General features: G+C 40.5%; 55 protein-coding genes (2 of these 55 running past the window's edge). 12 read left to right on the top strand and 43 right to left on the bottom strand.

What is annotated here, in order from left to right; genetic code table 11:
- Positions 1–1,218 carry the 3' portion of an ABC transporter ATP-binding protein gene (locus tag PCY09_RS05785; RefSeq protein ID WP_061601559.1) on the top strand. The gene continues 300 nt to the left of window position 1, outside the view, so the window shows 1,218 of its 1,518 coding nt (coding positions 301–1,518); its start codon lies beyond the left edge, outside the window; the stop codon is at positions 1,216–1,218.
- A gap of 717 nt (positions 1,219–1,935) precedes the next feature.
- On the opposite strand, the gene PCY09_RS05780 is transcribed toward PCY09_RS05785, so the two are convergent.
- From PCY09_RS05780 to rlmB, 16 genes are all read right to left on the bottom strand, one after another.
- Entirely contained in the window at positions 1,936–2,220 is a 285-nt protein-coding gene (locus PCY09_RS05780) for a hypothetical protein (RefSeq protein ID WP_014334291.1), read from the bottom strand.
- A gap of 69 nt (positions 2,221–2,289) precedes the next feature.
- The gene (locus PCY09_RS05775) at positions 2,290–2,424 is read right to left on the bottom strand and encodes a hypothetical protein (protein WP_023024363.1); all 135 of its coding nucleotides are present in this window, start codon (positions 2,422–2,424) and stop codon (positions 2,290–2,292) included.
- Positions 2,425–2,467: 43 nt separating this feature from the next.
- Positions 2,468–2,806, bottom strand: coding sequence for a Cd(II)/Zn(II)-sensing metalloregulatory transcriptional regulator CadX (gene cadX / locus PCY09_RS05770; protein ID WP_000711078.1), 339 nt, complete (start codon positions 2,804–2,806; stop codon positions 2,468–2,470).
- Between the two features lie 11 nt (positions 2,807–2,817).
- On the bottom strand, positions 2,818–3,432 hold the full coding sequence (locus PCY09_RS05765; RefSeq protein ID WP_002911684.1) for a CadD family cadmium resistance transporter: 615 nt from the start codon (positions 3,430–3,432) through the stop codon (positions 2,818–2,820).
- A 299-nt stretch (positions 3,433–3,731) separates the two neighbouring features.
- Complete coding sequence (locus PCY09_RS05760; RefSeq protein WP_009660066.1) at positions 3,732–5,795, bottom strand: heavy metal translocating P-type ATPase; 2,064 nt, start codon at positions 5,793–5,795, stop codon at positions 3,732–3,734.
- Between the two features lies 1 nt (position 5,796).
- Positions 5,797–6,075: a DUF6110 family protein gene (locus PCY09_RS05755; protein ID WP_002893755.1), complete on the bottom strand. Its 279-nt coding sequence runs from the start codon at positions 6,073–6,075 to the stop codon at positions 5,797–5,799.
- A 180-nt stretch (positions 6,076–6,255) separates the two neighbouring features.
- Positions 6,256–6,858 carry a transposase gene (locus PCY09_RS05750; protein WP_255260894.1) on the bottom strand — a complete coding sequence of 201 codons (603 nt, stop codon included), beginning with the start codon at positions 6,856–6,858 and terminating at the stop codon, positions 6,256–6,258.
- A gap of 477 nt (positions 6,859–7,335) precedes the next feature.
- Positions 7,336–8,385: a DUF389 domain-containing protein gene (locus tag PCY09_RS05745; protein ID WP_000126416.1), complete on the bottom strand. Its 1,050-nt coding sequence runs from the start codon at positions 8,383–8,385 to the stop codon at positions 7,336–7,338.
- Entirely contained in the window at positions 8,382–8,705 is a 324-nt protein-coding gene (locus tag PCY09_RS05740; protein ID WP_000825751.1) for a potassium channel family protein, read from the bottom strand. The genes PCY09_RS05745 and PCY09_RS05740 overlap by 4 nt, the downstream gene beginning before the upstream one ends.
- Positions 8,702–9,061 carry a hypothetical protein gene (locus PCY09_RS05735; protein WP_000397555.1) on the bottom strand — a complete coding sequence of 120 codons (360 nt, stop codon included), beginning with the start codon at positions 9,059–9,061 and terminating at the stop codon, positions 8,702–8,704. Before PCY09_RS05735 ends, PCY09_RS05740 begins: the two co-directional genes overlap by 4 nt.
- Positions 8,986–9,288, bottom strand: coding sequence for a TMEM175 family protein (locus tag PCY09_RS05730; RefSeq protein ID WP_006151097.1), 303 nt, complete (start codon positions 9,286–9,288; stop codon positions 8,986–8,988). Before PCY09_RS05730 ends, PCY09_RS05735 begins: the two co-directional genes overlap by 76 nt.
- 353 nt (positions 9,289–9,641) lie before the next feature.
- Positions 9,642–10,034 carry a 30S ribosomal protein S9 gene (rpsI, locus tag PCY09_RS05725; RefSeq protein ID WP_008808378.1) on the bottom strand — a complete coding sequence of 131 codons (393 nt, stop codon included), beginning with the start codon at positions 10,032–10,034 and terminating at the stop codon, positions 9,642–9,644.
- A 19-nt stretch (positions 10,035–10,053) separates the two neighbouring features.
- On the bottom strand, positions 10,054–10,500 hold the full coding sequence (rplM, locus tag PCY09_RS05720; protein ID WP_003026230.1) for a 50S ribosomal protein L13: 447 nt from the start codon (positions 10,498–10,500) through the stop codon (positions 10,054–10,056).
- A 195-nt stretch (positions 10,501–10,695) separates the two neighbouring features.
- On the bottom strand, positions 10,696–11,559 hold the full coding sequence (locus PCY09_RS05715) for a DegV family protein (RefSeq protein ID WP_046165022.1): 864 nt from the start codon (positions 11,557–11,559) through the stop codon (positions 10,696–10,698).
- A 139-nt stretch (positions 11,560–11,698) separates the two neighbouring features.
- Positions 11,699–12,343, bottom strand: a complete 645-nt coding sequence (locus PCY09_RS05710; RefSeq protein WP_125396854.1) for a hypothetical protein — start codon at positions 12,341–12,343, stop codon at positions 11,699–11,701.
- On the bottom strand, positions 12,343–13,074 hold the full coding sequence (rlmB, locus tag PCY09_RS05705; protein WP_125396853.1) for a 23S rRNA (guanosine(2251)-2'-O)-methyltransferase RlmB: 732 nt from the start codon (positions 13,072–13,074) through the stop codon (positions 12,343–12,345). The genes PCY09_RS05710 and rlmB overlap by 1 nt, the downstream gene beginning before the upstream one ends.
- A 147-nt stretch (positions 13,075–13,221) precedes the next feature.
- On the opposite strand from rlmB, the gene PCY09_RS05700 reads away from it, so the two are divergent.
- On the top strand, positions 13,222–14,184 hold the full coding sequence (locus tag PCY09_RS05700; protein ID WP_125396936.1) for an aromatic acid exporter family protein: 963 nt from the start codon (positions 13,222–13,224) through the stop codon (positions 14,182–14,184).
- Positions 14,185–14,251: 67 nt separating this feature from the next.
- Here the strand turns inward: PCY09_RS05700 and PCY09_RS05695 are convergent, their stop codons facing one another.
- From PCY09_RS05695 to pnp, 10 genes are all read right to left on the bottom strand, one after another.
- The gene (locus PCY09_RS05695; protein ID WP_125396852.1) at positions 14,252–16,099 is read right to left on the bottom strand and encodes an APC family permease; all 1,848 of its coding nucleotides are present in this window, start codon (positions 16,097–16,099) and stop codon (positions 14,252–14,254) included.
- Between the two features lie 353 nt (positions 16,100–16,452).
- Positions 16,453–17,583 (bottom strand): ABC transporter ATP-binding protein, encoded by a 1,131-nt coding sequence (locus tag PCY09_RS05690; RefSeq protein WP_053794156.1) that lies wholly within the window; start codon positions 17,581–17,583, stop codon positions 16,453–16,455.
- Positions 17,584–17,691: 108 nt separating this feature from the next.
- A complete protein-coding gene (locus tag PCY09_RS05685; RefSeq protein ID WP_125396851.1) occupies positions 17,692–18,567 on the bottom strand; it encodes a helix-turn-helix domain-containing protein in 876 nt (291 codons plus the stop codon).
- Positions 18,554–18,958 (bottom strand): Mini-ribonuclease 3, encoded by a 405-nt coding sequence (locus PCY09_RS05680; protein WP_061594938.1) that lies wholly within the window; start codon positions 18,956–18,958, stop codon positions 18,554–18,556. The genes PCY09_RS05685 and PCY09_RS05680 overlap by 14 nt, the downstream gene beginning before the upstream one ends.
- Positions 18,951–20,294: a cysteine--tRNA ligase gene (gene cysS / locus PCY09_RS05675; RefSeq protein WP_125396850.1), complete on the bottom strand. Its 1,344-nt coding sequence runs from the start codon at positions 20,292–20,294 to the stop codon at positions 18,951–18,953. Before cysS ends, PCY09_RS05680 begins: the two co-directional genes overlap by 8 nt.
- A 17-nt stretch (positions 20,295–20,311) precedes the next feature.
- Complete coding sequence (locus PCY09_RS05670) at positions 20,312–20,833, bottom strand: dihydrofolate reductase family protein (protein WP_045634343.1); 522 nt, start codon at positions 20,831–20,833, stop codon at positions 20,312–20,314.
- A gap of 8 nt (positions 20,834–20,841) precedes the next feature.
- Positions 20,842–21,606, bottom strand: coding sequence for a nucleoside phosphorylase (locus tag PCY09_RS05665; protein ID WP_045634344.1), 765 nt, complete (start codon positions 21,604–21,606; stop codon positions 20,842–20,844).
- A gap of 13 nt (positions 21,607–21,619) precedes the next feature.
- Positions 21,620–21,838 carry a YdeI/OmpD-associated family protein gene (locus tag PCY09_RS05660; RefSeq protein ID WP_045634345.1) on the bottom strand — a complete coding sequence of 73 codons (219 nt, stop codon included), beginning with the start codon at positions 21,836–21,838 and terminating at the stop codon, positions 21,620–21,622.
- A 30-nt stretch (positions 21,839–21,868) separates the two neighbouring features.
- Positions 21,869–22,486: a serine O-acetyltransferase gene (gene cysE, locus PCY09_RS05655; RefSeq protein WP_045634346.1), complete on the bottom strand. Its 618-nt coding sequence runs from the start codon at positions 22,484–22,486 to the stop codon at positions 21,869–21,871.
- 86 nt (positions 22,487–22,572) lie between these two features.
- Positions 22,573–24,771 (bottom strand): polyribonucleotide nucleotidyltransferase, encoded by a 2,199-nt coding sequence (pnp, locus tag PCY09_RS05650; RefSeq protein WP_125396849.1) that lies wholly within the window; start codon positions 24,769–24,771, stop codon positions 22,573–22,575.
- A 719-nt stretch (positions 24,772–25,490) separates the two neighbouring features.
- Between pnp and PCY09_RS05645 the strand changes: the two genes are divergently transcribed.
- The 5 genes from PCY09_RS05645 to PCY09_RS05625 all read left to right on the top strand — a co-directional run bounded on the left by PCY09_RS05645 (position 25,491) and on the right by PCY09_RS05625 (position 31,503).
- Entirely contained in the window at positions 25,491–26,852 is a 1,362-nt protein-coding gene (locus PCY09_RS05645) for an MFS transporter (RefSeq protein WP_061596148.1), read from the top strand.
- A 115-nt stretch (positions 26,853–26,967) separates the two neighbouring features.
- The gene (pepF, locus tag PCY09_RS05640; protein WP_061601568.1) at positions 26,968–28,764 is read left to right on the top strand and encodes an oligoendopeptidase F; all 1,797 of its coding nucleotides are present in this window, start codon (positions 26,968–26,970) and stop codon (positions 28,762–28,764) included.
- A 168-nt stretch (positions 28,765–28,932) separates the two neighbouring features.
- Positions 28,933–29,592: a hypothetical protein gene (locus PCY09_RS05635; RefSeq protein ID WP_125396848.1), complete on the top strand. Its 660-nt coding sequence runs from the start codon at positions 28,933–28,935 to the stop codon at positions 29,590–29,592.
- 340 nt (positions 29,593–29,932) lie between these two features.
- Positions 29,933–30,724, top strand: a complete 792-nt coding sequence (locus PCY09_RS05630; RefSeq protein WP_045634353.1) for a DUF2785 domain-containing protein — start codon at positions 29,933–29,935, stop codon at positions 30,722–30,724.
- A 110-nt stretch (positions 30,725–30,834) separates the two neighbouring features.
- Positions 30,835–31,503, top strand: a complete 669-nt coding sequence (locus PCY09_RS05625) for an MIP/aquaporin family protein (RefSeq protein WP_008808357.1) — start codon at positions 30,835–30,837, stop codon at positions 31,501–31,503.
- Positions 31,504–31,602: 99 nt separating this feature from the next.
- Here PCY09_RS05625 and trxA read toward each other — a convergent pair whose 3' ends face one another.
- The 3 genes from trxA to PCY09_RS05610 form a co-directional block, all read right to left on the bottom strand.
- Positions 31,603–31,917, bottom strand: coding sequence for a thioredoxin (trxA, locus tag PCY09_RS05620; protein WP_045634354.1), 315 nt, complete (start codon positions 31,915–31,917; stop codon positions 31,603–31,605).
- 15 nt (positions 31,918–31,932) lie between these two features.
- Positions 31,933–32,154 (bottom strand): DUF4649 family protein, encoded by a 222-nt coding sequence (locus tag PCY09_RS05615; protein ID WP_008808355.1) that lies wholly within the window; start codon positions 32,152–32,154, stop codon positions 31,933–31,935.
- Positions 32,155–32,344: 190 nt separating this feature from the next.
- Positions 32,345–32,758, bottom strand: a complete 414-nt coding sequence (locus PCY09_RS05610) for a YjdF family protein (RefSeq protein ID WP_125396847.1) — start codon at positions 32,756–32,758, stop codon at positions 32,345–32,347.
- Between the two features lie 286 nt (positions 32,759–33,044).
- On the opposite strand from PCY09_RS05610, the gene PCY09_RS05605 reads away from it, so the two are divergent.
- Entirely contained in the window at positions 33,045–33,971 is a 927-nt protein-coding gene (locus PCY09_RS05605; RefSeq protein WP_227250350.1) for a S9 family peptidase, read from the top strand.
- A 626-nt stretch (positions 33,972–34,597) separates the two neighbouring features.
- On the opposite strand, the gene rpsO is transcribed toward PCY09_RS05605, so the two are convergent.
- The 12 genes from rpsO to PCY09_RS05545 form a co-directional block, all read right to left on the bottom strand.
- Positions 34,598–34,867, bottom strand: a complete 270-nt coding sequence (gene rpsO / locus PCY09_RS05600) for a 30S ribosomal protein S15 (protein WP_001018251.1) — start codon at positions 34,865–34,867, stop codon at positions 34,598–34,600.
- Between the two features lie 227 nt (positions 34,868–35,094).
- A complete protein-coding gene (locus PCY09_RS05595) occupies positions 35,095–36,480 on the bottom strand; it encodes a DUF4832 domain-containing protein (RefSeq protein ID WP_045634570.1) in 1,386 nt (461 codons plus the stop codon).
- Between the two features lie 16 nt (positions 36,481–36,496).
- Entirely contained in the window at positions 36,497–37,168 is a 672-nt protein-coding gene (locus PCY09_RS05590; RefSeq protein ID WP_045505526.1) for a DUF4956 domain-containing protein, read from the bottom strand.
- Positions 37,169–37,186: 18 nt separating this feature from the next.
- On the bottom strand, positions 37,187–37,921 hold the full coding sequence (locus PCY09_RS05585) for a polyphosphate polymerase domain-containing protein (RefSeq protein ID WP_020992807.1): 735 nt from the start codon (positions 37,919–37,921) through the stop codon (positions 37,187–37,189).
- Positions 37,908–39,683: a CotH kinase family protein gene (locus PCY09_RS05580; RefSeq protein ID WP_045634357.1), complete on the bottom strand. Its 1,776-nt coding sequence runs from the start codon at positions 39,681–39,683 to the stop codon at positions 37,908–37,910. The genes PCY09_RS05585 and PCY09_RS05580 overlap by 14 nt, the downstream gene beginning before the upstream one ends.
- Complete coding sequence (gene pelG, locus PCY09_RS05575) at positions 39,676–41,121, bottom strand: exopolysaccharide Pel transporter PelG (RefSeq protein WP_125396846.1); 1,446 nt, start codon at positions 41,119–41,121, stop codon at positions 39,676–39,678. Before pelG ends, PCY09_RS05580 begins: the two co-directional genes overlap by 8 nt.
- Entirely contained in the window at positions 41,121–42,521 is a 1,401-nt protein-coding gene (pelF, locus tag PCY09_RS05570) for a GT4 family glycosyltransferase PelF (RefSeq protein ID WP_125369297.1), read from the bottom strand. Before pelF ends, pelG begins: the two co-directional genes overlap by 1 nt.
- 20 nt (positions 42,522–42,541) lie before the next feature.
- Positions 42,542–44,371 (bottom strand): DUF2194 domain-containing protein, encoded by a 1,830-nt coding sequence (locus tag PCY09_RS05565; protein ID WP_125413797.1) that lies wholly within the window; start codon positions 44,369–44,371, stop codon positions 42,542–42,544.
- A 92-nt stretch (positions 44,372–44,463) separates the two neighbouring features.
- Positions 44,464–45,282, bottom strand: coding sequence for a hypothetical protein (locus PCY09_RS05560; RefSeq protein ID WP_301556698.1), 819 nt, complete (start codon positions 45,280–45,282; stop codon positions 44,464–44,466).
- A 1-nt stretch (position 45,283) separates the two neighbouring features.
- Positions 45,284–47,065 (bottom strand): hypothetical protein, encoded by a 1,782-nt coding sequence (locus PCY09_RS05555; protein WP_061593481.1) that lies wholly within the window; start codon positions 47,063–47,065, stop codon positions 45,284–45,286.
- Between the two features lie 471 nt (positions 47,066–47,536).
- Complete coding sequence (locus PCY09_RS05550) at positions 47,537–48,265, bottom strand: pseudouridine synthase (protein ID WP_125396844.1); 729 nt, start codon at positions 48,263–48,265, stop codon at positions 47,537–47,539.
- Between the two features lies 1 nt (position 48,266).
- A complete protein-coding gene (locus tag PCY09_RS05545; RefSeq protein ID WP_125396843.1) occupies positions 48,267–49,409 on the bottom strand; it encodes an MFS transporter in 1,143 nt (380 codons plus the stop codon).
- Positions 49,410–49,564: 155 nt separating this feature from the next.
- Here PCY09_RS05545 and def point away from each other — a divergent pair, with 155 nt between their 5' ends.
- The 4 genes from def to PCY09_RS05525 all read left to right on the top strand — a co-directional run bounded on the left by def (position 49,565) and on the right by PCY09_RS05525 (position 52,745).
- Complete coding sequence (def, locus tag PCY09_RS05540) at positions 49,565–50,179, top strand: peptide deformylase (protein WP_046164993.1); 615 nt, start codon at positions 49,565–49,567, stop codon at positions 50,177–50,179.
- Between the two features lie 229 nt (positions 50,180–50,408).
- A complete protein-coding gene (locus PCY09_RS05535) occupies positions 50,409–51,452 on the top strand; it encodes a bifunctional glycosyltransferase family 2/GtrA family protein (RefSeq protein ID WP_125396842.1) in 1,044 nt (347 codons plus the stop codon).
- Positions 51,449–52,348, top strand: coding sequence for a phosphodiester glycosidase family protein (locus PCY09_RS05530; protein WP_045634366.1), 900 nt, complete (start codon positions 51,449–51,451; stop codon positions 52,346–52,348). Before PCY09_RS05535 ends, PCY09_RS05530 begins: the two co-directional genes overlap by 4 nt.
- On the top strand, positions 52,329–52,745 hold the full coding sequence (locus tag PCY09_RS05525; RefSeq protein ID WP_045634367.1) for a hypothetical protein: 417 nt from the start codon (positions 52,329–52,331) through the stop codon (positions 52,743–52,745). The genes PCY09_RS05530 and PCY09_RS05525 overlap by 20 nt, the downstream gene beginning before the upstream one ends.
- 91 nt (positions 52,746–52,836) lie before the next feature.
- On the opposite strand, the gene PCY09_RS05520 is transcribed toward PCY09_RS05525, so the two are convergent.
- Together PCY09_RS05520 and PCY09_RS05515 are read right to left on the bottom strand one after the other, a co-directional pair.
- Positions 52,837–57,321, bottom strand: a complete 4,485-nt coding sequence (locus tag PCY09_RS05520) for an SGO_0316/SGO_0317 family LPXTG-anchored serine peptidase (RefSeq protein WP_125396841.1) — start codon at positions 57,319–57,321, stop codon at positions 52,837–52,839.
- A gap of 84 nt (positions 57,322–57,405) precedes the next feature.
- Positions 57,406–57,671: the 3' portion of an SGO_0316/SGO_0317 family LPXTG-anchored serine peptidase gene (locus tag PCY09_RS05515; protein WP_125396840.1), read on the bottom strand. Its footprint extends 4,267 nt past the window's final position; 266 of the gene's 4,533 nt are visible here — the last part of the coding sequence; its start codon lies beyond the right edge, outside the window; it ends in the stop codon at positions 57,406–57,408.

The raw sequence follows: 57,671 nt of genomic DNA, 5'->3' as shown, positions 1-57,671 counted from the left end.
TACATTTCTTACCAATCTAATGACCTTGATTCACTGGAAAAAGATTATCTACCTCCACTGATGAGTTTTTTTAAGCAGATTCTACGAATCTTGATTTATACCATCATTATTACCAGAACAATCAACCCTATAGTGGCACTGATCCTACTGATTTCAACGGCCATCAGTATTCAAATTCCAAAGATCGTTGGTCAATTGACTGCGAAGCGTAGAACAACCTATCTTGAAAAGCAAGGTGATTATTATCGGACCTTGGAGGATCTATTCCGAGGACATCACTTAGTTAATAAACTCACTCTACCTCATTTTATAGAGCAACAAAGAAGTTCTCTTAAAAATTTGCAGGATAAGTATCTTGGGTATGGTTTGACTAAAATTACAGGTATTCTCTTGACGGGTATTTCTTTTGAATTCATCAGTCTATTTCTTTTTTCCTATCTAGCATACTCTCTATACCATCAGCAAATTGGTATCCCTGAGGTGGTGGCCAGTTTTGGTTATATTACAGCCTTCTCAGAACCAATTCAAGAAATCCTTTACGATCTGCAAATGTTGGAGTCGGTAAAACCTGTAATTAAAAGCTTTCAAACTATCGTTAAGCATCCATCTTCAATTCAGGCACCACAGCTTTCTTTTGAAACGATCACATTGAAGAATCTTTCTAAACAACTCGGGAAATCAACATTGAAGATTTCTTCTGCCACTATTCATAAAGGAGAGAAGATTGCCCTTATGGGAGAGAACGGATCAGGTAAAAGTAGCCTACTCAATATTTTAAATGGTACGGATGAGGATTTCCAAGGTGAGATTTTGCTGAATAATCTTCCTCTAAATCAGCTTTGGGGGAAATTTGGCCTGATCTTGCAGCAAGAGCATAGCTTCATATCTAGTTATAAAAATAATGTTACGCTATTCAATACTTTTCCTGCAGAGTTTGAGGATGCAGAGTTCGAAGTAACACCTCCTCAATCCCTGTCAGGTGGTCAACAACAACGTATGTACCTCAATCGAGAAAAAAACCGTCAGAGTCCATTAGTTATTATGGATGAACCTTTTTCAGCCTTGGATGCTCATCAGTTCGAGGCAGAATTGAAAAAAGTACTAGACTTACCGTGTGCTGTCATCATTACTTTACACCGACAGAATGAAGCACTGAAGAACTTTGACCAAGTCTGGGAAATTAGATCTGGAGAACTAATCATCGAAAAAAGTAAGTAAATTTATATTAACCATAATATAGCATGTACACTGATTTAACTCGTATTTTCAATTTGTCATCATTACATAATTAAATACTTTCCCATTATAACAAAACGGTAGGCTAGTAATTTCTAGCTTACCGTTTTATTTTATGTGACTTTCAGTCCATCTCGCTCCGTTAGGTGCAAGACGAAAGAACCATCCGCTATTGATATGATTCCTCTTAAGTAGACATGTTAAATAACCAAAATCTACTTAAGAGGTATTTTTATGTCTAGAAGGGAAAAATTCACCCCATACGAGAAAGAGCAAGCTTGTCTTGATTAACGTTTTGAGTTCAGTGGTTGCCACTCAATTAAACATCACTTCGCTTGTTTTCTTGTGGCAACTGTGTATAGCATATCTCTATGCGACTAAAGTCGATAGAGCTATCCTAATTGCACACCGCCAGTTCTCATACAAGAAAACACCTTGCAAACTGCAAAGTGTTTTCGTTTGTGTTCTGCTTTCCAGTAACGAATTAACGTTTAGAGAACTGGCTAGCTTTACGAGCTTTTTTCAAGCCTGGTTTGGAAAGTATGGATTTCAGTTGGACTAAAAACAGCGTAATATCAAGGATTTTCTGAACAATATCTACTTTTTAATTTCATAAAATCTGAATCAATATTTTTAAAATAGGGAATAGTTTAGGTCTCTAAGCATTAAAATAATACACCTAACTTTGGTCACCGTTTTTTAGTTATTCACTCTTTTTTCGGATAGTGTTTTTAAAGTTATGATGTAAAATGCCGCAATTAAAACACTATACATCATAATCGGAGGATAGAGAATTAAGGACAGAATCAATCCCACTCCTTTAATTATTAGGTCAGGTATCAATAACTTCCTATATTGTGCGGTAGCTTCAAGTAATTCTTTCTGATCTATATTGGGTTTATCAATTACTTTATGTAAAAACCAGTTTGCTACCGTTGAAACAATAACGATCAGTCCATAAAAGAGCTGTGCCGTATGATTCATGAAATGACTACTAACTATTCCAGTAGCATAGGGCATAAATGAAACAAAAAATAAAAGATACAAATTCTTTCAAATTTCTCCCTTTTCAATTTGCCTAACTTGACCTGCATTACCTAGGTCGCTTTGCTTTAAATTATACTTTTTTCTTAAACATTTAATACGAGTAGGTATTTCTTGTGAGTAATTTTCATCAAAAAATTTCATATATAATCTCCCTATAATCATGGAAAAGTAGTAAAAATAGTTGTTATCCTAGTTGATTAAAAAAATCTCTGATTTCCTCATCCTTTATAAAATAATATATAATTTTCCCCTCTCTTCTAGTGTCCAAGATGTTTTGATTGGCTAGTTTACGAAGATGGTGGGAGGCAGATGCCATACTGAGATTTAATAAACAGGCTATATCGCAGACACAGAGTTCTTCGACGGCAAGGAGATAAAAGATGATATTTATCTGTTTATTATCGGTAAATTTTGATAAAATGCGAAGTGATTTTTGGACTTTTTCCTTTTCAAGGTAGTTCGTTGCGGTTGTAACATTTTGTTGATTTATAACATCCACTTGACAGATACTATCTTTTTTCATAATTTTTTCTCCTAGCCTAACACAGCCCATAGCATGTCAAAGCTGTTGTTTTCAATCAGGATATACATCCCCAATCCTAAATAGACAACGGCAATAAACCATCTACTATATTTTTCCAAAGTTTCTCCAACAGAAGGGACTTGTGCTAATTTTTGGGCAGAAAAAACCAAGAGATAAATCATGACTAGAAAAGTAAGTAAAGTCACTATCAAATTCGCTAAATTTAAGGTGGTAAAATATGGGACAAAGACACCAATATTATCAGCGCCACAACTTGCAAAAGTAATCATAGCGACTAGAAAAATCAGGTTTTTATTGTCTTTTCGCAAACCATCTTTTGCAATAGCTTCTCCATCAGAATCTCCTAAAAGCAAAACTTTGAGGCCTAGGAAAATTGGAATCAAACCGAGTAAACCTAAAATCTCTTTACTAGGAATATAATTTAAGACAAATGCAAAAAGCAAACTTAGGAATATTAGACTAACAGAGCCTAGAAATTGTCCTAAATAGATGTTAATGATGTCCTTTCTGCTTTTTCTTTTGGCAAAAAATAACATTAGGATAATAAGTAAGTCTACGGCTGTCCCAGAATACAGGATTATTGAAGTAACAATATTTTGAATCATAAAACACCTCATTCAAATATATTTTTGAATGTATTCTAACATTAACCTTTGTAGATGTCAACTTCAAATCCACCAATTAATAATTGCATGTCAATATTTGTATTGTGAAACTAGTTTCAGAAATATATAGTCTTAAAGTATGTCCACTGCCAATGGTTTTTTCAATATTTAAAAGGAGAGAACCAATTTGGTCCTCTCCAGGGTATAATTTTCCATCAACCCACTACAGTTGACAAAGAGCCGTTATTCTCAAATGAGACAACTCCTTTTAGTTTTTATAACCTCAGCTTCTCGGTCTCTTACCTAGTTTTAATAGAAAGACTACGAAGGACGATTCTTAAAGTAGTCAGATTGTGCAATATCGAAAGATTAGATGGGCTTAACCAATTTAACAACCCAAATCCAATTAAACTTCCATTTATTACAACTGTTTCTTGAATATTTCTTTGAATTAATTTCTGCAACGATTCAGATAAAGAATTCAATTCCTCGAAGAAATCTAAACGATTATCTAATAATAAAATATCACTCATCTGCTTAGAAATATCAGCACTTTCATTCATCACAACCCCAATATCTGCAAGCGTCAAGGCAGCAGAGTCGTTTAACCCGTCTCCAACCATCAAAATAGTTCGGCCAGCTTTCTGTAATTCCTGAACCAACTGAAACTTACCATCTGGTTTTAAATCAGTATAAACGTTGTCAAATGGCAGATCTTTAACCAACTCTTCTGTTCTAGCCAACGTATCACCAGTTGCCAGAATCAGTTTTTTCCCTTGGCGCTTTAGCTTTTTCAATGCAACTTTCGCCTCGCTTCTCAAGGGAGTGTGGATACAAAACATCCCAATTAATTCTTTCTTATAAGCCAAAAACAATAAATTGTAATGAGTCTTATATTGCTCAATCAAGGCCAGCTGCTCAGAACTAATTCTTACCTGTTCGTCTTGCATTAGTACATAATTTCCAATGACAACCGATTGACCATCAATTTGCGATTTAATCCCTTTGCTTGCAACATACTGAAGCTTGCCATGCATTTCTTCGTGTTCAATGCCTTCAATTTCAGCTTGTTTAACAATTGCATTGGCAATAGGATGATAGATATGTTCCTCCAAACATGCACTTATTCTTAAAATATCTTTCTCAGTATAATCTCCGAAAGGAAGAACCTTTTCAACCAAAGGATAACTCGTCGTGATGGTACCCGTTTTATCAAACAAGAAAGTATCCACTTCCAGATATTTTTCTAATACATCACCATCTTTAATAACCATTTCTCGATTTAGACCTTCCTTTATGGCCGTAAGGTAGGCTACAGGTGTGGATATTTTTAGAGCACATGAAAAATCCACCAATAAAAAGGAAATGGCTTTTGAAAACGAACCTGTTAACAGATAAGTCAAACCAGCACCTAAGAAGTTATATTTTACAACCTTGTCTGCCATCCTAATAAAATGACGTTGTTTTGTCTTCTTACTCTCTTCAGATTTTTTCATCAGATTGATGAGTTGCAAAATACGACTGTTTATCTGATTATCAGTCACACGAATTCTTAACTCTCCTGTTTCCAAAACAGTATTCGCACATACAGAATCTCCCTCTTTCTTTTCAACAGGGAAGCTCTCTCCAGTCAAGGAACTCTCATTGACCATGCCTAATCCTGAAACCACTTGGCCGTCAAACAAGATTTCATTCCCTTGGGAGACAACTAATACATCACCTACTTGAACATCAGAACTCTTGATGCTGATGACCATGTCTCCCCGCACTAAGAAAACATCACTTTCTTTAGCAAGAAGGCTTTGTTCCAAATCTGTTGCTGTTTTTTTTAAAGACCACTGATCCAGATGATTACCCAAATCAAGCATAAACATGATGTTGCTAGCTGTCTTGGATTGGTTCATAAACAAGGACAACAAAATGGCCGAACAGTCCAAGACCTCCATGGTTAGTTCCTTGCGCGCTAAAGTTTGATAGGCTTCTTTGACATAACCCAAAGCCTGATAACAAGTCCAAATATAACGAATAGGGTAGGGTACAAAACTTCGAAACAGCAAACGCTTAATCGCTGCACCCGATACAATTGAATAAGCACTCTCTTCTCTACGAATGGGAAGAGTCATCAAGTCCGAAACTTTCCCCTTGTCAATTTTTTTTAAAAAGGCCTCTGCATTTTCTAATACAGAGAAGCCTTCTTTCATACGTAGAGTAAAGTGCTGCTGATCCATATAAAACTGAATAGAGTCGATCCCTTTTTCATCTTTAGCCAAGGAACGAAGATAATCTTGAATATCCAAGGTCAGTGAAAACGAGGACGATAATCGGATATGTTGATATCCTCTGTGTAGCACTTTAAAAGACATATTATTCACCTGTCAGGCTATCTAATTGTTCTTCTTTCTTTTCCTGTTCGTATAAATATTTAGCGTCTTGTAAAACATCATCACCGTGTTGTTTTACAACAGAAACAGATGCATCCAGTCCATCTTTCAATTTGTAAGCTTTAGCCAAGGCCTTAGAATAGCCTTTCTTAGCTTCTTTACTTGCTAAGACTTTCAAGCCAAGCGTCCCAAATGCTACCCCTCCTAAGAAGAGAGATGATTTTTTCGCAACTTTTGCGACGTTTAATACTTCTTTTAACATGTTTATTTCCTCCTTGTAACTATTGTAGCGAAAAATGACAGCAAAAGCAATTGCTGATATCTGATATATAGATAAAATTCTCTATACTGATATTTAATTATATTATGATGAAAACAATATACTTTATTTTTTGATACTGTCAATAATTATGTGTAAACACTTAAGTAGAGTTACGGAGTGTTAATTAAATAAGCTTTCAAGTGTATCAGAACATTGACCAAACCCTTTATGGATTCGTTGACTTTGCTTGAAATTATAATCTTCAAACAACGTAACTAAGTAACGTTCCAGAGCCTCCTCATTAGGAAAAAGAACCTTCTTTTTCGTTTGATGTTTGATTTCTTTGTTAAGAGACTCAATGAGGTTTGTCGAATACATGCTGTGCCAAATCTGGTAGGGAAACTGATAAAAAGTTAAAAGATTATCCGTCTTCTCCAGACTTTCCATGACTTTCCTATACTTTGGTTTCCATTCGGCGAGAAAGTCCTCTAAAGCTTGTCCTGCCATTTCTAAATTTTCAGCACGATAAATCATTATAAATTGCCCCAGAATAACCGCTCTATCTGCTCGTTTCACTTTACTAGCTAGATTTCGACTAATATGAATTAAGCAACATTGTTGTTTAGCTAATGGGTGAGCCTGACTGATAATCTGCTCAAGCCCCTTAAAGCCATCTGTAACTACAAGAGAAATCTGTTGGATTCCTTGGTTTTGAAGCTTGTCTAACAGGGTGGACCAAGAAGCATTGTTTTCTTGAGGCAACTGTGCATAGCATATCTCTATGCGACTAAAGTCGCTAGAGCTATCCTAATTGCGCACCGCCAGTTCTCATAGAAAAAAACACCTTGCAAGATGCAAAGTGTTTTCGTTTGTATTCTGCTGTCCAGTAACGAATTAACGTTTACTAAATTGTGATGCTTTACGGGCCTTTTTCAAGCCTGGTTTGGAAAGTATGAATTTCAGTTGGACTAAAAACAGCGTAATATCAAGACTTTTCTCCGCTTTTATAAAAGCTTTTTTCCAATCAAATTCAACTAATTTTATCCGAATGGTGTGGATTTTACCCCCAAAATTACAGAGAATGGAGCTGATAAACACTAAACGTTCACACCATTAGTTAAATGATTTTTTGTTCATCATTTTTCTTAGATGATAGAACTTCTAATTTATTTCTTATTCAAGCAAAAACAACCTGCTATAAGTAAGAAAGAGGAAGATACAAGAAAAACACGGCGTAAAAACCGATTCAGTTCATTGTCCTCAATCCTTGTCTGCTTCATTTTCTTTTACGAGATCGTTTTGTGAATCTTTTTCAGAGAGTTTTTGATCAATATACTTGTCAATGTTTTCATAAAATTCCTTGGTCGCTTCACTATCTAATGTTGGCGAGTTCTGAACTTGATTCACTTTCAATTGAACAGATTGAATACCGTAAGAGGCTTGTTTTTGGTGGAGTGTTTCTAATTCTTCTTCTGAAATCGGATCTCCAACAACCGTCAAGACCAATTCATTGTTACTTGACTTGTAGACTTGATTAATAACCGTATAATTGGCGAATTCTTTTCCTACAAACTGTTTGATCCCTTCTTTGCGCGCTTGTTCTATTGTCAGAGTAACTGCCGAATAGCTAGCTGGAAGAATCAACAATACAATCAAAGATATCAAGCCAATTCTCATTTTAATGCTCAGCTCTTTAAATGAAGTTAAAGGAGATTTTCTCATCAAAATTCTTGTTCCAACAATGTTGGCTAGCATGATAAAGACACAGTTGATCAAGAAAAGATAGAGAGCCCCCAATAAAAATCGTACATTCCCATTAGCTAAACCATAGCCAGCAGTACAGATAGGCGGCATCAGAGCTGTAGCAATGGCTACTCCTGGCACGATATTGTTTGCTTCTTTTTTCCTTGAACCGATCACACCAGCAATCCCACCAGCAATAGCAATGAGGACATCCCAAATGGTTGGAGAGGTTCGTGCAATCAACTCGCTACTTGCATAAGACAAGGGAGAAATCCAGAAATACAGAGTCGAGACAAGCAAACTGACCAACACTTGAGTCAATAAAACCTCTAGAGATTGCTTGATTAAACGCGTATCAAAAATAGCTAAACCGAATCCCAGTCCAACAATCGGTGTCATGAGAGGTGAAATCAACATGGCTCCTATAATGACAGCTGTTGAATTCATATTTAGTCCGATAGAGGCAATAAAAATTGCACACATCAAAATCGCTGTATCTCTCAATCGAACATGAAGGTCATCGTATAATTTCTCACGGTATTCCCGTGTTGAATAATTGGCAGTCATTTGTCCTCTCCTCTTTCCTTATTTAAATTGGTATAATAATTAAAAATAACAGCTGATAAACAGCCAAAAAATATGAGCCCATAAATCGTCAAGAAGACACTGGTAATCCTTCCAATCAAGGTCACAGCTAGGAGATCCCCGTAGCCGACAGTCGTCGAAGTCACAAAAGCATACCAAAGACCGTCTCCGTAATTTGTGATAGCAGGTTCAACTAGGAAAAGCACGCCTCCTGACCCAAAAACAAAGGTCACAAAACTCAGAGCAAACCGAGTAAAACCCGTAACCTGCATAATATGCCATAACATTTTTAAACGTTTCATTTGTTCTCCTTATTCATACTAGCTCCTGACCGAGCCGTTTTTTTCCAATAATCAAAGTGAAGATAGGACATGATCTCCATCAGAGAAAGATAGACAAACTGATAGATCTGATTTAAGCTGATTATCAACTGATATTGTTTGAAAAATGACTGGAAGAAAGACCAGATATGACTGTCTTGAATCAGTCCCTTCTTAATATCAGACAGGATATTAGCTAAAGCTCCCAAGGACTGAAACGGTAAATCCTTGACATTTATATAGATCCGGTCCACCACATCATTCAGACTGGTATCTTGGATGGCATGAAATTCTCCAAAGAGAACTCCTGCCGCTCCAAGAGTAGAAACAAATTCCACCAAATAATTTCTGAGGAAATTTTCTCAACCTTTTCCCATAATGTGTTTAGTGCCATCCATAACGATCCCAACCAGAAAAAGGAAAGAAAACAAGCAAAGAAATTTTGCCGTAAATCCCAAAAAGCTTCAAGACTTGGTGTTGTTGGTTTTTCTAACTCTAAAACCAAGATGGTCATAATAATTGCTAGAACAGCATCTGTCAATACAATTAATCTGTCTTTCTTCATCGGATTGCATCCCCTTTCTTTTTTGTAACATTCTATCTTATCGCATAATATTGGATATTCTTTCATAATCCGACTACAAACAAAAATAAACCAAAAAGTATGTCCCTATTATACTATATTTAACTCTAGAAGTATTCATCCATCTAATTAATAAATATATCATATTTCACAATAAGTGAATACTATCAAAGATTCATCCCCTTTCACTTCATCATGTAGTGTTGCTTAGATTTATCAAAAACAACCAAATTTGTATTAATTTCAAGTATCACCTAGTTACAAAAATTTGGGGTGAACAGAAAAAGCATCCCGTATTTTTGATACGAAATGCTTTCAATAAGTTTAAATAAGTTTTAACGTTTACTAAATTGTGATGCTTTACGAGCTTTTTTCAAGCCTGGTTTCTTGCGTTCTACCATACGAGCATCACGAGTAAGAAGTCCAGCGCGTTTAAGAGAATCGCGGAAGTCTGGGTCTACTTGAAGAAGGGCACGAGCGATACCGTGACGGATAGCCCCTGCTTGTCCTCCATAACCACCACCATTAACGTTTACGAAAACGTCGTATTGACCAGCAGTTGAAGTAACTGCGAATGGTTGGTTGATAACCAAGCGAAGGTCAGCGTGTGGGATGTACTCTTCAACATCTTTTTTGTTTACAGTGATTTTACCAGTTCCTGGAACAAGGCGAACGCGTGCAACAGCGTTTTTACGACGTCCAGTACCTGCATATTGTGCTTGTGACATAGCTTATTTGTTCCTTTCCTTAGATAAGTCCTGAAATATCAAGAACTTCTGGTTGTTGTGCAGCGTGAGTGTGCTCAGCGCCTACAAATACTTTCAATTTCATACCTTGAGCACGGCCAAGAGTATTATGTGGAAGCATACCTTTAACTGATTTTTCGATCAAACGAACAGCGTTCTTAGAGCGAAGTTCACCAGCAGTGATAGATTTCAATCCACCTGGGTACATTGAGTGAGTGTAGTAAACTTTATCAGTAGCTTTTTTACCAGTCAATTTAACTTTTTCAGCGTTGATAACGATTACGAAGTCACCTGTATCAGTGTGTGGTGTGAATGTTGGTTTATTTTTTCCACGAAGTACGCTTGCTACAACAGCAGAAAGGCGTCCAAGAGGTACATCAGTAGCGTCAACTACGTACCATTTGCGTTCAACTTCACCTGGCTTAGCCATGTATGTTGTTTTGTTCATGATTTCTCCTATTTGAATATCGTTTTTGTTTACAGGGCGGATGTTCCGGTCCGCAAGTTATTTGAAAGGTTCCGGGGCCTTACAAATGGGGTAAACAATACCGCCTACTATCATACCAAATTTTTAGGCCAAAAGTCAATATCTTTGCCGGAAATATTTCACTTTTTAGCTTGTTTTCGTTTTCAAGTTTGTTTCTTAATCTCGGTCGTTTTTAGCGAAGCCAAATAAAGCTAAAGTTCCTGGTCCAACGTGGGTTGCAATAACTGGTCCAAGTGGTTCAATCAAGACTTCTTTCACTCGGCCATCTGCTAATAGCTGTTCCTTCAGACTCTCAGCATCCTGATCAGCATCTGCATGAGCAATCACTGCACGATCATCTGCTATATTTTCTAAAAGCATGCGAACACACTCTGCCTGGGCCTTCTTCTTTCCTCTTACCTTGGCAATTGGTTTCAAACTTCCATCCGCTTGAACTGCAATAATTGGCTTGATGCTAGCCAGACTACCTATCATGGCAGCTGTTTTTGAAATTCTTCCACCCCGCACCAAGTGATTCAGATCATCCACTAAGAAATAGGTTTGAACTTTTGGTCGCAAAGCCAGTAAAATATCCAAGGTCTCAGCTAGTGATTTACCTTCTGATCGTGCCTCGACAGCCTTCATTACCAGAAGCCCTTCCCCCATAGAAGCAGCCCGACTCTCAAGGATCTCAATCACAGCTTGAGGATAGTCTTCCAAGACTATGTCCCGAGCCATAACAGCACTTTGATAGGTCCCAGATAGCAAGGAAGCAAAAGCTACATACAACAGCGGCGTGTCAGCTTTCGCATATTCTCTAAAGACATCTTCAAACTGACCTACATTAATTTGGCTGGTAGTTGGTTGACTTCCTGCCTTCATCTTTTCAAGCAAGGTCTTACTGGTCAGTTTGTTTTCCCCTACTGTTTCATAGGTCACTCCATCCAGCTGAATGGTCAAGCCTAAGATTGTAACATCATGTTCAGCTGCCCATTTTTCAGGCAGATCTGTTGTAGAATCCGTTAAAATTTTAAAGGTCATCTTATTCTCCATCATTTTTTAGTTCCCACAGAGAGGATTCTCCATGGACATAAGCAGGTTATTAGTGGTGCTTTGAATGACCACCTTATTAGGACTAGCTGTTAAACATTCTTGCTTTTAGGAAAGTTATTCCGCTAGGTCAGTCTAAAACAGGACTGACACCTTGAAAGCCTTTCAAATCAAAAATATATTGGAAATATTCATCTTGTGGATCTTTTAAAATCAGGTTTGCTCTATCATTAAGCAATTCAATACAGGTCCATTCCCCATCTAGGCACTCAACATCATATTTTTTATCTTCTAAAAATAAATTTGTTAATTGTACTTCTGGATATTTATTTTGGAAAGAAACCATCCCAGAGTTATCATTTCGGTAAGCAAGCACAGGAACTTCCACTTTTTGATTTCCCATATAAAAGGAACTCATACACCTCTTTTCAGCAAGGTACTCATATTTTCCTTTTACATAATTCACAATCTCTTTATTTAAAATTGTAGAAAAATTGAGAATACTGATGAGATCCGCCTTAGCACTGGATAAGGTTTCAACCTCAACCAGATATTTCAAAGTGTCATTTACTTGACTTTCTTGACCGTATAAATCCGTGCAATTCAAGGAATATTGGGTCAATAAATCCTCTAAGGGATACTGATCTGCTTCCTCAGTGATTTCAAAGCAAAAGCAATAATTATCTTCTCCTTTATTATGATAGATATCATAAATAATCGGTTCAAACTTTTCTGTTTGATATTTTTCTAACGCATAACTTCCAAGTACTTGCATTAGCCCACCCGATTTCTAAAGACTTCATACATGAGAATAGCTGCTGCGACACTGGCATTGAGGCTTTGGACATGGCCATTCATGGGAATCGTCAGCATTTCGTCCACCTGCTTCTTGATGTTGCTGGAAATACCCTTGCCTTCATTGCCGATGATGAGGGCTAGCTTGCCTGCTGTATTCCACTTATGGGAAGGCGTCCCCTGCATATCCGTACCGAAAATCCAGAAACCAGCTTCCTTGAGCTTGTCCAAGATCTGGCTGAGATTGGTCACACGAGCAATGGGAATATGCTCAATGGCACCCGTTGAAGTCTTGGCTACAACTGGTGTCACACCGACCGCACGATGCTTGGGAATGATGACTCCAGCCACATTAGTTGCGTCAGCCGTCCTCAAGATAGAGCCAAAATTGTGCGGGTCAGTCAGCCCGTCCAAAATCAATAATAGTGGATTGTCTTCCTGCTCTGCTTTTTTCAACAGAACCTCAAACTCAGTATAGGCGAACTCAGCCACTCGCAGAACAAAGCCCTGGTGAACGGCTCCGTCAGTCATTTCCTGCAAGGTCTTCTTGGGCGTCCAGGAGATCGAAACCTTTTTTTCTGCAGCTAAATCTTTGATTTTATCGACCTTTTTGCCACGCAGGTCGTCTTGAATGTAGAGTTTATTTCCAGTGTTAGCTGCGAGAGCCTCTGTCACCGCATGCACACCATAGACAATATCGTTTTTTTCCATGTTTTCAGTATAACATAAATGCCTCCTAAATTGCGACAGCTTTTACTGAACAAAACAAGAAATTCGAATCGAAGGAATCATCCTAACCAACTTTATACTCTAGTCATGATATAATAAAGCGACTCTAGAAAAAGAAAGTTGACTCATATGTCCCTTCTCCACCGAACGATCAAACTGATGCTCGCCACCTGCCTAGCGGCTTGGCTAGCAAAAACTTTAGGATTAGCTTATTCAGTCTCTGCTGGTATTATTGCTCTTTTGAGTGTTAGCGATACTCGCAGGAGTACAGTCAAACTAGCTAGAGACCGCTTTTTATCGACCATATTGGCGCTGGCTATTGGAAGCTTAGCCTTTCGCTTTCTAGGTTTTAATCTCGGAGCATTGGCCCTCTATATCGCAATCTACGTTCCCCTAGCTTTTCAACTCGGGTGGGAAATTGGCATTACCCCCAGCACCGTTCTGGTCAGCCATCTGCTCTTAGAAAAATCCACCTCCTGGTCACTCCTTAGCAATGAGCTTGCTCTATTTCTCATTGGAACTGGCTTTGCTCTTTTAGCCAATCTCTACATGCCCTCGCGTCAAGAGGAGATTAACAGCTATCATGAGCAAGTGGAAGAACAACTGAAAAAGATTCTCCTTCGTTTTGAATACTTTTTAAAATCAGGGGACGGACGAAACGACGCGACCCTAATAAAAGAGCTTGATACAACTCTAGAACAAGCCTTGAATCTGGTCTACTTGGACCGCTCTAACCATCTCTTTCATCAAACCAACTACCATATCCACTATTTTGAAATGCGAAGAGCTCAGAATCGTATCTTGCTGGATATGGCCAGTAATATCAATACCTGTCGCCTAGCAGCTAGCGAAAGCTTCATATTGGCTAAACTCTTTTTAAAAACAGCCAAACAGTTAAGTCAAGAAAATCCAGGTCATGATTTACTGGATGAAATCGAGGAATATCTGGCTGTCTTTCGAAAACGGCCACTTCCTAAGACTCGTCAGGAATTTGAAACCCGCGCTACGCTCCTTCAGCTCCTGCGGAACTTGGAGACCTTTATTGAGTTAAAGGTTGATTTTTATAGGAATTATCAAGAAGAAAGGAACTAACTCTTTCTACACAAAATAAAGAAGGAACCAAAAAAATTTGGTTCCTTTTTTACATTAAGAAAGTAGTTTATTCTTTTAAGTGATAAGAATAGCTTGCGACTACAACATCTTCGTACCACTTTAGATAATATTTCAATTTTAAACTCATTTGATTATGAAGGATATTTTGCCAGCTCTTTTTCGGGATAAACTGAGGAACCAAGACTGTCACTGTCCTTCCTTCTTTTTTAGCCCGCTTTGCTACCTTGATCACATACTGAACTGTTGGAGTAATAATATTGCGGTAGCTAGTCGTAATAGTCTCAAATCGAATATCAGGGAAGTAGTCAGCAAATTCCTCTGCGACTTCAGCATCCTTTTTAGCAGTTTCAGTTGTTGAGACGTGCATTGCGACGACATCGTCGCCAATACTGCGAGCATAGCTCATTGCTCCAACACTAACTCTGGTGACATTTCCGACTAGCACAATTACTGTATTGCCTGTGTAATTCTGACGCTCGATATGTTCTTCTAATCTCAGCTGTCTTGCGACCCTGTTGTAGTGCTGTTTAATAGCTAAGAACAGCCAGGTCAAGACAATGATAATTGGAAAGAAGGGCCAAATATCTCGCAGACGGAATAAAAGTAAAATAAGAACAATCCCGTAACAAATAACAGCACCAAGGATATTCGCAATTGAATGCTTCAAGAAATCTTTTCCAAACTTTTTCTTCCAATGGACAACCATACCAGTTTGAGAGAGGGCGAAGGGCACAAATACACCAATGGTATACAGTGGGATCAAACGCTCTGTATTCCCCTTAAAAATCCACAAGAGAGCAATAGCCCCAAAGGCCAATGTAAAAATCCCGTTTGAATAGCTGAGTCGATCCCCCTTTTCCATGTACATATGTGGCATATATTTATTCTTAGCCATATTGTAGGAAAGCACCGGAAAAGCTGAGAATCCTGTATTAGCCGCAACTGCCAAGATCAAAGCTGTTGACAATTGAAAAACGTAGAATAAGATACGACCAAGTGGAGAACTTCCCAAGATTGCCTGAGCCATCTGTGCCAAGGTGGTTACACCTTTGACAGGCACGATTCCAATCCAATAGTTTAAGAAAGTGATTCCTGCAAACATGATCCCTAGGATTAAAGCCATGATTGATAGGGTTCTTGCAGCATTGTGAGCCTTTGGCTTCTTGAAAAAGGGAACTGAATTAGATATGGCTTCCACTCCAGTCAAGGAAGCTGAACCACTGGTAAATGCTCGGAGCAACAAGATCAAACTTACTCCAGTAATAGAAGTGCCAATATGAGCAGTTGCGTGATATTCCAAGTTTCCTGTCATGATTTGCAAAAAACCAAAACCAATCAACAGTAACGTGCTGACAATAAAAAGATAGACAGGAATCATTAAGGAAGTCGCTGATTCTTTTAGCCCTCGTAAATTCATTAGCATCAATAAGAGGACTAGCAAGACCGAGATATGTAGGTTGTAAGGGTGTAAGATAGGAATCGCTGAGGTAATGGCATCCGCTCCAGAAGCAACTGAAACAGCTACAGTCAACATATAGTCTACCAGTAAACTTCCACCCGCAATTAAGCCTGCTGTTGGAGAAAGATTTTCTGTCGTTACCATATAAGCTCCTCCTCCTTGAGGGTAAGCATGGATAACCTGACGATAAGAAATGGTTAAACTCGCTAATAAAACCAATACGACAATTCCTATGGGAAGTGACCACCAAATCGCTCCGACAGACACAGAAGTTAAGACCAGAACAACCTGCTCTGGTCCATAAGCGATGGAAGATAAGGCGTCACTAGAGAGCATAGCCAAGGCCTGTAGTTTTGTCAATAAATGACCATCCTCTCCTTCTTTACCGGATTTTAATGGGCGTCCAATAAAAAATCCTTTTAACTTGGAAAACATAAGTTCCTCCTCAATTAAAAAATAAGGGCTATTCTACTCTTTTTTAGAAAACATGTCAACAGTTTTCTGAAATTTTTCGAGTTTTAAACAATTTTTCTTTGTTCAACAGCGTTAGCTAGTAGCAATTAGAAGGTTGTGAAAAATGCTCTCTCATCCTATCCCTAAGGATAAAAAGTGAATAATTCAAGCTCATATTCTCCAAAGTCCATCAACCATTACTTATAGGAAAGGCCACCTCAACTATGATCCCGACCTATCAAGTATGGATTATAAGATCTGATATGATAGAAAAAACCGAGCATGGATGTCCAAGCTCGTTTTTGATAACTAAATTTTCTTCATTGTAGAAAACATTAATAAACTGTCTTTTCAGTTTCTTTATCGAAGAAGTGCGCCTTGTTCAAGTCAAAGCCAAGGTCAATTCCTTCACCTGTTTGCAAGTAGTCACGTGCATCTACTTTTGCGATAAATTCGTTTTTACCAACTTGGCAGTACAAGTGAGACTCTGAACCAAGCAACTCTGATACAGAGATTGTTGCGTGTACTACTGAGTCAGGGAAAGTTTCAAGGAAAGCAGGTTCTGTATTGATATCTTCTGGACGGATACCAAAAATCAATTCTTTACCTTCGTAGCCTTTTTCTTTCAGAACCTTCAAGATCCCTTCTGGCACTTTCAATCTCACACCTTCAGTAACAATCTCGTTGCCTTCAAGCTTCACATTGATGAAGTTCATAGCTGGGCTTCCGATAAAGCCAGCGACAAATTTATTGACTGGGTGTTTGTAAAGTTCTTGTGGTGTACCAACTTGCTCTACGCGACCAATTGTACCAGTTCCTGATGGGTTCTTAGTTGCTGACATGATAACGATACGGTCAGCCAAAGTCATCGCTTCTGTTTGGTCGTGTGTTACGTAGATAGTTGTTGCTCCGATACGACGGTGGATTTTAGCGATTTCAGCACGCATGGATACACGAAGTTTTGCATCCAAGTTTGACAAAGGCTCGTCCATCAAGAATACTTTTGCATCGCGGACAATAGCACGTCCCATGGCAACACGTTGACGTTGACCACCAGAAAGGTCAGCTGGTTTACGGTCCAAGAATTCTTTCAATCCAAGAATTTCAGCAGCTTCTTGAACACGTTTGTCGATATCTTCTTTGCTGTATTTACGCAATTTCAAACCAAAGGCCATGTTGTCGTATACAGTCATGTGAGGGTAAAGGGCATAGTTTTGGAAAACCATGGCAATATCACGGTCTTTTGGTGCCACATCGTTAACCACTCGACCATCGATTGAACATTCACCTTCTGTGATGTCTTCAAGTCCAGCAATCATACGAAGAGTTGTAGACTTACCACATCCTGAAGGTCCTACAAATACGATAAATTCTTTGTCTTGAATTTCTAAGTTGAAATCTTCAACAGAATAGTGTTCACTATTTGGATATTTCTTGTAAATATTTTTTAGATTTAATTCTACCATGATAGGCTCCTTTTAAATTTATACTCTTATTATATTTGAAAGCGTTTTACAATGCTATGGCAAACTGCCTAAAATAAAAAAAATGTTTTGTGCAGCCTGCACAAAACATCAAAATAAATCTTTCAAAATGATATGGTAACAGAGTGATAAATCCGTCAACTCTTTTAACTGCAAGCCTGTCAACTCCTCCCACTTATCCAAGCGATATTGGAGAGTATTCCTGTGAATATAAAGTTGCTGAGCTGCCTTGGTCACAACTGCTCCATTTTCCCACAAGGCTAAGATAATCTCGGTTAATTGCTCTTGTCCCTCTATAAGCTGATGCAGTTTCTTCTTCAGAGGAAGAAGAGTGTCCTTAGCCTCGTCTAAGCCCCATAAGAAGAGCTGTGAGAAAGGTAAAACCAAAGACTGCTGATAGCGATTCAACCATTGAGTGAAGAGGCTGTTCTCAGCTTGATAGAGTTGTGGCAACTCGTCTTTCACCGATCTGGGCCAGACTTGTCCAATCAAAACAGCCAAACGCAGGTTAAAGTCATATTCAACAGCTGACAAGACATCCCTCAGCAAATCTTTAACAGCCAATTGTTGCCCCTGATCAAGAACAAAAATATAGTCTTGCGGGCTAGTCTGAAAATATGCGATTTTATTGGTCAAAAGAGTTCGCATCATGTCTAGCCAAGCCGAAATAGATTCTGTCTCATAATGAAAAAGGTGGCAATGAATAAACTGTAGCGCCTCAACCTCATGAGGTAGTGTTTCTTCGGACTCAGATACTAAATACCTATACCAAGGATTTTGTGAAAAAACGGACTCTTTTTCTGTCAGCAGAGCAAGCAGTTGCTGTTCTCGATCTGTTAAATCTTCTGTCGCCAAAACTAGCCAATGTTGCTGATCAAGACGAAGCGAGACTTTCTGGCTATCTTGACTGGGTTTATCTTGTAGACTAGCCTTTGGAAACAAAGCCAGCAATTCATTTGATTTCATGAGTAGCTTCCTCCACTCGTTTGATGCACCAGTCAATTAATCCTTCCAAGCGTTCGATTTCTTCCGTCATATGCAGGTAGCCCATGACCGCTTCAAATCCTGTAGACATACGGTAAGTAACAATATCCGCATTCTTAGCCTTGGTGTGGCTGTTGGCATTGCGGCCACGTTTGTAGATATCCTCTTCCTTCTCCGTCAGAATCCCTTCTTCCAGCATGAGAGAGATGAGATTGGCCTGAGCCTTGGCAGAAACATACTTGGTCGCTTCCCTGTGCAGCTGATTGGGCTTAGTGAGTCCCTGAAAAATCAGGTGCCGCCGGATATACATGGAGTAGACAGCATCTCCCTCAAAGGCGAGAGCGATACCGTTAATCAGGTTGACATCAGTCACGTGTCCACCTCACTCCGTCCTTAGTATCCAAAAGCTTGATGCCCTGAGCGGCCAAGTCATCCCGAATACGGTCTGCAGTCGCAAAGTCACGATTGGCACGCGCTACTTGGCGCTCCTCAATCAAGCGCTCAATGTCTGCGTCTAGGACTTCTTCTACAAAAACAATACCAAAAACTTCTAAGAGATTGGCAAATGCTTCCTTAACTTCAGCGGTGTAATTGCCAGAATTGATCCACTTGGCTAACTCGAAGACAACCGTGATACCATTGGCTGCATTGAAATCTTCGTTCATAGCAGCGGTGAATTTATCCAGAAAGGCTTGCAGCTGATTAGAGTCTGCCTGACCAGTGAAAGGCTGCTCATAGGTATTCTTCAAATATTTGAGATTGGTTGCTGCATCATGAACAGCTTTTTCTGTGAAATTAATCGGCTTACGATAATGCTGGGTAGCAAAGAAGAAACGCAGCACCTGACCATCAATGGTCTTGAGGGCATCGTGAACAGTGATAAAATTACCTAAAGACTTGGACATCTTAACATCATCAATGTTGACAAAGCCATTATGCATCCAGTAGTTGGCAAAAGTCTGACCAGTCTTGGCCTCTGACTGGGCGATTTCATTGGTATGGTGAGGAAACTCCAAGTCTGCTCCTCCACCGTGGATATCAATAGTATCACCCAAAATCTCCGTCGACATGACCGAACACTCGATGTGCCAGCCTGGGCGACCTGTTCCCCAAGGACTGTCCCAAGAAATTTCTCCTGGTTTAGCAGCCTTCCAAAGGGCAAAGTCGACTGGATTTTCCTTACGAGCAGTCTCCTCATCTGTCCGACCAGAAGCACCCAACTCCAAGTCTGCCAAAGTTTTGTTGGCTAGTTTGGCATAATTGTGAGACTTTTCCACGCGGAAGTAGACATCGCCCTCTGACTCATAGGCGTAGCCTTTGTCAACCAAGTCCTCAACAAAACGGATGATGTCAGCCATAAACTCCACCACCCGCGGATGACGAGTCGCAGGTTTTACACCCAGAGCTGAGACATCCTCACGAAAAGCTGCGATATACTTATCAGCCACTTCTTTTGGTGTAATGCCTTCTTCCTTGGCGCGATGGATAATCTTATCATCTACATCTGTAAAATTGGAAATATAATTGACCTCAAATCCCCGATACTCAAAATAGCGACGAACTGTGTCAAAAGCTACTGTTGAGCGGGCATTGCCGACATGGATATAGTTATAAACCGTCGGACCGCAGACATACATGCGAACCTTGCCCTCTTCAATGGGCACAAATTCACGTAGGCTGCGGGTCATGGTGTCGTAAATTTTAATCATGCGGTCCACTCCCTTCTCTATTTCTGACTTTTTCGGCTGAAAACCAGCTCTGCAAAAGGGCCAAATTGTCTGAGGCTATCCAGTTGGTAAAAGCGCTGCCCTTCCTCTTGGGTAAAGAGGGGAACCCCCTTTCCTAGGATAAGGGGCGCTATCTGAATAATGAGGTGGTCGAAAAGATCCGCATCCAAGAGCGGTCCTACCAAGGAATTACCACCAATCACAAAGACATTTTTGCCTTTGTCAATCTGGTGAACAAAGTCCACCACATCCCCAGCTACTGGCTGGTAATTGCTGACAGGCAGGTGCCTATCATGCGTAAAGACATAGTTTTCCGTAGCTTTATAAAAACTTTCTACATCTTGCAAATCTTGGATTTCCTCAAAGGTCCGCTTGCCCATGATGGTGATATCCATTTGCCTGTAAAAGTCATCATAGCCTGTATCCTCTACAGAACCAAGCTGATGCAGCCAGTCTATCCTGTGTTGGCTGTCTGCCAAGTAGCCATCCATGGTGATACAGCCGTAAAAATATACTGCCATTCTTGTAGTTACCTTTCTAGTTCCTTTGCTATTGTCAAAGCGATAGTGAAAAAAGTCATGGCATCAGCTGTCCGCTCTTCATGGCGGGCATCCCAGGTTCGGTTATGATGATCCACATAGTCAGCTGTGTAGAAGAATTGATAGACCTTGCTCTTGCGAAATTGACTCCAAGCCATGATAGCTGAAGCTTCCATATCCACCACTTGTGCACCAGCAGCCAAGCGACGCTTGACCTTATCAGGCGTTTCTCGATAAAAGGCATCAGTCGTCCAAGACTTGGTGCGGATATGCTCAACATTGTGCTTGTCAAAGATGGCTTCTAGCTTAACTAACAGAGACTCGTCATAGGCGACTTCGTCACCCGGTGGGGCATAGTGATAGCTTGTTCCTTCATCTCGCAATGCAGCCGCAGGCAGGATAATTTTATCCGCCTCAATTGAGTGGTCCAAAACGCCACAGGAACCTAGAATGATGAAATTCGTGAAGCCTCTGGCCGCTAACTCCTCCAGTTGGCCAACTATCATGGGAGCCCCAATTGGAGCCAACATAACTGCTAGCTTGCTAGGTCCTTGGCCATAAATATACCATGGATGCTGGCCGTTTATGCTTTTCAAATAGCCTCCCTGATAGACTTCCTCTGACTCGACCAGACGTTTCAGAATTTCGCCATTAAAGGACAGGATGATGGTTTCGCATACCTCACCCTTGTCATGGACTGGCTTTTCAGTTGGCTCAATAACTGCTGCTACATCTTCAAATTCCTCTAATAGCATAACTTCTCTTTCTTTAAGGCTCCAGCAAATCCGCCTTCATTTTATTTAGACGGCGCAGTTTGGTCTCATCTTTTTTGGCTTCACTGATATAATGAGTCCATTCTCGCTGGTGGCTAGGTGGCAGTTTGTTAAAGCGCTCCTTAGCAAGACCATCCAAGTGTTCTTGTAACTCAAGGACTGCCTGATTCATAATTTCATCTGATAAATCTGACATGTCGGTTCCTCCTGTCATAATCCACTTCGATAACTTTGCTACCCTTTCCTAGAGACTTGACGAATGGTGGCTGGCTTCACGGGCATGCTCTAACTTGTCTAGATAGTATTCCCGTTTCTCCTCTACTTCGTGAATGGTTGGCTCATCTTTCTCACCGTGAACACGGACAATCTTCGCTGGAACTCCGACCACTGTCACATCACTAGGCACATCAGATACAACTACTGCACCCGCCCCAACTTTGGCTTTCTCACCTATTTCAATAGGGCCAATCACCTGAGCGTGGGCCGAAATCAGCGCCCCTTTTCGGACAGTCGGATGACGTTTGCCCGTATCTTTTCCTGTACCACCTAAGGTAACACCGTGGTAAAGCATGGCTCCCTTCTCCACAACAGCTGTCTCTCCAATCACTAGGCCACTGCCGTGGTCAATAAAGACACCTGATTCAATCTGGGCTCCAGGATGAATCTCTATCTGAGTCCAAAAGCGCCAGAATTGACTGTGCATTCGTGCTAATAGCTTGAAATTATGCTTCCACAAAAAATGAGAAAGACGATGAGCTGCCAAGGCTTTAATCCCTGGATAAGTCAAGAGAACCTCTAGGGAATTTCGAGCTGCTGGATCATTTTCTTTTACAATATCAATGGTTTCTTTCCACCACCCCATCTTCTTCTCCTTTCATGATGTAAAAAACAAGGGAGCTGGCCCAAGAATTGCAACGCAACTGAGCCCTACTACTCCTTGTTTGTCTTTTATTCTTCTGTTTGAGCAAGAGGTGCTTCTTCATGTTTCTTATGAGGATGCCCCTTACCATGATGCTTATCATGGTGCTTGTCTGATTTTTCAGGTTTAGGTGGACGTGGCAAGAGAGCTTTCATGGAAGCATCTACCCGACCTTTGGCATCAATCTTGATAACCTTGACATCTACTTCATCACCGATTTGTACGACATCTTCGACATTGTTGGTCCGAGTCCAAGCCAGCTCTGAAATGTGAACCAGTGCATCCGTCTTGTCAAAGAGATTGACAAAGGCACCGAATTTCTCAATCCGAACAACCTTAGCATGGTAAACTTCATCCACTTTTGCTTCACGGACCAAGCCAGCAATGATTTCCTTAGCACGATTGATGGCGTCTTGGTCGCTAGAGTAGATGGACACATTTCCTTCTTCATCAATGTCAATCTTAACACCAGTCTCAGCGATAATCTTGTCGATGGTTTCCCCACCTTTTCCGATGACAATCTTGATCTTGTCCACATCAATCTTGATGGTGTCGATTTTCGGAGCAGTTGGAGCCAACTCAGGACGTGGAGCTGGAATTGTCGCTTCAATCAAGTCCAGAATTTCAAAGCGGGCTTTCTTAGCCTGAGCCAGAGCTTCTGTCAGGATCTCCGCTGTAATTCCTTCAATCTTGATATCCATCTGCAGGGCGGTAATACCTTCACGAGTACCAGCTACCTTAAAGTCCATATCTCCAAAGTGGTCTTCCAAACCTTGAATGTCCGTCAGAACCGTGTAGTTGCTGCCATCTGAAATCAAGCCCATAGCAATACCAGCAACCGGAGCCTTAATCGGCACACCACCGGCCATCAGAGCCAAAGTGCCCGCACAGATAGAGGCCTGTGAGGAAGAACCGTTTGATTCCAAGACTTCTGCTACCAGACGGATAGCGTAAGGAAACTCTTCCAAGCTAGGCAAGACTTGCTCCAAGGCACGTTCCCCAAGAGCACCGTGTCCAATTTCACGACGACCAGGAGCACCATAACGGCCTGTCTCCCCGACAGAGTATTGCGGGAAATTATAGTGGTGCATGAAGCGTTTCTTGTATTCCGGATCCAAGCCGTCAACGATTTGCGTTTCGCCCATTGGTGCCAGAGTCAGGACAGACAAGGCTTGGGTTTGCCCACGAGTAAAGAGACCAGAACCATGCACGCGCGGCAGGTAATCCACTTCCGCATCCAGCGGACGGATTTCATCAACCTTACGACCATCAGGACGGACCTTATCTTCGGTAATCAAACGCCGCACTTCTGCATGCTCCATTTGCTCCAAGATTTCAGCCACATCACGCATGATACGGTCGAATTCTTCGTGGTCTACATATTTTTCTTCATAAACTGCTGTGACTTGGTCTTTGACAGCCTGAGTTGCGGCTTCACGCGCCAGCTTTTCTTCTACCTGAACAGCCTTTTGCAAGTCACTGTTGTAGGCTGCGACAATCTCTGCCTGCAGCTCTTCATCAACATGCAACAATTCTACTTCTGCTTTTTCCTTGCCGACTGCTGCGACAATTTCTTCCTGGAAGGCAATCAATTCTTTGACCGCTTCATGCCCTTTGAGAAGAGCTTTCAGCATGACATCTTCAGACAGCTCCTTGGCTCCAGATTCTACCATGTTGATAGCCTCTTTGGTACCAGCCACTGTCAGTTCCAAAAGCGAAACTTCTTTTTGTTCCTTGCTAGGGTTGATGATAAATTCACCATCTACATAGCCGACTTGAACCCCTGCAATAGGCCCATTAAAAGGAATATCTGAGATAGAAAGAGCCAGAGAGCTACCGAACATAGCAGCCATTTGAGGCGAAGCATCTTCGTCATAAGAAAGAACAGTATTGATAACCTGAACTTCATTGCGGAAACCTTCCGCAAACATAGGGCGAATCGGACGGTCAATCAAGCGGGCGGTCAAAGTCGCATCTGTTGACGGACGACCTTCGCGCTTGTTAAAGCCGCCAGGATATTTCCCAGCTGCATACATTTTTTCCTCATAGTTGACCTGCAATGGGAAAAAGTCACCAGTAGCCATCTTTTTGGACATGGTTGCCGCAGTTAAAACGGTACTTTCTCCATATCGAACAACGGCGCTGCCATTTGCCTGCTTTGCAACCTGACCGGTTTCAACTACCAGCTCACGACCTGCAAAAACGGTTTTAAAAACTTGTTTTGTCATAAAGACTCCTTGCCGAGCACATGCTCAAATTTTTTCATACGTCTTGGCTACAAAGATCAAGATACTAAGACCGTCAAAAGCAAAGTAAAAATAGGAAACTGGCAAAGTCTTCGATGTAGACAAGACAGTTTATCTTTTTTACACAGCTTTTAGGTCGTGTTCAGTTCATCAAGATACTAAGAGCTTAAGCAACTCAAAGGAAAATAGTAAAGCGAACGACGGAGCGACTGCTCCTAGATAGATTTATCTTTTTCCACAGAGTTGTAGGCGTGTTCAATTATCAAGATATTAAGACCGCTAAAAGCAAAGTAAAAATAGGAAACTGGCGAGGTCTTCGATGTAGACAAGACAGTTTATCTTTTTTACACAGCTTTTAGGGCTGTTCAGTTCATAAAGATGCTAAAGGGCGGTTCAGCTTAGCTTTAATTCCACGGCCTTAGTAGCTTATTATATCCTCATCTTTGTATCAAGCACGTATAGACCTTATTTTACCACAATTTCAGGCAAAAGAAAAAGTCTGGAAATGGCTTTTTTCTATAAAAGTACTGAAAATCTATTTTTCTTTTCTATAGCTGATTATAGTTAGCTATTGGAATTCGTTTTTTCCCTTTCGATTCGTCAAATAAGATGGCGGTATAGCCTTCATTCACTTTTCAAAGCGAACTTCTTGCTTTATAATAAATACAGTGATTCATTTCAAACATGTAAAGGAGACAATCGTGCCAAATCATCAAACAGTTGAAAAGAAAGATTTTTTCTCGCTCCTTGCGACAGCCTTAGTCTGCTTTGCAGGCATCTTATCTGAAACCAGTATGAATGTAACCTTCCCGCATCTAAGTAAGGTCTTTGGGTTAGGATTGGGAACACTGCAATGGATTACGACAGGGTATTTGTTAGCAGTGGCTATTACAATTACTTTAGGAGCGACCCTAGCCCACAATTGGAAAGAGAGAACCATCCTCTTTACCGCTTTGGCCAACTTTTGCGTGGGAACTCTGATTGCCATGTTGGCTTCAAGCTTTCCCATCTTGATGGTAGGGAGAATCCTGCAAGGAGGAGCTACTGGATTAGCTATCCCTTTGCTCTTTAACTTAATTGTTGAGCGTGTTCCTAAGCAAAAAATTGGAACCTACATGGGCTTGTCTGGGATGGTGGTCAGCCTAGCACCAGCAATTGGGCCGACTTACGGTGGTTTTATGATTAGTCGTTTTGACTGGCATATGATTTATACCTTTATTCTTCCTGTCCCAATCATTTCCTTTATTCTTGGCTTTTTCTTTCTAAGAAATTCAGAGAAGTCTAGGAAACGCGCCTTTGATCTTCTCTCATTTTTCCTCTTAGCAAGCTCACTCGTCTTTGCCATTGTAGCTATCTCTAGCTTAGAAGAAGGACATATCGATTGGCTCTATCTTGTTCTCTGCGTAGTGCCATTATCTTGCTTTATCTATCGGAGCTTGAAGATTGAACATCCATTCTTAGATATTCGTATCTTAAAGCAACTAACAGTCTTATTGGCTATTTTACCCTTCTTCATTTTCCAGTTTATCAACCTATCGGCTAATTTTCTGATTCCCAACTTCCTAGTCATAGAAAAAGACATTTCAACAGCTCAGGCAGGCTTCGCACTGCTTCCAGGAACCATGCTCGGAGCCTTCCTCTCTCCTGTCTTTGGCAAACTCTATGATAGAAATGGTCCGAAACCAACCCTTTTTACAGGAAATTCTCTTCTTTTCCTTGCTGTATTCTTGCTCCTTATCTTCACAAAAGAACTCACCTTAACAGCTGTTATTGCGATTTATATTTGCTTTACCTTGGGTCGAAACATGGCCTTTAATAACACACTTGCCCTAGCAACGACTCAAGTTGATAAAGAAAAAACTGCAGATACGACTGCGCTCTTTCAGCTGGCCCAGACCTTTGCGGGCGCTATAGGTACTGCAGTCACAGCTGTCATCGCTAATCAAGCTCCCAATATGACAAAAGGAACTCAAAACGTCTTCACTCTTTTATTGGGCCTGGTTATCTTCGTCTTCTTGTCTTATCTACTGCTTTTTAAAAAGATTGCTGCAAAGAAACATTGACTTTTATCCTTGACCTGATAAACATCTAAAAAATACTGACTTATCCTTCTCCTCCAAAGACATTTTGGGGGATTTTTTGCTATACTATTTCTATATATGACAAAAGGAGTATACTATGGAACAAAAACATCGTTCTGAATTTCCGGAAAATGAACTCTGGGACCTAACAGCCCTTTACCAAGACCAAGAGGACTTCCTGCGGGCCATCGAAAAGGCCAGAGAGGATATCAAAAAATTCGTCCGTGATTACCAAGGCAAGCTCAGCACTTTCGAAGATTTTGAGCGAGCATTTGCTGAGTTAGAGCAGATTTATATCCAAATCAGCCATATCGGCAACTACGGCTTCATGCCACAGACCACTGACTTCGGTGATGAGAGCTTTGCGCAGATTGCCCAAGCAGCTATGGAGTTTGAGACAGAGGCCAATGTCGCACTCAGCTTCTTTGACGACGCCCTAGTCGGTGCGGATGAAGCTGTATTAGAAAAACTGGGCCAAGAGCCCCATCTGACTTCAGCTATCCGCCAGGCTAAAATCAAAAAAGCCCACTATCTGGGAGCGGATGTCGAAAAAGCCTTGACTAATCTGGGCGAAGTCTTCTACAGTCCACAGGATATTTACACTAAGATGCGGGCTGGCGACTTTGCTATGGATGACTTCGAAGTGGATGGCAAAGTTTACAAAAATAGCTTTGTCACCTATGAGAATTTCTACCAAAACCATGAAAACGCAGAAATTCGCGAAAAATCTTTCCGCTCTTTCTCTGAAGGCCTTCGTAAGCACCAAAATGCCGCTGCAGCTGCCTATCTGGCTCAGGTCAAGTCTGAAAAACTGCTAGCTGACATGAAAGGCTATGACTCTGTCTTTGACTACTTACTGGCAGAACAAGAAGTTGATCGCTCTATGTTTGACCGGCAGATTGACTTGATCATGAGCGAATTTGCTCCAGTTGCTCAGAAATACCTCAAGCATGTCGCTAAGGTAAACGGACTTGAAAAAATGACCTTTGCCGACTGGAAGCTGGACTTGGACAGCGAGCTCAATCCTGAAGTCAGCATTGACGATGCCTATGACCTCGTCATGAAATCAGTCGAGCCTCTCGGACAAGAGTATTGTCAAGAAGTTGCCCGCTACAAGGAAGAACGTTGGGTCGACTTTGCGGCCAATGCCGGAAAGGACTCTGGAGGCTATGCTGCGGATCCTTATCGGGTTCACCCTTATGTCCTCATGAGCTGGACTGGTCGCATGAGTGATGTCTATACACTGATTCACGAAATTGGCCACTCTGGTCAGTTTATCTTCTCTGACAATCACCAAAGCTATTTCAACGCCCATATGTCCACCTACTACGTGGAAGCACCGTCTACCTTTAATGAGCTCCTGCTCAGCGATTATCTGGAGCGCCAATTTGATAACCCTCGCCAAAAACGATTTGCCCTGGCTCACCGTCTGACGGATACTTACTTCCACAACTTCATCACCCACTTGCTGGAAGCTGCCTTCCAACGCAAGGTCTATACTTTGATTGAAGAAGGCGGAACCTTTGGCGCAAGCAAACTCAACGCTATCATGAAAGAAGTCTTGACGGACTTCTGGGGCGATGCCGTTGAGATTGACGACGACGCTGCCCTGACTTGGATGCGTCAAGCCCACTACTACATGGGACTCTACAGCTATACTTACTCCGCAGGTCTGGTCATCTCTACTGCTGGCTACCTACATTTGAAAAATGACGAAAATGGTGCCCGTGACTGGCTGGAGCTACTCAAATCAGGCGGCAGCAAGACTCCGCTTGAGTCAGCTATGATTATCGGAGCAGATATTTCGACAGACAAACCACTCCGTGACACCATTCAATTCTTGTCAGATACAGTTGATCAGATTATTGCTTACAGCGAGGAGTTGGGAGAGTAAGACTATATATTTAGAATCAGACTTGGATTATTCATCTGGGTCTGATTTTTAGTTCTTTTAAAGAACAAAATCAAATCTATATTTTAAAATTTTACAAAAATATCTATTGAAAACGCTTCCTTTTTGTGATATGATGTCCTTGGATACATATCCGAAGGGAGAAAAATTATGAAAAAATGGTTATTTTTAACAGCTTTGACTGCACTACTGCTTGGAGCTTGCTCAACAGAGAATGAGGTTTCCCAAGAAAACACCGATAAACAGATAGGCTTCGTTCAAAAAGAGGATAAAAATAGTTTAGAGAAAGCGGAAAAAGAAAAATTAGAGAAAGAGAAAAAAGAAAAAGAAGAACAGGAAAAAGAGAAAAAGACTGAAGCAGAAAGAAAACTACGAGAAGAAGAGGAAAGAAAAAAACAAGAAGAAGAGAGGAAGGCTCGCGAAGAACAAGAAAGAAGAGAGGCGGAAGCCAAACAAATTGTAGAGCAAGCAGAGGCAACTGTTCAACAACTAGAAAACAATCAAGTTCAAGACTACGTTGCTCCAGCTCAAGCTGCAGTTGAGCGTGTTGCTGATGAAAATATAAAGTCTAAATTGGTATATCGTATTGGGCTTGTCCAAAATGCGATTAATATTAGGGCCCAACAAGCTGCAGAAGCTGAACAAGCACGCCAAGCTGCAGAAAGACAAGCTACAGAAAATCAGATAGTAGAACAGCAAGAATCAGTAGCTGCCGGTGGATATTTTAAAGATTATAGAGGCAGATGGCATCGTCCCAACGGTCAATACGCTTCAAAAAAGGAAATAGCAAATGCAGGGTTGGCATGGTAACATTAGATCTGCTCAGTATCCATCAGGCAATATGTATATGCTTAACCACTCCGTGACACCATCCAATTCTTGTCCGACACAGTTGATCAGATTATCGCCTATAGCGAAGAGTTGGGGGAATAAATGAAGAGTAAACTCGCTATAAAATATTGCTTTTCGGTTATTAATCATTCTTGAAATTGGCTTATCTGTAGCCATTTTCAAGAAGACCGTTGAAGTTCGTGATGTTAGAACTGAACTTGCTATATAGTTACTACTGAAAAAATTTGATGGTTAAATAATATAAAGTCATCTACGGATGGCTTTTTGATAAGTTACTAGAAATGTAGAGGTGCTAAGGATGTATCAAGAATTACAACGAAAAGTGACAGAAGAAAGACCAAGCTATAGCCAAGAAGAAATCCAGTGGTTACTGAAGCATTTGGGAGATCCCTCACCAGAAATTCGCGACGACCTCGTTTTTATAAGCTTGGCTAGAGGGATTCAAGAAGAGCTATTTACAGAGAAACAATTCCATTTCATTGTTGAGGAAATTTTATCTGATGGAGGACTAGAGAAAGAGATTGATAAGATAGGGTTGCCAACACTTGAACGTTCTTTTAGGGCACTTATTTATGCAAATCTCCTGTCTGCAGATGCCAATCAGCAATCGATTTTTTATCAGGAATTAAAAGGAGAAATTCGCAATATCATTTTAAACCAAGGCTTGCACTATCTTTCAAAAGAAAAGGATACAACAGGTTTTTCAAGTCAATATGGTTGGGTTCACGCTTTTGCGCATGGTGCTGATCTCTTGACAGAGGTAGTTTGTCATCCAGAATTTCCTAAAAACAGAGTTCATGAAGTAATTGACATACTTGACCAACTATTTAAAAGAATTTCGATTCGTTTTACAAACGATGAGGATTGGCGTTTAGCAAGAGTACTTTATGAACCCATTTTACAAGGAAAGTTAGAGCAAGAACAAGTAGTTTCTTGGATAAAAGCTATTGATTTTACGTTAGAAGAGACTGAAGATTTTTATAAATTTTCCAACTTCAGATCCTGTCTGTTGGAAGTTTATGTCCAACTTGATCAAAGAAACATTTTACAAAATGAGTTGAGAAAAGTTATTCAATCTTTTCAATGCTAAGGATAAGCTAGTTGTTTTATGATTTTCAAAAAAATTTCAAGTCACTTTTCTTGAATCCGATTGCTTCTTTTGATAGACTAGTGCTTAGTTTTAGAAAAAGGAGACAGAAAATGAAAAAGTTCTTTGCTGAATTAATTGGTACATTCATGCTTGTATTTGTAGGAACAGGCGCAGTTGTTTTTGGTAATGGTGTAGAGGGCCTTGGTCATCTTGGAATTGCCCTTGCCTTTGGTTTGTCAATCGTTGCTGCTGCTTACTCTATCGGTACGATTTCCGGAGCTCACCTTAATCCTGCAGTATCTATTGCTATGTTTGCAAACAAGCGTTTGTCGTCTAAGGATCTTGTGAACTACATCCTTGCACAAGTTCTTGGGGCTTTTATTGCTTCAGCGACAGTATACTTCCTCTTGGCTAATTCAGGTATGCCAACTGCCAGCCTAGGTGAAAATGCCTTGGCAAATGGTGTAACTATCTTTGGTGGCTTCTTATTTGAAGTCATTGCAACCTTCTTGTTTGTCTTGGTTATCATGACCGTGACTTCTTCAAGCAAGGGCAACAGCTCAATCGCTGGCCTCGTAATTGCCTTGACTTTGGTAGTGATGATCTTGGTTGGTCTCAATATCACAGGCCTTTCAGTTAACCCAGCTCGTAGCTTGGCACCAGCTCTTCTTGTAGGTGGTGTAGCCTTGCAACAAGTTTGGATCTTCATCTTAGCACCAATTGTTGGTGGCCTTCTTGCAGCAGTCGTTGCCAAAAACCTTCTTGGAACGGAAGAATAATTGAAAATAAAAAGAGCCTTGCTCCTTATCTTGAGGAACAAGGCTTTTTCTTTAAATATTAAAATACACTCCCATTTTACTTACGGGAGTGTATTGATTTTAACTCAATTCAGCAACGATAGCTTTGATTTGTTCTGCAGTGTGCACACCTGCAACTTGTTTAACCACTTGGCCATCTTTTTTAAATAGAAGTGTTGGAATAGACATAATTCCAAAAGAACGAGCTGTCAGTGGATTTTCATCCACATCTATTTTGACAATTTTGAGTTTATCTTCTGAAAGTTCTTCTGACAGTCTATCTAAGACTGGTCCTTGCATTCGACAAGGTCCACACCATGTTGCCCAAAAATCAACTAAAACTAAGCCAGCCTTTGTTTCTTGCTCAAATGTTGCATCTGTAATTGCTTTTACCATTATTTTTATCTCCTTTTAATCAAACTTTGTCAAATCCTGCTTCATCAGGAAAAAGAATACATCGCCATAAGTCCCATGATAATCCAAATCGTGCCCATTATAGGTCAGTTTCTGAACCGGATAATAATCCGCAACCCCAATCAAGCAGGCCTGCTGAGACTGTTCAAATGCTTGATAGGACTCAAAGGTCATCTTCCGCTCTTGCTTGACAGCATCCAAATAAGTAATTTCAATCATAACTTCTCCTTTTTCAAATTACTCTTGTAATTTTTTATTTTATGATTATATTGTAACTATCTTTATTACATCTGTCAAATAAAACGACTCAGAGAAATTCATTCACTTTTAAAGTTACTCACCGATTGACTGACAAACAAAAAAAGCCTCCCATCGGGAGACCTTTCCATAGAAATAAGAAAAAACAGGCTCAATGCCCCTTGTGCTTTTCCAATCGTTTTTGCTGTTTGAGTTCGAATTTCCTTTGCTTAGCCAGTTCTTTCTGTTGCTTGCGTCTGACTTGAGCGAGTTTCTTTTGCTCTTCTAATTGCAATTTCAGCGCTTCCTGAGACTTTGAAGACCGTGAAGCCATCTGCTCTTTTTTAGCCTGTCTTTGCAAGCGTTTGGGACTGATAGACTTAGTCTTCTCCTTCACCCTGATGCTAGGACTAAACTGCAACCGATGATAATAACGGTTTAGAAAGTCCAACAATTCCTGCGTGCTAGGCTCTGCACCAAAGGTGACTCGGCAAACTCTATAAGATTGAGCATGTTCCTGCTCGAAAAGACCATGCCAAAAGCCCTCTTCAAAATAAACTGTCAGCGTCATTGGAATCTTATCCATGACAGCACCTCCTTTAAAAATCCCTAAGAATGGACAACCAAGGAGGAAGGTTACTGACAAAAATAGACTTTTTGCGTCTGGACTACCAACCAGAACTGTGTTTTTATCTTAGTAGCTACAGTCTAGCAAGATTTTCTAAAAAATTCAAGATTATCGGAATCTCGCCGAGATGACTAAATTGGATTTTCTTGCATGAAATCTAGAAAAGTCAAAAACAAGAACTCTCTCTCCTTGTAAAATAACTTCATTTCCGCTATAATACTACAAATACTGAAAGGAGAGAACTATGAAGTATATTTGGGCTTTCTTAGCAACCTTGTGCTTGGTTGGACTAGGTCTTTTCTTCTGGCACTCCCAGATCAAACCAATTCATACTCCTCCTAAGCGCGAAAGTACACAAACAGCTTCTAGTGAGAAGAGTGACAAGCAACCGACTCCGACAGAAGATATCGTGTCTGAAGACTATAGTGTTTCATACGACGACAAGCAGCTATACGGAAAGATTACTGCTCCTCGTGACTACAAGAGTAAAAAATTACCGACTATTGTTATTGCACATGGATTAAACAACACCCTTAAGCAATATGAAATGTACAGCCAGCTGTTGGCAAAGCAAGGTTATCTGGTTTACAGCTTTGATTTCTACGGCGGTAGCCGCCAATCGAAGAGTGGTGGGCAAGATATGCTGAATATGTCGGTCAAGACCGAACTCACAGACTTGACCCAAGTCATGGAAAAGCTGAGTTCCGAGGCCTTTGTAGATAAAAGTAAAATGAGCTTATTCGGTGCTAGCCAAGGTGGAGTCGTCGCCAGTCTCTATGCTGCTGCTTATCCGGACCGCGTACACAAACTCCTGCTTATCTTTCCAGCTTTTGTTCTTTTTGACGATGCCAAAGAAACTTATCGTGAGCTAGGAAGTCCCAACTTTGATCAACTTCCAGATAGCCTGACACATCACAATGCTACTCTGGGGAAGATTTATCTAATTGATGCTTTAGGTATCGATATCCAATCTGAGCTGGCCAAAATTACAGCTCTGACTCTGATTATCCATGGCACTGATGATGCAGTCGTTCCCTACCAGTATGCGGTCGAAGCCAGTCAGACCATTCCAAATGCTAAGCTGGTCACTGTAGAAGGTGGAGAGCATGGCATTGACGAAAGATTTGCTATCACTGCCGCTCCAGCAATCCAAAAATTCTTGAAAGAGTAAATCTTCTTATAAAAAAGTTCTTCTAAGGGATAGAAGGACTTTTATCTGTAGAATTAGAAAATTCAGCTTAGAAAACGATATTTGAAGATCTTAAAACGAATTAAGGGGAAAGGCGAATAATCGTGCTCCGAAACCCAGAAAACTGTTTTGAGCTCGGGCTAAAATCCTAGTGAAAATAAAAAATCTCCCCGAAGGGAGAAAATCTGGTTTATTTTAGCTTACAGTGCTAGGAACCGTAACCGAAGATAATACTTGAGTATATTGAGGTAGGGTGACGGAACAGAAAAAGCTCCCTGAAGTCAGAGAGCCAATTTGAGCTCGGGCTAAAATCCATGAAAAAAGCTACCCAATTTAGAGTAGCTTCATTATCAAGATGTGCTCAATTGAACACGGCCTAAGTGAGTTGATAAAACAAAAAAGCCCTCTGAATCCAGAGAGCCATTTTGAGCTCGGGCTAAAATCCATGAAAAAAGCTACCCAATTTAGAGTAGCTTCATTATCAAGATATGCACAATTGAACACGGCCTAAGCACTTTGCAAAAAAGATAAAATCTCCTAGAAACTGAAGTTCCTTCGTCAATTTTCCTATTTTTGCTTTGTGCTTTTGACGGCCTTTGTATCTTGAATTAGCGACGAAGTCCAAGAGAGTTGATCAACTCACGGTAACGGTTAACGTCGTTTTTACGCAAGTATGCAAGCAAGTTACGACGGCGACCGATTTTCTTCATCAATCCACGGTAAGTAGCGTGGTCTTTTTTGTGTTGTTTGATGTGTTCGTTAAGGTGGTTGATTTCCCAAGTAAGGACAGCAACTTGAACCTCTACTGAACCTGTATCACCTTCGTGACGCGCATATTGTGCAATGATTTCATTTTTTTTCTCTTTTGAGATTGCCATGATATACTCCTTTTCTTTACGCTTCATCCGAGTGGCAGGTTTGGCATGGCCTGCAACCAAGAAGAAGTTATTTGTCTTTACGACATTCTTATTCTACCAAGAAGGACCAGCTTTGTCAAATCATCCTACTTTAAATCGTCTTGGTCATTGATTAATCAACCCTAGCCACATAGTTTCCGGAAATTAGCTAAAAAAGAAGTGCTTTGCCTATTGCAGCACTTCTTTTTTTATTCATCAGTTGCAGCATCATATAGAGTCAGAACAGTCTGGTCTTCTTGACCTTCATTTGCAAAACGAATAGATGGCTGGTTTGTTAAAGGAGAGATGATTCCTATAGCAACCTTATAGCCCTTATCCTTACTCATCAGATCAGAAGTCGAAAGTGAGACTTCAAGCTCTTCCTCTTTATCTGGTAGAAGCTTGGTTAAATCAAGAGAAAGTTTCTTAGTTTCTACAATCTCCCCTGATTTATCAAGAACATAAATCTTAGTGTCCCAATTCCGATAAAAAGGAGCTACTCCTTTGTTTGCTAAAGTAAGAGTAAGCTTGGTTTCATCACCTTGTGACTTCAAGGACGCTGAAGGAACCCAGAATCTATAACCCATGTTTTTCAAGACTTCGTTATAGCCCGTATCATCCTTCTCATCAAGTACCTCAGCAATCTTAGGTCCCAAGAAGCTTGTATGCGATTGTTGAACTTCTTTAATCGTTTGTTCTAAATTATTCTTGAGAATGTTTTTCATGCTCACTGCACTAGTAAACTCACCACCAATCGGAGCAGTTTGCCAGGCGTCAGGCATCGCTACAAGGCCATCCTTCGCTTCTTCCTGGTCATAGTCACCACCAGATTTTATCCAATCGAGCCAAACCTTTGTGCTTTCTTTCTCTCCGACCATATCATTATAAAGGCCGAAGCCATGCTTCTTAGCAGCAACAAAAGGGCGACGCATTAAAATATTGGCTTTGGGAAAAGCTTGAGTCCATGGAGTGATAAATTTTTCACGGATTGCTGCTTCTGGTAATTTTCTGATGTTCGCCTCATCATTAACGTGCCATTCTCCCCAATGGCCGAGAACTCCAAGCTGAATAAAGGCAATTTGCCCACTTTTTGCCCAGCGTTCTCCCATGGCAGCAACAGCTTTTTGATAATAAGAAATCAAGGTTTTATCTGAATAATTAGGAGAAAAGCCTTTTCCATAGTCAGACTCGTAACGATCCCCTGGATCAGACATTTCTTTTATGAGCCAAGAAGGAATATCTTCATGAGAAGTATTTGAAGGATAGTCTAAGACAAAGCGTAGAACAATGTACTTTCCTTCCTTTTTCCAGCGTTTCATCTGGTTGCTTTCTTCTATCTTGTCCCAATCATATACACCCTTTTGGGCTTCCAATTCTTTCCAAGTGACATCCATATATACCAGTTGAACATCGTCCGAAAGCTCTGATTCCTCTGCTGATGGCGCATAGCCCATCAAGGGATTTGGAATTGCCTCTTCAGAGTAGGTAAAAGTACGGTTTGCTTGTTTTTTATTATTCAAGGAACTTAAGAAAAAACTACCAAAAATCGTGGCTACTACTAAAATAATTAAACTGTATCGCAACTTTTTATTCATTCCATTTCCAATCATGCTATCCGTGATACTCACCGTTATATTGGATAAGTGTCACGTCTGAAACCTGTTCAATATTCCGAATGCGTTCTACAAATGTGAAATCGTCTTTTTTACAGAGGACTTCAACTGCCATTTCAACAGCATCTCCACGAAGGGTCTTAGATTTCACAAAGTACTTGATCTTACCAAAAGATTGGATGATGCGGTCTCCTGTTTCGTCTCCTTGGTAATGAATAATGAGAATGAAGACCCTACCTTGGTGCTGCATCCGACTAAAAATGAGTAGCATTGCAAAAATAACAACAGCTGTCACAATGGCTAAGATATACATACCTGCTCCAACTGTGATTCCTGTGGTGATGGCCCAGAACAAATAAAGCAGATCCATGGGGTCTTTCACAGCCGTCCGATAACGCACAATGGAAAGGGCACCGACCATCCCCAAAGAAATAACAACGTTGGTACTAATTGCCAAAGTCACCATGGCTGTTAGGATAGACATCCCAATCAAGGTCATAGCAAAACTTCTTGAATAGACAACTCCAGTGAAAAACCGCTGATAAACAAAGTAAATAAAAGCTCCTAATGCGATTGCTAATAAAAGAGTGGCAAGAATTTTCACAGCATTTTGGGAAGTAAAATTCTCTGATTTTAATATTGATTTTTTAATCATATCTTGAACACTCATTCTTTTCTCCTATCTCTCCTAATAATCTGTGTCAAACCAGTACTCAAAATCATGCAAATATCTTGTCTTTTCATAGCAAAGAACGTATTTTGATACCGCGATAAACTCTGAAGCCCCGGGGGGAATAATATCTTTGATAATCTGCGGTTGCATCTCTGTATATTTCACCTCAAAAACCAACTTGCCTTCCGGAAGAACTGGAATAGTCGGTAAGTTCGGGTCAAATATATCATAGCTACCAACAGCTGCTCGAACATTTGAATCAAAGGTCAAGCGTACTGTCCCTGCATCGTAAACCCACGGTTCCCGCTCGTAGTCAACAATTACACGGGGACGCATAACATTTGTCACACATTCAAAATAAAATTCCCGACAAAGAGGATGGGGACTATGGAGTAGAAATCCATAGTCACCTTCAATAATTTTTTCCACCTCTTCTCGTGTTAAAGGTGCTGCTTCCTTATAGATATAATTTTCAAACTTTTTCTTTCTTTCCAACTTGATGCTACGATCGCTAAAATTATAAATTCTAATTCGATATTTCTTTCGCATCAAAATCCCTGCAGCCTTTTCCTCGTAACTACTATTCCAGTAATCGTCAAAATAAAGACTGCGAATGGTGTACCCTCCGTTTTGAGCATGTCTATCCAAATTTAGAATAGACTCAAACCGTTGGGTCAGTAAGGCTTTTTCTTTTAAACCGATGAGATATTTCGCTTCATGGCGAAACTGCTCCTTTTTATCTGTTTTCATAAGTGTCAACCTTGATTCCCCCATCTTCCATTACATAGAAGCCTGAGACACCAAATTGTTTGGCAGTGTCTGTCCGATAGTAGTCAAAGGCCGCTTGTGAATTGCCTGTTTCATTTGTAGCAAAAACTCGAATAAAGTATTGACCTTTAGGTAAACGGTCTGTCTTAATACTGAGTTCCTTGATCCCCTTCTTATCTAGTATTTTTTCTTTGAAGCTTGGATCCTTGGCAAGTTCTACGTGATAGGTAATCTCTTGATTATTAAAATCATAAGATGGTAGCCATCTTAAGACTAGTTTCTTTCCTTCTACTTTAGGTTGGTCAATGTAGAATGGCTGAGGCGATTGCAAACTCTTCTTATAGTCATGATAATTTTCCTCTACTTCTTTTGGTAGAGCATCTAAGACCTGATTATACTGGTCCTCATTAAAATACAAATGACCCAAATCTGGCATACGAGACAGATATGGTTTTACTATTTTAGCATAATTTTTACTCAAATCGCCAATATTTTCTGGTTTCAGCTGATTTTTATATAATTCATCAACTGTTCTTTCCAAACCAGTTCTGAATCTTTCTGATTTGAGCAAGCGTTGGAATAAGTGATTTCCCCAGTAGTTGCTGACTCCGTATTGCCAACTATTTTCTCCCAATGCACCTTGCTTACGGATTGCATACTCACTTTTGTGTAGGGAATCATCCAAGTCCCAAGGTAAGATATACCAACGTGTCCCATTCTTTGGACTGTAGAGGAACATATTCCGGTTTTGACTGTCAATATTGCCCATCAAAATCTGAAAGGCCATCCAGTACTGGACATTTTGCGCATCAAAATATTTTTCTAGGAACTCATCACTTGAGACTGACTCATCGTTTAGTTTATCCAACATGTCAATCAGCTTGGTATGGTCCTTGTCTCCTTTAACCTCTAAACGAGACTCGAATTTTTTCTTATCAAATTGAGGATCATCTTCTTTTCGAATAGCATCCGGCTCTCTATAGAATTCGAAATTATTAATCTTATAGAGATGACCACTTTGGTCAAGACCATGAGCTTCAAGAGCCGTCTTGTTTAACTGTTCAACTTGAGTGTAGATTCCGTAATCTTCAAACCCCTTCGATTCTTCTCCTGTCTCATCTTTGACATAGAGATGGATAAATTGGGTACGTAGTCCTACAATTTGCGGAATTCCTTCTATTAGCTTAAAAGCTAGCTTATTACGGAAACGTAGATAGTCATAGGGATGCTTATTTAGGTTAATGGTCCGTTGACCTTCCCATCTTCCCTTGCTCCTTTTTATCTCAACCTTATAATTCTTTTGACTGGCTCTACTAGAGCTTTGCCCACGGATCTGAACCGTAGCATTGGGAACTTCTTCTCCAAAACCGAACTGCCCTGACTCAGGTCCTTTTTCATTGCCCACTTGAAGGAGACCTTCGACTTGATAGCGTTTCACACCCATTTTTTCATAATCATAAGCTGAATACTGGTTGACTTCACTCCAAGAATGATTGGTGTTTTCGACTGTATTCCCCCGTCTAACAGTCAAATACATGGTAATGACATCCGGATCCCCTTGGTTATACAAGGTTTCTTTGTCATAAAGATGCAAGTCATTAATATTTTGCACCTTTTCCTTCTTCACCTTTTGGGTCACTTTGTCTTTTCCAGTATTTCCTGTGTTATCAAAAACTGCTAAAAGAATAAAGGCGAGGGACATCAATCCAAAGACTAGTAGAAATTTACCCCACTTATTATTCATCATTTCTCCTCGCTTCCAACGTATTATACAGCTTAGTAAAGAATCCTACTTCTTCACGTGAAACGACATCCTGACTTCCTAAAACACGGTAAGGAAGGTCTTTGGTATATTCAGTCAAACGAGCACTTGTTGTTAAATAAAGTATTAGTGAAGCTAATAAAAAGCCATAACCGATAAAAGATGTATCCATAAACTGAGTCAGAATACTAAAGATAACTGAAATTCCAGCAAACCACTTGGCGCAATCTTTACCCCCTTCATAGTCTACGAAATAAAGAAGTAAGAGTAAGTTAACATTTCCTACAGCATAAAGTCCGTAGCCCAAACAAAGGGTCTGAAAATAGCCTTTCATCTGACTATTAAAGCCTAGGGGTAGAACCCCCAACAAAACTATCCCCACAAACATCGCTAGCAAGGTTGCTAAGAGTTGCTTCCAAGATAAATATTTTAATTCATTTCGGAGAGTCCGAAGCATATCCACTTCCGTCTGGTTGATTTTATCAACACTTCCGACCCCATCGTACAGCTGGTAATATTTCCTAAATTTCGGATAAAATACAACTTCTACCGAAACCACAAAGCTCACTGTTGACACCAAGGTTACGAGATAGGCCAACATAGCTGACACATCATAGACAGGAGCTGTACGAAAAAGTCCTCCAATCCCCTTACTCAATGGCCCGAACCAGTTAATCACAATATGGGCAAAGAGCCCGATAAAAAGATAGATTCCAACCTTAAAAAGATTGAAATATTCATCAAACCAAATCAGAAACTCGAAATTGGCCTCATAGCTTTTCGGAAAATATCGATACATTATGCGAATCATTTGAATCAGGATATATGCATAAGCAATACAGGTACTCAGAAGTAAACCATAAGGGATTGACAAGGATAAAGCGAGAAAGCCTGCTCCAAGCGTAATCAGGATCGCCGTTGCAAATGTTTTTAAGATACTGCGATAGTCTTTAACCGCTGTTAGATAATTGACAGCATGCCAAATCAAGCATAATTCACTAAACAGTAGCAAGTTTAAAACAATCTCCAGCAAGGGAATGCCTGATAAGAATAAGAACAAGCCATAGGACACAAAGCCAAGTCCCAACATCATGGCACCAGAAGAAAAGTACGAAGGCAGAACTTTTTCAAACTTTTCTTCATAGAGCATATCTGAGACATAGCGAGTCACAACCATAGAAAAAATATTGGTGATGGCTAAGGAAGCTAGGATTGAGTAGGAAATCAACCCCAACAGATGGTCGCGTTCACTGTTGCCAAAACGACCAAAAACACTGAGATAGACAACTGCAAGAATCAGTAAAATCCCAAGAATCATCGGTCCAACATAAATAATACCTGCATAGCCATATGCTTTTTGCTTGGCAAGGAAGCTTCCCTTATTATATACCTTTCTTAGTTCAAATCCCAATCCTGCCATTACTTCACATACTCCTTATACATTTGTCTATATTGGTCAATCATTTGGTCATATTGGTAATATAGCTCGGCTCGTTTTTTAGCAGTTTTCCCCATCACCAGCCTTTCTTCTTCCACAGAAGCCATCCGTAGCATAGCATCAGCTAGGCCGCTTAGGTCAGTAGGGGGTACACAATACCCTGCTGGTCCCAAATTATCGTCTTCTCTTCCCTCCAGCAATTCTCTGCAGCAACCAACGTCTGTCGTTACACACGCTTTTCCAGCTGCCATTGCTTCTAGAACAGAAAGGGGCTGTCCCTCAGAAATACTGGTTAAAATCATAAAATCCATTCTTTTGAGGTATTCTTTGATGTCAACCCGGCCGGTAAAAATCAGGTTATCTAACTTCAATTTTCGAACTAGATCATAGCATTCATTGGCATAGGCTTTATCATCTACACCTCCCATAACATAGAGACGCACATTTGGCATTTGAGCAGATACTTCGTAAAAGGCATAAATCATGGTTTTAATATCCTTGATTGGAGCCATTCGGACCGCTGCACCAATGTTGATAAAGCCATCCCTCTCATGAGGAATTGTTGAAAAAGCTTCGTAGTCAATTCCATTTGAAATGACTCGACACTTTTCTGGATCACAACCCATATCTATCTGAATTTCTCTGGCCTTTGAAAACAGGCTGGTAATACAGTCTGCTTTTGAATAGACAGCATCTGAAAGAGTATAGAAAAAATCAATCCATTGTTTTCGCATGGAGGGCAAAATCCAATCTGCTCGGATGATTTCTTCCTCACGCTCCCGAGTATAAATCCCATGTTCAGTCAGAAGAAGAGGTTTCTTTGTCCGAACGCTCGCTAGTGTGGCCAAGATACCACCGTATCCTGTCGAAATTGCATGATAAGCATCTGCAATCGGAATATCACTAGATAAAAGGGTCAAAAGTGGAAAAAGCATGGAGCGGATGGTATGAAACACATCCGACATCGGCTGCATGGCGTATCTTTCCGTACACAATTGCTGGATCATTTGGAAAAATTCTTCGCTAGCTAAGAAGCTATCCCGCTGGATTTTTCCGTCTTGAAGCAAGTTAAAAATCAAAGACCAATCCGGTTTTGCGCAAAAAACTAATTGTTTTAGTGCTTCGTATTCTGCATCGGTTAATTCTTCAGAAACCTTATTTCCCGCTTCTGAACAGGCTAGACTATCCAGGAAAACCTCTCGAACTTCTACTACATTGGGTGGAAATTCGTAGACGAATTGCCCTTTCTTTTCCTCGTTTGCTCCTATCACCCATACGATAAACTCGTGTTCCTTCATCTCGGTGATATACTGGTGCATCCAAGTAGATACACCTCCATGAACATAGGGATAAGAACCTTCTAAAACCAAACAAATTCTCATTTTTCTTTTCTCTTCTATGTTTATTTGACCTCAATAGATACTTTCGCTGATGTTGCCTCCAGCAGATAGAGATTACCTGTTAAATGTTCGAGTTTGCCACCCTTGACTTTTCCAGGCTCGCCCTCGTTTAATCGAATCATTACATAAGCTTGATTATGGAAGTTTCCAAGTTCTAGCTCTAGGCCTGTATCTGTTCGATTCTGATTAATGGTTAAGATGGCATAGCGTTGGACTGCTCCAGCCATTTCAGAACCCGTCAGGCGTCGAATATTTGGAACAACTTTATATAGGCTCTCAATTTCATTTTGGAAATCTTTATAGAGTTTGGACCAGCCTAGTTTCGCACCTCGATCTTCATCCATGACATCGTCAGGATGAAGGAAATGAGTAGTGACATAGTGCATGTTTAACTCAGAAAATACGGTCAACTTTGAATAGGCATCCCATGAAGCACCCGAAACAATCCGAGGTTGTTCAATCATACCATCATCTGACACTTCAAATTCCTGGGAATAGGTGAATTTGCCTGGGAAATAGTTACTAGCAATACTCTTGATTTCTGGGAATTTTTCTCGTAGAACTTCCCTTCCTTCTTTAGATAGAACGTTTGAAGGCGGGATATAAATCGACTTTTCTCCCTTTGGAAAGAGTTCTTTTGTAAAGCGAAGCAGTTCACTGATTGCAGAAGCCATAGCTTTCTTATCTTTCCAAGTTTTATAGGTTGGGAATTCATCGCCATAGTCAACTCCCTTAGGCGTTAAAGGCTGGTGATTATAACCATGGTAGCTGATCTCGCCTCCATTAGCCAAAAGTGATTTACCAAAATATTTAAATCGGTCTACGTCTTTTTGGCTATGAACATTTCCTGACGTGTCATCCTCATAATTTTCGATAACCCCACCTGTATACTTAATTCCATAAGTTTCAGCCAGCTTCAGCAAATCTGGCCACCAGATATTGGTATAAAAGTCCGAGATGCTCATATTATAGTCACGTTTAATATAAGTCGCATCTCCTGCAGGGACTGGAGATGGGAAGTCATCTAGGTAAAAAGTTGTCCCATTAATAACTGGATAAGCTGTTGCGGACGTCATCAAGCTATAGGAAGCTGCATAGAGGCCACGTACTGCTCTTTCATAAATGCCAAAATTATCAACTACAAACTTTCCTTGACCATGTTTCTTTTCCCAGACCAAAGGAGTTTTTGCCTCATCATCTGTCCAGGCGTGAACTTTGGCATCGGATGATAGTGTAACTGACCAAGCAGAATGGAAAGCGCCGTCGATGGCATAGCTTTTCCCACCACCAATCATAAAGTCTTTATCAATATAAATTTTCTTAACATAGGCATTTTCAAAACTAGAACTTGAAACGCCTAATTTTTGTTCGATTTCTGTTAATTTGCTGTCCTTGGAGAGGGTTACAGCAAAGAGAACATTTCCTCCTTGCTCAACCCAATCCACCATTTCAAGCGCCTTGTCTCCCAAGCCTTCCAAATCGCTCAGAAGCACAACGACTTTTTTATAATCAGAAAAACTAGGAATCGTCTCTTTTGAAATATCAACCAAGCGGTACCCCATTCTCATATCTTTGAGAATCTGAGTAAATTGCTCTTTTGCCCTTCGACTTGTATCATTGTTTTCATCATAAAGAACCAGATTATCCTGAGCTAAGCTGTTAAATACAGCATTAGACGAAGGAGCATTTTTTAGATAAATGTTTTTTTCAGGATTAACTGTATATTGTTCGCCACTCTTTTGAATCCACAAAACTGCAGATAACAAAAGAAAGATTACAATTACAATAATGGATTCTTTTGAATATAAGATTTTTCTTTTTTTCTTTGTCATCTTAAAAACCTACGATTGCCAGAAAGCTAGGCGTTCTCGATTCGCTTTAGAAATATAAATAGAACCATTTTTGATAGCTTCTACCAATTCTTCTAACCTTTCTCTCCCTGTCTCGTTTCAAAATAATATCTGAGATAGAGCATATAAATCTCTTCTTGTTGAGGCCATTTTTGAGAAATAGTATTCAAGTATTTTTCAACACTTTCATATCGCTTCAACAAGAGTTCATTCTCTATCAATTTCACATAATCAGAAAGTTGCTCTTTTTGTTGAAGTTTCTTTTCTAAGAGATGGGAATAATCTTTCCGCAAGACCTCTTCCATCCGCTTAGTCACCAGATTCTTTTGCAGGTATGCTGCTAAAACTGCACAGTATTCTGCTAGAGTCCGGTAGTCCGACGGATTTTCCTGATGCTTTTTATCCAGTGTCTGTAGACGGATATCATATTGTCGAGATATTTCCGCAATCAAGGTCGTTGCATAATGCACAACCTCCGTATCCTCATCTTGACGAGCCAGGAACAATAAGTCAATGAACTTAGCAGGAGCCCGACTGACTATCTCCATCAACATCCACCGTGAAACTTCTTTGTCTTGTAAGACAAGAGCTTCTTCTAGAGGGATAATTTCTTCAACGTGATCATAGGCACTTTCAACCCTACTCATTTTCTGAGTGTCATCTACGTCAAACCATTCTTCGAAATCGCCTTGAACCAGCGAAAGGTCAGATTCATCCTTTCGAATAGAACGATTCAAGCCCCAAAGTAAGATATAACCTAAAAAGGGTAGAGCAATAGGAAAGACTATGTAAAAGAAAGGCAGCTGCATCCGTTTTGTTTTTAATAAGATAAACGAATGCAGGCATAAAGCTAGGTCTAAAAAGACACAAAAACTAGTAATCATCCATTCCATTTTAGTTTCCTTGCCTCATTTCGCCGGGACTGCTATGCGCTGTCAGACCAGAATCTTTATTCATGCTAGAGAAGACTTGATAGTAACCGGCCTTGTCAACCATAGACGCTGTCAGTTCACTTACCATCTGTAGGAAATGAAGTTTTGAAAAAGTCAATTGATCATAAGAAACTTCGTCGACCCATATCAAATAATGAAGTCCAGAAGCACTCTTCATTTCTACTGCAAAAACAGGATAGTCTGGAAGCATTTTTTTGTTAATCCAAACCGCTTCTTTTTCCAAACCTTCTTTCAACTGAGGATAGAGCTCTATCTTAAAGCTAGAAAAAGGAGACAAAGGATAAAAATGAACTTCATCAGTTGAAAATTCTTCTCCAATGATTTTTTCAGCTTCAGCAATCACTTCTTCAACTGTTTTCTTATTTAAACGTTTGTGAACAGCATATAGTTGACTGTTGCCATTGCTACTGCTCACTACTTTTTGAACTAGTGCATCTCGATCATGAGCCGCGTCTTCATATGAAAGAGTCAAAAAGTCATTTTGCTCATTCAACAACTGGTTTTCTTTTTCCAGCAATTCCTTCTCATCTTGGTATTTCATCTGGATAATACCACAAATCAGAGCCACGAAGATATAGGCGGCAAATGGGAGCCATCTATCAGTGTTATATACAATTGATTGCCACTTATTACCTGCTGCTATGCTTGTTACAAATAAGCCTAAAACAGACAGAACACCAGCAAATACGCCATATACTGTCCCAAAAATAGTACTAATTAAGGTTACAAACAAGAGGCGCACATCAATCATTCCCAGCTGATTAAATCTTGCGACGACAAAGCTGAGGACTTCTGACAAGAGAAAGGCCAGTAAAATCTCTGCTGTTTTTTGGAAATCATTATGGCCCCGCAGTCTATAGATATTTTTCTTCAAACCGCGGAATTCAAGCCGTCTTAAAGGCTTACTTTCAGAAGCAAATTGGCAATAAAGATCTGACAAATCATCCAAAATAGAATAATGGATAAACCAACCATACCGACCACGCAGATTATTCTTGTCCATTGTTTGGTAGAGAGGCGATAGCTTATTGGATGATTGGAAGCCAATCGTACTGTGTGAAAGCTCTAAGTTTTGTAGCTTGGTCGCCAACTGCTGGAAGGTATCCTGAAACGGACTAGGAATTGTTAAAACTTCAATCTCATCTGTCCAACTATTAAACACCTTATAAACAAGTTCTGCTAGGTCTTCTGAATTAATAAAGTTTGCTACTTCATCAGGCTGCTCATCGAAACGAATTGGCTGATTGCGGCGGATGTTAGACATTAAACCGTAGAAGTAGTCCTCTGGCTGTGTTGCAGAATAAACATAAGGACTTCTAATAATCTTAAGAGAGCCACTGTAGGTATGAGCCCAATGCAAGCAAAGATTTTCTGCTGCTCTTTCTAAATCCTGAGGCAGATTGATGATTTCTGGTCCGGTCAGATAGATAATCTTAGACCAGGTCAATTTAGAAGTGTTTTTTAAGAAATCCTGTAGTCTTTCCAATTCCCCAATCTGTTGATTTTTATAGGTCAAGAAATTTGAAAGATACAAAATCTGATCGAAGCGATAATTTTTTAGGATTTCAGCAATCCCTATTGCCTCTGTCTTCTTAAAAACTGTTACTCTCTTTAAGCCAGTTAAGTTGGTCTCTCCAAAAATATAGACGTCGCTATTGGGGAAAGCCTCCTCAATGAACTCTTTAGTTATGTAACCTGTGTTTCCGAATAGTAAAGTCTTCACATTTCTCTCCTTTTTTTATATCCTTTGTTCTCCTTAAGAACAAAATCTAGGTCGAAAATACTTTCATATATCGTATTATTTCACACTCAGTTTAAAATCATATAATTTTTTGGTAAAAATATCAAGTATATCACCCCATAATTTACATAAAATATAGAAAGAACAATGACTTTATAAATTTAAGAATCAGATCAAACATTTGCTATATACAAAAAAACATCTTCGAGGATTATAATGCAACATAAAAAAACATTAGAAGGGCTCAAAGATTCACCCTCATTATACCACAAAAGGCGATCAATGAACACTATTCACCTGTCTCAAATCCAGACTTAATCTTACAAAAAATTCTCATCTTCAAATAATTGGAAACTTCCCACTATTTTGCAAAAATTTTGCAAAAATCAAAAGCACCCTCGAAGTCGGATCTTTCTTTCCAACATCGAAGGTGCTACTATAAAATCTGACTCTTTATAACTCTACCTGAAATCTCTCCAAAGATTTCATCTCTTCTTCCGTTAAACGGCGCCATTCTCCGAGGGCAAGCTCAGGATCCAATTGCAGGGGTCCCATCGAGAGGCGCTGAAGATCCGTAACTTCTTTTCCACAGGCAGCCACCATGCGCTTGACTTGGTGGAACTTACCTTCAGCTAGGGTAATTTCTACGAGAGAGGTCTCTTTTTCTTCATCCAGCTCTACAATCTTGAGTTGAGCCGGTTGACAGGTAAAGTCTTTCAACTCTATCCCTCTAGCAAACCTCTCCACATCTGATTGATTCATCAAGCCAACTACTTGAGCTCGATAGATTTTCTCTACGTGTTTTTTGGGTGATAGCATGGCATGAGCTAGCTTACCGTTATTGGTCAGAAGGAGCAGGCCATGGGTATCAATATCCAAGCGCCCGACAGGGAAGACTTCTTTCTGACGGGCAGTCTCATCCAACAAATCCAGAACAGTTTTATGTCGTTCGTCCTCTGTTGCTGAGATATATCCCTTGGGTTTGTTAAGAAGATAGTAAACAAACTTTTCATAGGTCAACTTTTGACCAGAAACAACAATCTCATTCGCCGTCTCGTTAATCTGAGTCTTGGGAGATTTTTCCGCTCTGCCATTGACCAAAACTAAACCTTTTTTCAAGAGTTCCTTCACTTGGCTTCGTGAACCAAGACCATTTTCTACCAAAAATTTATCTAGGCGCATATTATTCCTTTGTGATATTGTAACTTAGCATTGCTATGATCATCATGACACCCCCTAGGACGGAGAAAATGAAAAGCGGAGCTTGAGATAGATGACCAATCAAGGAAAGGATAAATGTCGTCACAGAGGCACCACCACTGCAACCTAAAACAGTAATTGAAACAGCCTGATTGATTAAGTGAGGAGGAATCTTCTCTGACACTGTATGAAAAATGGTCGTCAGAGTTATACTGTAGGTAAAGCCTGCAAAAAGGGCACTAAAAGCTAACAGCCATATATTGCTGGAAAGACCAATCAGAATCAAGCTCAAGCCAAAACAAATTCCAATAATCGTCAGTAAACGGTCCTTAAAAATTCCGACCATAGGAGCAAAGCTAACACCAGCCACAATTCCAATTAACTGCATACCACTCAAAATCAAGCTGGCCGTTTGTGCTGTCCCAATTTGATGGTACAACACTAGACTGGGTACGCGCAAGTTGATGGCTGTATTGCTGAGTACAATTACCCCAGCCACCAAAGCTGATAATAAGGTGAAGCGGAACTGGCCTGCTGTCATCTTTTCTTTTTTGGCCTGCTTATGTTGATGAACTTCCCCTTTTTCATAGGGAACAAAGAGGAGAAAAAGGCCCAGAACCAAAAAGCAGAAGGTATAAACAAGGAAGGTTGCTGTCCAGCCAAAGCGCAAAAGTTGGCCGACTGCCAGAGTCAGAAGGGCTGTCCCCACTACTTCTGCTGATCCTCTGTAGCCTAAGAGCTGTATGCGCTCATGACCTTGGTAACGCTCGCTAATAATTGAAATAGCCTTAGCATTGATCAAGCCTGTCCCCAAGCCAAAAATTAAACGGGAAAGAAAGACTAAGTTATAGGATGGATTCAGAATGGGAACAAAGGCGCAGGCAGACATAATCAGTAAACCTGTCACAATCATGATCCTCTCAGATAAGAAACGTTCAATCAGACCATTCAACAAGAGCATGACCATAATCCCTATAGAGGGCAGGGACACCAAAAGCTCAACCTTATCAGCTGGGTAGTCCTTATAAAAATCAAACATGGCCGGCAAGGCACTGGAGATTGAAAAAGAGGTTGTCAGTACCAAAGATAGACTCAGGATACTGATTTTTTCCATTGTTCTTTTCATTTTCTTTCCCTTCAATAACACACTATTAGTATCATACAGTTTTTTGCACAAAGACGCAATCTGTTTATTTAGAAAAATTCATCATCAAGTCGTCTTCTTTATTTCTAGTCTGTTTTGTGATATAGTATCTTATAGAAAGAACGAGGAAAGAGAAGATGTCTGTTATTGAAAAACTTATTAAACCAGCTCATTTGATTGATATGAGGGATATTATCCGCGAAGGAAATCCAACCCTACGTGCTGTTGCTGAGGAAGTTTCTTTTCCCTTAGCGGACGAAGATATTCTTTTGGGCGAAAAAATGATGCAGTTCTTACACAACTCACAAGATCCAGTCATGGCTGAAAAACTTGGATTGCGTGGCGGTGTGGGACTAGCTGCTCCACAGCTTGATATTTCCCGCCGGATCATAGCTGTTCTCTTACCTAACCCTGAGGATGAAAACGGCAATCCACCCCAAGATGCTTATGCTTTAAAAGAAGTCATGTACAACCCTAAAATCGTGGCCCATTCTGTACAAGATGCGGCTTTGGCTGATGGAGAGGGTTGCCTATCAGTCGACCGCGACGTCCCTGGCTATGTAGTCCGACATGCGCGGGTCACTGTAGATTACTTCGATAAAGATGGTGAGAAGCATCGGGTAAAACTCAAGGGCTACAAGGCTATCGTTGTCCAACATGAAATTGACCATATCAACGGTATCATGTTCTACGATCGGATTAACGAGACAGATCCATTTGCTATTAAAGAAGGCATGTTAATTTTGGAATAATGGATCAAAAGTACAAAATTTCTGACTTCTGTCTCTTAACGAGGTGAGACCAGACTAACTGTTTAAACAAGTAGTCTGGCCTCCCTCTTTTTTCTTGCCTCTCGACCATTTTTCCTTAAACAAATATTAAGCCAAACTTAAAGAAAACTGATATCAGTTAGCTTTAAGGGCTGCTCTTTATACTGTTCTGTATCTTATCTATCAAACATCTAAGAAAGAGGTACAGCTTATGGATTATCTCGTTATTCCAGCTTATGAGCCAGATTACAATCTCATTCGCTTAATAAAAAAAGTTCGTGAAAAGAGTGACTTTGAAGTAATCGTAATCAATGACGGCAGTTCTGCCTCATGTAATCGTGTCTTTGAACAAGCAGCAACGTATGCTACGGTCCTGCATCATTCTCTTAACCAAGGCAAGGGACAAGCTCTGAAAACAGCTTTTCGCTATATTCAGTCTCAAGGTCACTACGGTGTCATTGTCACAGCAGATGCAGATGGGCAGCATAAGCTCTGGGACATCCTGCGTGTTGCCAATGCCGCCCATGAGCAACCTCAAAAATTAATCTTAGGGGCACGCTCATTTACCGGAAAGGTCCCTCTACGAAGTCGATTTGGAAATAGTCTGACCCGTCTGTTATTTAAGCAACAAACTGGCGTTGCTGTTTCGGATACTCAGACTGGCCTTCGTGCTTTCACTAGCAATAAGCTTCCTTTTATGCTTTCCATTGAAGGTCAACGCTATGAATACGAAATGAATATGCTTCTGCAAGCCTGCAAGGCTTATCCAATCGTGGAAGTTCCGATCGAGACCGTCTACATCAATGATAATAAAACTTCCCATTTTAGACCCATTCAAGATGGCTTAATGATTTACAAAGATATGTTTAAGTTTGCTCTATCCTCACTAAGTAGCTTCATTGTGGACTATCTAGTCTACGCTGTCGCCCTACTCTTTCTGGTAGCTGTGCCGACAACTCTGCGTATTCTACTTGCCAATGGGATTGCCCGCGTTACCAGCTCTATTTTTAATTACTCCGCCAATAAAAAGCTCGTCTTTAAAAATGAGGATAGCATTGCAAAAACAGGAAGTGGCTATTTTGGCCTGGCTCTAGGTTTGTTTATATTAGACACCCTTCTAATCAGACTCTTCTACGCTGTCTTTGGAGTCAACCTTCTACTCGTTAAGATTTTGGTCGGCATTCTGCTATTTTCTCTCTCTTGGCTTATCCAAAAGAAGTTTATTTTTAAAGAAAGGACCCACACCGTATCATGAAATTATTTAAAAAATCTTATGTTTATGCTAGTCTTTTTGGCTTATTGTTGACTGCATCCTTCAGCTACTCTATGCTCAAAACCTTTGTCTTATCAGAGTCCATCACAACTGTTAAAGCCAATACTACAAGTAGTAGCGCCAGTACAACGGCAACCAATGTTAGCACGTCTGATACTAGCTATAGTGATGACAATATCTCCATTACACTGACGGAAAAAACAGTCAGCAATACTCAGGTTTATATTGCTGATATAACGGTCAGCTCTGCTGAATATCTGAAAACTGCTTTGGCTCAAAATACTTATGGAACCAATGTCACTGCCAAAACCTCAATCACTGCTGCCAACAACAATGCTATTTTAGCTGTCAACGGTGACTACTACGGAGCTAACTCTACTGGCTATGTAATCCGAAACGGAGTTGTCTACCGTGATACTGTCCGAGAAGACTCCAGCAATGGTGATTTGGCGATTTACAAGGACGGCTCATTTAAGATCATTTATGAGGACGAAACATCTGCAGAACAGCTGGTGAAAGACGGAGTTGTTAACCTCCTAGCCTTTGGTCCATCCTTGGTAGAAAACGGTGAGATTGTTGTTGACACTAATTCTGAAGTTGGTCAATCCATGTCTTCTAACCCACGTACAGCCATCGGTATTATCGACGAAAACCACTATATTATTATCGTGTCAGATGGCCGGACCTCAGAAAGTCAGGGACTATCCCTCTATGAGTTAGCTGAAGTTATGAAATCTTATGGCGTCAAGACTGCTTATAACCTTGACGGTGGCGGATCTTCTACACTCTACTTTAACGGTCAAGTAATCAATAAACCAACGACCAATGGAAATATTTCAGAAAGGGCGGTGAGCGACATTGTCTACATCGGTTACTAATCCAAGCAAAAAACGTTTCAAGAAGACAGCTCTTGTCTATACTCTCTTAAGTATTTTCTTCTTTGCCTTTAGCCGTATCTATGAATCTTTCAGCTTTGGCGAAACATCTACCTATATGCACTATCTCTATGCAGTTCCTTTAGTTGGAGGCATCCTCTTATTAATCCTATTCAAGATTATTCCCAACCTCTCAAGGCTCAGCCTCAACCTCTGGAACTCAGCAGTTGCTACTCTCACGGCGGGTGTCCTTTTCCGAGGCATTGTTAATCTATCTGGACGTTCCACGAAGCTGGATCAGCCCTATATCTATACTAGCATCGCCTTTCTTGTATTAGCTGTACTCTCAATATTATTTACTAGAAGCGTCTGGACAGAAGAAAATAATCTTATTGATTAAATATATAACAAAAACAACCGGAGTCTAAAATGACTCCGGTTGTTTCTTATGTAGGTAAGCTAACTTAAAATATTTTTAATTCTCCTATAGATTATTCGCTTTCTTCACGCTTTTTGTGAATGACCATTCCGGCCAATGCTAGCGAAGTTATTCCAAAGAGACTGAGTGCTAGAGAAGTTTGGTCCTCTTGTCCTGTCTTCGGAAGGACACCAGATTCTTCTTGCTTACTAGAAGCTGTTTTATAGTTAATCGTTAGTGGCATAGCTGTTGCAACTTTTTCACTAGCTTTATTTGTTTCAAAAGTAGGACGACTATCCGGATTTGTAGGAGCTGGGGCTCCTGGTTTCCTATCTGGTTTTACAATTATTCCACTATCTTGATCTGGATCAGGCGTCGGAATCACCATCTCCTTCAGATAGGATAAAACATAACGATTAATCTTATTTGTGACTTCATAGATAAAGTCATTTTCAGTTGCACGATATCCTGCTGGAAGCTCAACATGAATACGATAGTTTCCATTCATCAGCATGCTTTCAAAACTCAGAAGATCATAAATACTATGAGCAAGTGTACGGATAACCCCTTTCTCATCAATAGTCTTCACAACAGTTCCTTCTGGCACTGGCTTGTCAAACCCTATTGTCAACTTATTCTCAGATAAGTAGCGCGAAGCAAAGGTGACTTTTGGATGAGGATCCTCAGGAGAAACTGTCACTTTTTTCACTAGATCAGTTCCCCAATCATAATGGTAATCAGAAAGGGTAATCTTGACTGTATAAGTGCCGAATGGAAGCTCTGGGAAGCTGCCACCATTATAGGACGAATTAAACTCACCAGTTACAGCACGCCCCTGATCATCAAAGACTTGGTAACGCACAATTGATGGATAATAATTAATTACCTCTCCACTACTGTCTGTAAAGACAAGCTCCAAGGTCCCCTTGTCAGGAGTCTCTTTGTTTTCTGGACTTGATGTTGGCTCTTCAGCGACCGACGCTGCCTGAGCTGTTAGGTCTTCGCTAGTCTCTACTTTATTTCCTTGCAAGTCTAGTTCAGCTGTATTGTATACCTTATCCCAAACTGAATAACGAATCGTTGAAAGATCCACTCCCTCAGGAATGACATAACTTCCATCTTCTTCTGGAGTCAAGGCGTGCGTTTCTCCATCTTTAGTGTATGACAGATAGGTACCTGCGACTCCACTTCCTGTTTCGATAATCTTTCCAGGACGGAAAACTCTTGTCTTAGGATCATAGTGGGCGCTACCCGTCTCGATGCTTGGAGCTGTATTATCAATTTTAACTTTGAAATTCAACTCCTGCTTCTTAGCACCTGAGGCTGATGGACGGTAGGAAATGACAAATTGATATTCTCCATCTGGAAGCCGATTCCCATCATTATCCAAACCTTCCCAAGAAATTTCATAGAATTCTTCACTTCTGTTTCCGCTTCGGTAGCTCCAGTCCGTTTTTCTATGAACTTCATTTCCGATCTCATAAATGGGTTGTTTTCTCTCTGTGTCTTCTTTCTTGTAAACTGACAGATGAACATTTTCGACATTGCGGAGCATAACAGCTTTTACCTTCACACTATCAAAACTAGAATCGTTATTTGGTGAAAAGTAGAGTTGATCCCCATCAAACTTTTCGCCATCCTGTCCCAGTGTTTTAGCTACAGATTCGCCGTTTTCGTACACATAGCTGATCAAGGATGTAAAATGATTATCTGGATGTCGCTCTTCCACATCAGGAATCTTGCCATCTGGATAGTCTGTTTTGTCCTTATAGTAATAGAAAGGTTTATCAGAGCCAGTATATTCATAAATCGGTTTTTCAATTCCTCGTAGATTTTGGTATTCCCCTCGGAAACCTACATAAGGAAGACTGACCAAATGCTGGTTGCTCTTAGCATCTTTAACAAGGAAAAATCCTTCTAGGAAATAACCATTTGGCATTTGTTTGCTCAGCTCGGATTGATATTTGCTGGCATCAACTGAGACACGAATAGTCCGTTGACCATGAGCTGGAACAGTGACGGTTTCTTTACCAGTCAAGGTCTCTAAAAGACGCGGGTGGAGCGTAAATTTCCCATCTTCAACTTGGTCCGTCTGAAGAGTTGTTTCGTAGGTGACCGTCTTTTCCTGATCAGATAAATTATGAACTGTCACATCAAACTCGAAAGTGTCCTTGACATTTCCCAAGGTCAAGCTACTCTTTTCGCCTTTTGCAGTGACATATAAATCACCTAGAGCAGCCGCTGTCACATCCATGACTCCAGCCCCCTGTTGACGGACAGAAGAATAAGCCTTTGTTTCTTCATCCACATGGGGAACTGCTGTACTCATCGTCATTTGCTTGACGAGGATTTGGAGTTGTTCAGGTGTCAGATGAGGGAAGCGCTCTTTCAAAGACTGCTTGACCAAAGCTGTTGCCCCTGCAGCATGAGGAGATGCCATACTTGTCCCTCTGTCCATATAGTATTCACCGTTATTAACAGATGAATAAATCATTCCACCTGGCAAGGTCACATCTGGCTTCAAGTCACCATCAACTGATAAGCCCCAGGATGAAAAGTCTGACATCTGTTTAGCTGCTTCATACGGTACACGCTTAAACTTGTTGGCAATGTTCAGTTGATAATCACTGGCGTGTTGGGATAAAAGTTCTCCTGCTCGGTGGCCGATTACACCAACAGGGAAACGCTCCCCTAAACCTTCTAAATCAAATGGAGTAGGCCTTTCTCCTTGCTCTTTTGTCTGATAGAAGACCACTCCAGTCGCTCCAGCTGCTTTCAGCTGTTTGACTTTTTCAACGTCTGAGACCTGACCGCCTCTTTCAGTCAAAACCAAACGGCCATTAATCTGATCTCCTTGATAGTTTTCCAGCCCACCATTTTCCACATGGATATAACTTTGTGGAATGGTCGTCCGGAAACCATCTCGTTCAACAAAAGAATGCATTGGAATTTTACCATCAGGAAATTCTGTAGAACCGACTAGCTCCTTAACGGTTAAGCTTGCTTCCGTTGAAACGTGTTTAGTCAAGCTATTGATTGAAGCAACAGAAATGACATTTGGATTGACTGACGGTGTCCCTGTCATCCCGTAATCAGGTGTTGTAGCAAGTGGCTTACTATGCCAAAAACCATTGGTTGCCATATTGGTAGAAGCAACAGTAATGGTCACTCCCGCCTTGCGAGCTTCATCGAAGGCTTGACGGGTGATTTCACCAACATCATAGATGGAGCCTGAGGCAGTTCCTAAACTCATATTAATAGTATCAGCCCCAAGCTTCACAGCGTCTTCCACAGCCTTGGTATAAATAAAGTTTTGGACTTGTCCACCTTTCGTATCTGAAAAGACGCGCAAAAACATGAGCTGAGCTTCTGGAGCTACCCCGCGGAAAATTTCCCCGTTTGGAGATGGTTGAGAAGCATTTCCTACGGCAGTCCCAGCCACATGGGCACCATGTGAAATCGGATCTTCTTCTTTTACATTATCATCCATATCACTATAGTTATGAACATAGACGACTTTGTTGTTGTACCACTTACCATAGGTAATACCAGCCTTTTTCTTGGCTGCTTCGATATCAGCTTCACTTTTGAATTTTGCCTTGCTGATGTCCGTTAAACGAAAAGCATCGTGGGCAGGATCAACTCCTGAATCAATCACAGCTACAACCTGCCCCTGACCTTTAATCCCTTTATCCCAGAGCGGTTGTAAATTGATTAAACTGTTTTCTTCGCTAACTTTGGCAGGACTTGAGGTTGGGGAAGCGACAGCTGGTTGCTCCTCTTCCACTCTAGTCCGTCGAAGAGGAGCGTAGTCCACAGCATCGACACGCGCCAAACCTCGAATTTTCTTCGCATCTCCGTAAGTCGTTTCTAAAGCAAGTCCACTAAACAAAAGATTAATATCATAGAGTTTCTTAAAGCGAATGGACTGTCTTTCTAATTCTTTTAAAAATTCCTCGTGTTCCCGATTTGTCTTCTCAATTCGTCTAGCCTTGTCCGTAGCTGATGTAAGAGGGGCTTCGCCAGGTGTTTTTTCTTCCTTTAGGCGAACAAGAGCTTCTACAGGAGTCGCTTCATCCAGTTCATTTTTTGGAGCTTCAGCTACTTCTTTGTGGGATTTTTCTTCTATATTTTCCTGAGCTACTTTCTTTGAGGTATCAAGAACAGGCTGCTTATAATCATTTTCACTTCTCTTCTCAGGTTCAGGAGTGATATTACTTCCTGCCTCTTTTTCAGTGCTTACCTTATCGGGCTCATTGCCACTTTCTTTTACAGGCTCATTACCCTTATCAGATGGCTGAACACCTTCTGTCTGACCCGAGTCAAGAGTAGAAGAAAGAGACGGTTCTTCCGGTTTTCTTACTTCTTCCTCTTTGACAGGATGATTTTCTTCCGTCGTCTGTGCAGTATCCACTGCAGACGCTGTAATGGCTTGATCTTCAGAGGTTACTGTATCAGCCGCAACCATTGGTCCAACAAGAGCCAGTCCAATCAATACAGATGCTACCCCTATAGCATACTTTCGAATTGAAAAACGTTGTTTTCGGTGAAACTCCATACAAAACTCCTTTATTTTTAAGCTGGAAGCAAGAAACCTGACTGCTTCCAGCTGTTGTCTAATTATTAACGAATCCTTAAGTGATTAATCCTGGCCTTCTTTTCCTCTTTTATGAATGAGTCCAAAGGTGCAAAGTGACAAGAACAAGCCTAACAGACCCATGCCATCCCCAGCTTGTCCAGTCTTTGGCAGGCTTTCTTTTGCATCTAAGTCAGAAACTTCTCGTATGTCCTCTTCCTTCTTTTCACTTGGTTTGACATACATTGGACGCAAGTCTGCTTTTTTCGCAATTAGCTGATCTTCTTTATCCACTTCTTTTCCTTTACCAGGATCGGATGTCTTATCCGGAA

The organism is Streptococcus sp. SG2 (assembly GCF_030439925.1).
GTDB classification, from domain to species: Bacteria; Bacillota; Bacilli; order Lactobacillales; family Streptococcaceae; genus Streptococcus; species Streptococcus gordonii.
This window is presented reverse-complemented; position numbering and strand designations above follow the sequence as displayed.

Coding starts and splice junctions, on each gene's coding strand:
- PCY09_RS05780 (WP_014334291.1), bottom strand. CDS start 2,220: ATGAATCATACGGCACAGCTCTTTTATGGACTGATCGTTATTGTTTCA.
- rplM (WP_003026230.1), bottom strand. CDS start 10,500: ATGAACAAAACAACATACATGGCTAAGCCAGGTGAAGTTGAACGCAAA.
- pepF (WP_061601568.1), top strand. CDS start 26,968: ATGGAACAAAAACATCGTTCTGAATTTCCGGAAAATGAACTCTGGGAC.
- PCY09_RS05690 (WP_053794156.1), bottom strand. CDS start 17,583: ATGGTAGAATTAAATCTAAAAAATATTTACAAGAAATATCCAAATAGT.
- rlmB (WP_125396853.1), bottom strand. CDS start 13,074: ATGGAAAAAAACGATATTGTCTATGGTGTGCATGCGGTGACAGAGGCT.
- PCY09_RS05605 (WP_227250350.1), top strand. CDS start 33,045: ATGAAGTATATTTGGGCTTTCTTAGCAACCTTGTGCTTGGTTGGACTA.
- PCY09_RS05745 (WP_000126416.1), bottom strand. CDS start 8,385: ATGACTGCCAATTATTCAACACGGGAATACCGTGAGAAATTATACGAT.
- def (WP_046164993.1), top strand. CDS start 49,565: ATGTCTGTTATTGAAAAACTTATTAAACCAGCTCATTTGATTGATATG.
- PCY09_RS05755 (WP_002893755.1), bottom strand. CDS start 6,075: ATGTTAAAAGAAGTATTAAACGTCGCAAAAGTTGCGAAAAAATCATCT.
- PCY09_RS05630 (WP_045634353.1), top strand. CDS start 29,933: ATGTATCAAGAATTACAACGAAAAGTGACAGAAGAAAGACCAAGCTAT.
- cadX (WP_000711078.1), bottom strand. CDS start 2,806: ATGAAAAAAGATAGTATCTGTCAAGTGGATGTTATAAATCAACAAAAT.
- PCY09_RS05590 (WP_045505526.1), bottom strand. CDS start 37,168: ATGAGTGTTCAAGATATGATTAAAAAATCAATATTAAAATCAGAGAAT.
- PCY09_RS05535 (WP_125396842.1), top strand. CDS start 50,409: ATGGATTATCTCGTTATTCCAGCTTATGAGCCAGATTACAATCTCATT.
- PCY09_RS05635 (WP_125396848.1), top strand. CDS start 28,933: ATGAAAAAATGGTTATTTTTAACAGCTTTGACTGCACTACTGCTTGGA.
- rpsO (WP_001018251.1), bottom strand. CDS start 34,867: ATGGCAATCTCAAAAGAGAAAAAAAATGAAATCATTGCACAATATGCG.
- PCY09_RS05685 (WP_125396851.1), bottom strand. CDS start 18,567: ATGAAATCAAATGAATTGCTGGCTTTGTTTCCAAAGGCTAGTCTACAA.
- PCY09_RS05665 (WP_045634344.1), bottom strand. CDS start 21,606: ATGCTATTAGAGGAATTTGAAGATGTAGCAGCAGTTATTGAGCCAACT.
- PCY09_RS05560 (WP_301556698.1), bottom strand. CDS start 45,282: ATGGAATGGATGATTACTAGTTTTTGTGTCTTTTTAGACCTAGCTTTA.
- pelF (WP_125369297.1), bottom strand. CDS start 42,521: ATGAGAATTTGTTTGGTTTTAGAAGGTTCTTATCCCTATGTTCATGGA.
- PCY09_RS05530 (WP_045634366.1), top strand. CDS start 51,449: ATGAAATTATTTAAAAAATCTTATGTTTATGCTAGTCTTTTTGGCTTA.
- cysE (WP_045634346.1), bottom strand. CDS start 22,486: ATGGGGTGGTGGAAAGAAACCATTGATATTGTAAAAGAAAATGATCCA.
- PCY09_RS05585 (WP_020992807.1), bottom strand. CDS start 37,921: ATGAAAACAGATAAAAAGGAGCAGTTTCGCCATGAAGCGAAATATCTC.
- PCY09_RS05610 (WP_125396847.1), bottom strand. CDS start 32,758: ATGGATAAGATTCCAATGACGCTGACAGTTTATTTTGAAGAGGGCTTT.
- PCY09_RS05730 (WP_006151097.1), bottom strand. CDS start 9,288: ATGAAGAAAGACAGATTAATTGTATTGACAGATGCTGTTCTAGCAATT.
- rpsI (WP_008808378.1), bottom strand. CDS start 10,034: ATGTCACAAGCACAATATGCAGGTACTGGACGTCGTAAAAACGCTGTT.
- PCY09_RS05715 (WP_046165022.1), bottom strand. CDS start 11,559: ATGACCTTTAAAATTTTAACGGATTCTACAACAGATCTGCCTGAAAAA.
- PCY09_RS05670 (WP_045634343.1), bottom strand. CDS start 20,833: ATGGCAGTATATTTTTACGGCTGTATCACCATGGATGGCTACTTGGCA.
- PCY09_RS05625 (WP_008808357.1), top strand. CDS start 30,835: ATGAAAAAGTTCTTTGCTGAATTAATTGGTACATTCATGCTTGTATTT.
- PCY09_RS05520 (WP_125396841.1), bottom strand. CDS start 57,321: ATGGAGTTTCACCGAAAACAACGTTTTTCAATTCGAAAGTATGCTATA.
- PCY09_RS05710 (WP_125396854.1), bottom strand. CDS start 12,343: ATGCAAGTACTTGGAAGTTATGCGTTAGAAAAATATCAAACAGAAAAG.
- PCY09_RS05775 (WP_023024363.1), bottom strand. CDS start 2,424: ATGAAATTTTTTGATGAAAATTACTCACAAGAAATACCTACTCGTATT.
- PCY09_RS05760 (WP_009660066.1), bottom strand. CDS start 5,795: ATGTCTTTTAAAGTGCTACACAGAGGATATCAACATATCCGATTATCG.
- PCY09_RS05565 (WP_125413797.1), bottom strand. CDS start 44,371: ATGACAAAGAAAAAAAGAAAAATCTTATATTCAAAAGAATCCATTATT.
- cysS (WP_125396850.1), bottom strand. CDS start 20,294: ATGATTAAAATTTACGACACCATGACCCGCAGCCTACGTGAATTTGTG.
- PCY09_RS05740 (WP_000825751.1), bottom strand. CDS start 8,705: ATGAAACGTTTAAAAATGTTATGGCATATTATGCAGGTTACGGGTTTT.
- PCY09_RS05700 (WP_125396936.1), top strand. CDS start 13,222: ATGTCCCTTCTCCACCGAACGATCAAACTGATGCTCGCCACCTGCCTA.
- pelG (WP_125396846.1), bottom strand. CDS start 41,121: ATGGCAGGATTGGGATTTGAACTAAGAAAGGTATATAATAAGGGAAGC.
- PCY09_RS05615 (WP_008808355.1), bottom strand. CDS start 32,154: ATGATTGAAATTACTTATTTGGATGCTGTCAAGCAAGAGCGGAAGATG.
- PCY09_RS05580 (WP_045634357.1), bottom strand. CDS start 39,683: ATGAATAATAAGTGGGGTAAATTTCTACTAGTCTTTGGATTGATGTCC.
- PCY09_RS05695 (WP_125396852.1), bottom strand. CDS start 16,099: ATGTTTTCCAAGTTAAAAGGATTTTTTATTGGACGCCCATTAAAATCC.
- PCY09_RS05550 (WP_125396844.1), bottom strand. CDS start 48,265: ATGCGCCTAGATAAATTTTTGGTAGAAAATGGTCTTGGTTCACGAAGC.
- PCY09_RS05765 (WP_002911684.1), bottom strand. CDS start 3,432: ATGATTCAAAATATTGTTACTTCAATAATCCTGTATTCTGGGACAGCC.
- PCY09_RS05545 (WP_125396843.1), bottom strand. CDS start 49,409: ATGAAAAGAACAATGGAAAAAATCAGTATCCTGAGTCTATCTTTGGTA.
- pnp (WP_125396849.1), bottom strand. CDS start 24,771: ATGACAAAACAAGTTTTTAAAACCGTTTTTGCAGGTCGTGAGCTGGTA.
- PCY09_RS05660 (WP_045634345.1), bottom strand. CDS start 21,838: ATGACAGGAGGAACCGACATGTCAGATTTATCAGATGAAATTATGAAT.
- PCY09_RS05595 (WP_045634570.1), bottom strand. CDS start 36,480: ATGAATAAAAAGTTGCGATACAGTTTAATTATTTTAGTAGTAGCCACG.
- trxA (WP_045634354.1), bottom strand. CDS start 31,917: ATGGTAAAAGCAATTACAGATGCAACATTTGAGCAAGAAACAAAGGCT.